Annotated in this window: 47 protein-coding genes, 1 tRNA gene and 1 pseudogene; 34 read left to right on the forward strand and 15 right to left on the reverse strand. The window is 66.8% G+C overall.

The window, feature by feature from the left end:
- The first annotated feature begins 19 nt into the window (after positions 1–19).
- The 3 genes from ACN4E0_RS03345 (at position 20) to ACN4E0_RS03355 (ending at position 936) form a co-directional block, all read left to right on the forward strand.
- Complete coding sequence (locus tag ACN4E0_RS03345) at positions 20–223, forward strand: hypothetical protein (RefSeq protein WP_419565553.1); 204 nt, start codon at positions 20–22, stop codon at positions 221–223.
- A gap of 216 nt (positions 224–439) precedes the next feature.
- Entirely contained in the window at positions 440–652 is a 213-nt protein-coding gene (locus ACN4E0_RS03350; RefSeq protein ID WP_370033046.1) for a cold-shock protein, read from the forward strand.
- 74 nt (positions 653–726) lie between these two features.
- Positions 727–936, forward strand: coding sequence for a hypothetical protein (locus ACN4E0_RS03355; protein WP_419565556.1), 210 nt, complete (start codon positions 727–729; stop codon positions 934–936).
- Here ACN4E0_RS03355 and ACN4E0_RS03360 read toward each other — a convergent pair.
- Positions 933–1,574 carry a ribonuclease HII gene (locus ACN4E0_RS03360; RefSeq protein WP_419565558.1) on the reverse strand — a complete coding sequence of 214 codons (642 nt, stop codon included), beginning with the start codon at positions 1,572–1,574 and terminating at the stop codon, positions 933–935. The genes ACN4E0_RS03355 and ACN4E0_RS03360 overlap by 4 nt on opposite strands.
- Between ACN4E0_RS03360 and ACN4E0_RS03365 the strand changes: the two genes are divergently transcribed.
- The 7 genes from ACN4E0_RS03365 (at position 1,573) to ACN4E0_RS03395 (ending at position 7,559) form a co-directional block, all read left to right on the forward strand.
- Positions 1,573–2,739: a PQQ-dependent sugar dehydrogenase gene (locus tag ACN4E0_RS03365; protein WP_419565561.1), complete on the forward strand. Its 1,167-nt coding sequence runs from the start codon at positions 1,573–1,575 to the stop codon at positions 2,737–2,739. The genes ACN4E0_RS03360 and ACN4E0_RS03365 overlap by 2 nt on opposite strands.
- 49 nt (positions 2,740–2,788) lie before the next feature.
- On the forward strand, positions 2,789–3,343 hold the full coding sequence (locus ACN4E0_RS03370) for a GNAT family N-acetyltransferase (RefSeq protein WP_419565564.1): 555 nt from the start codon (positions 2,789–2,791) through the stop codon (positions 3,341–3,343).
- 145 nt (positions 3,344–3,488) lie between these two features.
- The gene (locus ACN4E0_RS03375) at positions 3,489–4,037 is read left to right on the forward strand and encodes a DUF1285 domain-containing protein (RefSeq protein ID WP_419565566.1); all 549 of its coding nucleotides are present in this window, start codon (positions 3,489–3,491) and stop codon (positions 4,035–4,037) included.
- Positions 4,034–4,636, forward strand: a complete 603-nt coding sequence (locus ACN4E0_RS03380; protein ID WP_419565568.1) for a CoA pyrophosphatase — start codon at positions 4,034–4,036, stop codon at positions 4,634–4,636. The genes ACN4E0_RS03375 and ACN4E0_RS03380 overlap by 4 nt, the downstream gene beginning before the upstream one ends.
- Positions 4,633–5,811, forward strand: coding sequence for a CCA tRNA nucleotidyltransferase (locus tag ACN4E0_RS03385; RefSeq protein ID WP_419565571.1), 1,179 nt, complete (start codon positions 4,633–4,635; stop codon positions 5,809–5,811). Before ACN4E0_RS03380 ends, ACN4E0_RS03385 begins: the two co-directional genes overlap by 4 nt.
- Before the next feature lie 230 nt (positions 5,812–6,041).
- Positions 6,042–6,599, forward strand: coding sequence for a hypothetical protein (locus ACN4E0_RS03390; RefSeq protein WP_419565573.1), 558 nt, complete (start codon positions 6,042–6,044; stop codon positions 6,597–6,599).
- Positions 6,600–6,707: 108 nt separating this feature from the next.
- On the forward strand, positions 6,708–7,559 hold the full coding sequence (locus tag ACN4E0_RS03395; RefSeq protein ID WP_419565575.1) for a phytanoyl-CoA dioxygenase family protein: 852 nt from the start codon (positions 6,708–6,710) through the stop codon (positions 7,557–7,559).
- Here the strand turns inward: ACN4E0_RS03395 and parC are convergent, their stop codons facing one another.
- Together parC and ACN4E0_RS03405 are read right to left on the reverse strand one after the other, a co-directional pair.
- Positions 7,560–9,836 (reverse strand): DNA topoisomerase IV subunit A, encoded by a 2,277-nt coding sequence (gene parC / locus ACN4E0_RS03400; RefSeq protein WP_419565577.1) that lies wholly within the window; start codon positions 9,834–9,836, stop codon positions 7,560–7,562.
- Between the two features lie 96 nt (positions 9,837–9,932).
- The gene (locus tag ACN4E0_RS03405; RefSeq protein WP_419565579.1) at positions 9,933–10,535 is read right to left on the reverse strand and encodes a hypothetical protein; all 603 of its coding nucleotides are present in this window, start codon (positions 10,533–10,535) and stop codon (positions 9,933–9,935) included.
- A 202-nt stretch (positions 10,536–10,737) separates the two neighbouring features.
- On the opposite strand from ACN4E0_RS03405, the gene ACN4E0_RS03410 reads away from it, so the two are divergent.
- Both ACN4E0_RS03410 and ACN4E0_RS03415 read left to right on the forward strand, forming a co-directional pair.
- Positions 10,738–11,295: a type 1 glutamine amidotransferase domain-containing protein gene (locus ACN4E0_RS03410; protein WP_419565581.1), complete on the forward strand. Its 558-nt coding sequence runs from the start codon at positions 10,738–10,740 to the stop codon at positions 11,293–11,295.
- Between the two features lie 184 nt (positions 11,296–11,479).
- The gene (locus ACN4E0_RS03415; protein WP_419565583.1) at positions 11,480–12,430 is read left to right on the forward strand and encodes a DUF4349 domain-containing protein; all 951 of its coding nucleotides are present in this window, start codon (positions 11,480–11,482) and stop codon (positions 12,428–12,430) included.
- Here the strand turns inward: ACN4E0_RS03415 and ACN4E0_RS03420 are convergent.
- From ACN4E0_RS03420 to ACN4E0_RS03430, 3 genes are read right to left on the reverse strand one after another with little or no spacing between them, the layout of a single operon-like run.
- Entirely contained in the window at positions 12,427–12,756 is a 330-nt protein-coding gene (locus tag ACN4E0_RS03420; RefSeq protein WP_419565585.1) for a 2Fe-2S iron-sulfur cluster-binding protein, read from the reverse strand. The genes ACN4E0_RS03415 and ACN4E0_RS03420 overlap by 4 nt on opposite strands.
- Entirely contained in the window at positions 12,753–13,829 is a 1,077-nt protein-coding gene (locus tag ACN4E0_RS03425; RefSeq protein ID WP_419565586.1) for a cysteine desulfurase family protein, read from the reverse strand. The genes ACN4E0_RS03420 and ACN4E0_RS03425 overlap by 4 nt, the downstream gene beginning before the upstream one ends.
- Positions 13,826–14,818, reverse strand: a complete 993-nt coding sequence (locus ACN4E0_RS03430; protein ID WP_419565646.1) for a cysteine desulfurase family protein — start codon at positions 14,816–14,818, stop codon at positions 13,826–13,828. The genes ACN4E0_RS03425 and ACN4E0_RS03430 overlap by 4 nt, the downstream gene beginning before the upstream one ends.
- A gap of 180 nt (positions 14,819–14,998) precedes the next feature.
- Between ACN4E0_RS03430 and ACN4E0_RS03435 the strand changes: the two genes are divergently transcribed.
- Positions 14,999–15,655 (forward strand): alpha/beta hydrolase, encoded by a 657-nt coding sequence (locus tag ACN4E0_RS03435; protein ID WP_370189440.1) that lies wholly within the window; start codon positions 14,999–15,001, stop codon positions 15,653–15,655.
- A gap of 151 nt (positions 15,656–15,806) precedes the next feature.
- Positions 15,807–16,472 carry an energy transducer TonB gene (locus ACN4E0_RS03440; protein WP_419565589.1) on the forward strand — a complete coding sequence of 222 codons (666 nt, stop codon included), beginning with the start codon at positions 15,807–15,809 and terminating at the stop codon, positions 16,470–16,472.
- Between the two features lie 7 nt (positions 16,473–16,479).
- Here the strand turns inward: ACN4E0_RS03440 and ACN4E0_RS03445 are convergent, their stop codons facing one another.
- Complete coding sequence (locus tag ACN4E0_RS03445) at positions 16,480–16,689, reverse strand: hypothetical protein (RefSeq protein WP_419565591.1); 210 nt, start codon at positions 16,687–16,689, stop codon at positions 16,480–16,482.
- A gap of 92 nt (positions 16,690–16,781) precedes the next feature.
- Between ACN4E0_RS03445 and ACN4E0_RS03450 the strand changes: the two genes are divergently transcribed.
- Together ACN4E0_RS03450 and ACN4E0_RS03455 are read left to right on the forward strand one after the other, a co-directional pair.
- Entirely contained in the window at positions 16,782–18,647 is a 1,866-nt protein-coding gene (locus tag ACN4E0_RS03450) for a DUF885 domain-containing protein (protein WP_419565593.1), read from the forward strand.
- Between the two features lie 55 nt (positions 18,648–18,702).
- Positions 18,703–20,277, forward strand: coding sequence for a hypothetical protein (locus tag ACN4E0_RS03455; protein ID WP_419565595.1), 1,575 nt, complete (start codon positions 18,703–18,705; stop codon positions 20,275–20,277).
- A 113-nt stretch (positions 20,278–20,390) separates the two neighbouring features.
- Here the strand turns inward: ACN4E0_RS03455 and ACN4E0_RS03460 are convergent, their stop codons facing one another.
- Positions 20,391–21,989, reverse strand: coding sequence for a phosphoenolpyruvate carboxykinase (locus ACN4E0_RS03460; protein WP_419565597.1), 1,599 nt, complete (start codon positions 21,987–21,989; stop codon positions 20,391–20,393).
- Positions 21,990–22,169: 180 nt separating this feature from the next.
- On the opposite strand from ACN4E0_RS03460, the gene ACN4E0_RS03465 reads away from it, so the two are divergent.
- The 9 genes from ACN4E0_RS03465 to ACN4E0_RS03505 all read left to right on the forward strand — a co-directional run bounded on the left by ACN4E0_RS03465 (position 22,170) and on the right by ACN4E0_RS03505 (position 29,120).
- Entirely contained in the window at positions 22,170–22,940 is a 771-nt protein-coding gene (locus ACN4E0_RS03465; RefSeq protein WP_419565647.1) for a response regulator transcription factor, read from the forward strand.
- Positions 22,941–22,957: 17 nt separating this feature from the next.
- Positions 22,958–24,523: an ATP-binding protein gene (locus ACN4E0_RS03470; RefSeq protein WP_419565599.1), complete on the forward strand. Its 1,566-nt coding sequence runs from the start codon at positions 22,958–22,960 to the stop codon at positions 24,521–24,523.
- Positions 24,520–24,966, forward strand: a complete 447-nt coding sequence (locus tag ACN4E0_RS03475) for an HPr kinase/phosphorylase (RefSeq protein ID WP_419565601.1) — start codon at positions 24,520–24,522, stop codon at positions 24,964–24,966. The genes ACN4E0_RS03470 and ACN4E0_RS03475 overlap by 4 nt, the downstream gene beginning before the upstream one ends.
- 11 nt (positions 24,967–24,977) lie before the next feature.
- A complete protein-coding gene (gene rapZ / locus ACN4E0_RS03480) occupies positions 24,978–25,874 on the forward strand; it encodes an RNase adapter RapZ (protein ID WP_419565603.1) in 897 nt (298 codons plus the stop codon).
- A 72-nt stretch (positions 25,875–25,946) separates the two neighbouring features.
- The gene (locus tag ACN4E0_RS03485; RefSeq protein ID WP_221603145.1) at positions 25,947–26,372 is read left to right on the forward strand and encodes a PTS sugar transporter subunit IIA; all 426 of its coding nucleotides are present in this window, start codon (positions 25,947–25,949) and stop codon (positions 26,370–26,372) included.
- A complete protein-coding gene (locus tag ACN4E0_RS03490; protein WP_221603146.1) occupies positions 26,369–26,647 on the forward strand; it encodes an HPr family phosphocarrier protein in 279 nt (92 codons plus the stop codon). Before ACN4E0_RS03485 ends, ACN4E0_RS03490 begins: the two co-directional genes overlap by 4 nt.
- A 4-nt stretch (positions 26,648–26,651) precedes the next feature.
- Positions 26,652–27,458 carry a TrmH family RNA methyltransferase gene (locus tag ACN4E0_RS03495; RefSeq protein WP_419565605.1) on the forward strand — a complete coding sequence of 269 codons (807 nt, stop codon included), beginning with the start codon at positions 26,652–26,654 and terminating at the stop codon, positions 27,456–27,458.
- Between the two features lie 22 nt (positions 27,459–27,480).
- On the forward strand, positions 27,481–28,044 hold the full coding sequence (locus ACN4E0_RS03500) for a DUF1993 domain-containing protein (protein WP_419565649.1): 564 nt from the start codon (positions 27,481–27,483) through the stop codon (positions 28,042–28,044).
- A 107-nt stretch (positions 28,045–28,151) separates the two neighbouring features.
- Positions 28,152–29,120 (forward strand): acyltransferase family protein, encoded by a 969-nt coding sequence (locus tag ACN4E0_RS03505; protein ID WP_419565607.1) that lies wholly within the window; start codon positions 28,152–28,154, stop codon positions 29,118–29,120.
- Between the two features lie 6 nt (positions 29,121–29,126).
- On the opposite strand, the gene ACN4E0_RS03510 is transcribed toward ACN4E0_RS03505, so the two are convergent.
- The 4 genes from ACN4E0_RS03510 to recR form a co-directional block, all read right to left on the reverse strand.
- Positions 29,127–30,572 carry a DNA recombination protein RmuC gene (locus ACN4E0_RS03510; RefSeq protein WP_419565610.1) on the reverse strand — a complete coding sequence of 482 codons (1,446 nt, stop codon included), beginning with the start codon at positions 30,570–30,572 and terminating at the stop codon, positions 29,127–29,129.
- 66 nt (positions 30,573–30,638) lie between these two features.
- The gene (locus ACN4E0_RS03515) at positions 30,639–31,289 is read right to left on the reverse strand and encodes a hypothetical protein (protein ID WP_419565612.1); all 651 of its coding nucleotides are present in this window, start codon (positions 31,287–31,289) and stop codon (positions 30,639–30,641) included.
- Between the two features lie 116 nt (positions 31,290–31,405).
- Positions 31,406–31,972: a peptide deformylase gene (locus ACN4E0_RS03520; protein WP_419565614.1), complete on the reverse strand. Its 567-nt coding sequence runs from the start codon at positions 31,970–31,972 to the stop codon at positions 31,406–31,408.
- Between the two features lie 324 nt (positions 31,973–32,296).
- Positions 32,297–32,893, reverse strand: coding sequence for a recombination mediator RecR (gene recR / locus ACN4E0_RS03525; protein WP_419565616.1), 597 nt, complete (start codon positions 32,891–32,893; stop codon positions 32,297–32,299).
- 88 nt (positions 32,894–32,981) lie between these two features.
- Between recR and fmt the strand changes: the two genes are divergently transcribed.
- The 3 genes from fmt to ACN4E0_RS03540 all read left to right on the forward strand — a co-directional run bounded on the left by fmt (position 32,982) and on the right by ACN4E0_RS03540 (position 35,970).
- Positions 32,982–33,875 (forward strand): methionyl-tRNA formyltransferase, encoded by an 894-nt coding sequence (fmt, locus tag ACN4E0_RS03530; protein WP_419565618.1) that lies wholly within the window; start codon positions 32,982–32,984, stop codon positions 33,873–33,875.
- 106 nt (positions 33,876–33,981) lie between these two features.
- The gene (gene truA / locus ACN4E0_RS03535) at positions 33,982–34,728 is read left to right on the forward strand and encodes a tRNA pseudouridine(38-40) synthase TruA (RefSeq protein WP_419565621.1); all 747 of its coding nucleotides are present in this window, start codon (positions 33,982–33,984) and stop codon (positions 34,726–34,728) included.
- A gap of 129 nt (positions 34,729–34,857) precedes the next feature.
- Positions 34,858–35,970, forward strand: coding sequence for a zinc-binding dehydrogenase (locus tag ACN4E0_RS03540; RefSeq protein ID WP_419565623.1), 1,113 nt, complete (start codon positions 34,858–34,860; stop codon positions 35,968–35,970).
- 80 nt (positions 35,971–36,050) lie between these two features.
- On the opposite strand, the gene ACN4E0_RS03545 is transcribed toward ACN4E0_RS03540, so the two are convergent.
- Complete coding sequence (locus ACN4E0_RS03545; protein ID WP_419565626.1) at positions 36,051–37,028, reverse strand: asparaginase; 978 nt, start codon at positions 37,026–37,028, stop codon at positions 36,051–36,053.
- A gap of 86 nt (positions 37,029–37,114) precedes the next feature.
- Between ACN4E0_RS03545 and ACN4E0_RS03550 the strand changes: the two genes are divergently transcribed.
- Positions 37,115–37,190: transfer RNA gene (locus ACN4E0_RS03550), tRNA-Val, on the forward strand.
- Between the two features lie 78 nt (positions 37,191–37,268).
- Here ACN4E0_RS03550 and ACN4E0_RS03555 read toward each other — a convergent pair.
- Positions 37,269–37,826, reverse strand: coding sequence for a TlpA family protein disulfide reductase (locus ACN4E0_RS03555; RefSeq protein WP_419565629.1), 558 nt, complete (start codon positions 37,824–37,826; stop codon positions 37,269–37,271).
- A gap of 16 nt (positions 37,827–37,842) precedes the next feature.
- Here ACN4E0_RS03555 and argH point away from each other — a divergent pair, with 16 nt between their 5' ends.
- From argH to ACN4E0_RS03580, 5 genes are all read left to right on the forward strand, one after another.
- Positions 37,843–39,219 (forward strand): argininosuccinate lyase, encoded by a 1,377-nt coding sequence (gene argH, locus ACN4E0_RS03560; RefSeq protein ID WP_419565651.1) that lies wholly within the window; start codon positions 37,843–37,845, stop codon positions 39,217–39,219.
- Positions 39,216–39,455 (forward strand): LPS translocon maturation chaperone LptM, encoded by a 240-nt coding sequence (gene lptM, locus ACN4E0_RS03565; RefSeq protein WP_247715076.1) that lies wholly within the window; start codon positions 39,216–39,218, stop codon positions 39,453–39,455. Before argH ends, lptM begins: the two co-directional genes overlap by 4 nt.
- 62 nt (positions 39,456–39,517) lie before the next feature.
- A complete protein-coding gene (lysA, locus tag ACN4E0_RS03570) occupies positions 39,518–40,780 on the forward strand; it encodes a diaminopimelate decarboxylase (protein ID WP_419565631.1) in 1,263 nt (420 codons plus the stop codon).
- A gap of 12 nt (positions 40,781–40,792) precedes the next feature.
- A complete protein-coding gene (locus ACN4E0_RS03575) occupies positions 40,793–41,560 on the forward strand; it encodes an NAD(P)-dependent oxidoreductase (RefSeq protein WP_419565633.1) in 768 nt (255 codons plus the stop codon).
- A 10-nt stretch (positions 41,561–41,570) separates the two neighbouring features.
- A complete protein-coding gene (locus ACN4E0_RS03580; RefSeq protein WP_419565635.1) occupies positions 41,571–42,032 on the forward strand; it encodes an SAM-dependent methyltransferase in 462 nt (153 codons plus the stop codon).
- A 1-nt stretch (position 42,033) separates the two neighbouring features.
- Here the strand turns inward: ACN4E0_RS03580 and ACN4E0_RS03585 are convergent.
- Positions 42,034–42,564: pseudogene (locus tag ACN4E0_RS03585) on the reverse strand (MarR family transcriptional regulator); the annotation flags it as partial.

Here is a 42,564-nt window from a genome sequence, read left to right on the forward strand (position 1 = left end):
TAATCGAAGGGAGTCCGCCATGAAACTGAGCCGACGCTTCACCGACCTGTTTCGCGGCCCGCATGCCGCGCCCGAGCCCCTGGTGGATCCGCAGCCCTGGGCCGGCGATCCCACCGACATCGACCGCCGGATTTCCGAATGGACCGAACTCATCGAAGGCGGCGTTCCCCCCGCTTCGCTCGAGGCGTCGGCCAGCCCGCGAAACGACAATCATGGCGAATGATCGTTAGGTTATACGGCCAGCGCATGCTACTGCCCCCTTGCTGACGTCGAAATTTGCGACGGACTTCGGATTTTGACGACCGCCGCTTGCCCGCGCGCTTTGCAACTGGGCCCCGGCGTAAACCAGACGACGACTTCCTTTCATCGGACGATTTGACGCACGACCACGCCGCATGTCGCGGCGCGGCAACCCCATGCGTTCTTGAAAGGAACCATCATGAGCAAGACCGGAACCGTAAAGTTCTTCAACACCGACAAGGGCTACGGCTTCATCCAGCCCGACGACGGCTCGGACGACAGCTTCGTCCACATCAGCGCCGTGCAGGCCGCCGGCATGCACTCGCTCGATAAGGACCAGCGCCTCAACTACGAAGTCGAGACCGGCCGCAACGGCAAGGTCAGCGCGGTGAACCTCTCCGCCGCCGACTGATTTTTCAGGGCCGCGTGCCGTTTCCTCCCGGATGCGGCACGCGGCTTCCCAACCAACCATGGCGGAGCAAGCAAATGGTAAGCCAGACTTACGAATTCTACGCAGCCCGCGCACGAGAATCCGCGGCCGAGGCCGAAACGGCGACGCTCGACAATGTGCGTGAACGCGCCCTGCGATCGGAAGCCACATGGCAGACGCTGGCGAAGCAGGCACGCGATGTCGCCAACCAGCGGCGCAAGCTCGAAGAGCAGAAGGCCGCCGAGCGCGAGAGCGCTGCTTCCTAGGCCGCTTCCCCGGCAAACATGTCGACCTGCGCGACCGGTGCGAAGCTGCGCCGGTGGAGCGGTGTAGGTCCATGCCGTCGCAGGGCGGCAAGGTGTTCCGCCGTGCCGTAGCCCATGTTGCGATCCCATCCGTAATGCGGGTGCGCCTGCGCCGCCGCGCGCATCAGCCGGTCGCGATGCTCCTTGGCCAGGATACTGGCCGCACCGATCGACTTCTCCTTCCCGTCGCCGCCCACAATCGGGCGCGCCTGCGCCCAGCGCCAGTCGCGATGCCGGCCATGCGGGGTCATGTTCCCGTCGATGAGGACTTGCGAGGGCTCGCATCCCAGCGCCTCGACCAGCCGCCCGACCGCCAGCGTCATCGCCAGCATGGTCGCCTGGAAGATGTTGATCCGGTCGATCTCGTCGGGCTCGACCACCGCCAGCCCCCAGGCGCAGCGTGCACGAATCTGCGGCTCGAGCTGGGAACGGCGCTTGGCCGAAAGCTTTTTGGAATCGTCGAGACCGCCCGGCGCAGGCTTGCACAGCACGACCGCGGCGGCCACGACCGGCCCGGCCAGCGGCCCGCGACCCGCCTCGTCGACACCGACGATCAGGGGCGCACCGCGCAGGCCGCAATCGGGAGAAGAATGAAACATGCCTAGTCGTCCGGTCCTCGCCGCCACCCTATTCCCCTTCGCCATGCTCGCAAGCTGCAGCAGCTCCGCCGGTGTGGAAAGTCACGGCGAGGAGCTGCGGGTGACCAGTGGGCGCGACCTCAACTCGGAGGAGTTCGGGACTTTCGACGAGCCCTGGGCCGCCGCCTTCGCACCGGGCACCGAGGTGCTGTTCGTCACCGAGAAAGCAGGCACGATCAAGTTCGTCGACACGCGCAACGGCCGGCTCGGCACGGTCACCGGCGCTCCGCAAGTCGACTACGGCGGCCAGGGTGGACTCGGCGACATCGCCTTCCTCCCAGCGGAAGCCGCCGAGATGCTAAGCGAGCGCACGATCTATCTCAGCTGGGTCGAGGCCGGCCAGGGCGACACCCGCGGCGCGGTCGTCGGGCGCGGCACGCTGGTCTGCGAAGAAGCAGATGCCTGCGCGATCGAGGGCTTGAAGGTGATCTGGCGCCAGGCGCCCAAGGTCACGGGCCGCGGCCATTTCTCGCATCGCATCGCCTTCAGTCCCGATGGCAAATACCTGTTCGTGTCGAGCGGCGAGCGGCAGAAGATGCAGCCCGCGCAGGATCCGCAGGTCAATCTCGGCAAGGTGGTGCGGCTGAACCTCGACGGATCGCCCGCCGCGGGCAACCCGTTCGCCGACGAGAACGTCGCGCGGCCCGATGTGTGGTCGATGGGCCACCGCAACGTGCTTGGCCTGAAGTTCGACGGCGAGGGGCGGCTGTGGGACCTCGAACACGGGCCTGCGGGCGGGGACGAGCTCAATCTCGTGCGCGGCGGCGGCAATTACGGCTGGCCCGAAGTGTCCGACGGCGACCACTACGACGGCAAGCCAATTCCGCGCCACGCAACGAGCGATGCCTTCGTCAAGCCGGCGATCAGCTGGAACCCGGTGATCGCGCCTGGCGATTTCATCTTCTATTCGGGCGATCTCTTCGCCGACTGGAAAGGCCAGGCGATCATAGCGGCGATGAAACCCGCGGGGCTGGTCCGCGTCGCGATCGAGGGCGAGACCGCGCGCGAAGTCGGACGGATCGGCTTCGAGAAGCGGCTGCGCGAAGTGGTCGAGGGACCTGACGGCGCGATCTGGGTACTCGAGGACAAGGCAGGCGCAAGGCTGCTCAAGCTTACACCGGGCTAAGGCGAATTTTATCGACACCGGCGATGGCCGCCCCTAATCGGCGCGGCCGATGGCGACGCTCGTCCCCCTTGCCGCGATCGACACGCAGCTGGTCGAAGACCTGCTCGACTCCGCTTTCGGCGAGGGGCGCCACGCGCGCACCGCCTATCGCATCCGCGAGGGCATGGACTGGCTCGAGGCGCTGAGCTTCGCCGCGCTCGACGACGAGGACTATCTCGCGGGCACCATCCAGTGCTGGCCGGTGGCGCTGACCGATCCGCGCGGTCGCGCGCATCCGATGATCATGGTCGGGCCCGTCGCGGTGATGCCGGGGCGGCAGGGCGAAGGGTTCGGCAAGGCGCTGATGGCCGCCAGCCTGGGCGCGATCGATGCCGGTTTCGACGGTGGCGCCGCGCCGCTGCCGCAAGTGATGATCGGCGACCCCGACTATTACGACCGCTGGGACTTCGCCGCCGCCCATACCGGCGGCTGGCACTGCCCCGGCCCCTTCGAGCAGCACCGCCTGCTGGCACGGACGGGCAATCCGGCGATCCTGCCGGCCGAAGGCATGCTGGGGCCGTGGGGAACCTCCCCTACCGGGGGAGGGGGACCGCGAGACGCGTAGCGGCTCGGGGTGGAGGGGCACGTGCCCCGATCGGAGCCTCCGCGGCCTTGAATCGTCGACTAGCCCCCTCCACCAGCTTCGCTGGGCCCCCTCCCCGTACCGGGGAGGATTGAGGCGGTGCGAAACATATGCCATCGCACTCGCAGTGCCCTACACCCCGCCCCCCGAACTCGCCGGAATGTCGCTCGCCCAGATCGCCGAGGCTGTCGCGGCGCGCAAGCTGCCCCCGGTGGAGCAGTGGTCGCCCGACAATATCGACGAAAGCCACATGCGCATCGCGGCGGACGGGACCTGGTACCACGACGGCGCGTCGATCAAACGCCCCGGCATGGTCCGCGCCTTCGCCGGGCTGCTGAACCGCGAGGAGGACGGCAGCTACTGGCTGGTCGTTCCGTATCAGAAGCTCAGCATCGAGGTGGAGGACGCCTGCTTCATCGCCACCGACGTCAGCGAGACCGAGGGCGACCTGGCCTTTCGCCTCAACACCGACGAACTGGTGGTCGCCGGGCCCGACAATCCCATCCGCGCTGCGGGCGATGCCGACCAGCCCGCGATCTATGTTCATGTCCGCCGGGGATGCGAAGCGCGGCTCAACCGGTCGACCTACGAACAACTTGCGCGCATCGCGCTCGCGCGGGGCGACGACTGGACCGTGACCAGCGGCGGGGAAACCTTCTCGCTGCTGCCCTCATGAGCGCCGTCTTCGACCGGCTGACGCAGCTCTTCGAGCAGGGTCACGCAAGCGATGTCGGCGAGTTGATGTCGGATCGCCGCTTCGCCGATGCCGAGCGCACCGCCGATGCCGCGGTACTCATCGCGGTCACCGAGCAGCCCGATCCGACCGTGATCCTGACCCAGCGCCCGCGCACCATGCGCGATCACCCGGGCCAGGTCGCCTTTCCCGGCGGCAAGCTGGATCATGGCGAGGACGCGATCGAGGCGGCGCTGCGCGAGGCCTGGGAGGAATTGCACATCGCGCCCGAAGAGGTGCGCATCATCGGCACCACCGATCGTTACCAGACGGGGACGGGCTTCGACATCACCCCGGTCCTCGCGACCGTACCGCACGACCTGCCGATCCGCCCCGATCCACGCGAGGTCGAAAGCTGGTTCACCTGCCCGCTCGACAAGCTGATGGATGCATCGCAATGGGGCCGCAACGAAGTCTTCTGGAAAGGGGCCATGCGCGAATATCTCGAGATGGATCACCAGGGTTACCGGATCTGGGGCGTGACCGCGGCGATCTGCTGGAACCTGTCGCGCCGCATCGCCTGGCTGGAGGCGCGCGGATGAGCGAGCGCCTGCCCGAAACCGAATGGACCCGGCGCGAGAGTCTCGCCCTTCTGGTGCGGGCACTTGGCGTCGAGAACATCCGCTGGGTCGGCGGCTGCGTCCGCGACACGCTGCTGGGCTATCCGGTGAACGATATCGACGCGGCGACGCGGCACCTGCCCGCGGCGGTGATCGACCGCTGCAAGGATGCAGGCATCCGCACCATTCCCACCGGTATCGATCACGGAACCGTCACCGCGATCATCGAGGACGGCAATGTCGAGATAACCACGCTGCGGCGGGATGTCGCGACCGACGGCCGACGCGCGACCATCGCCTTCTCGGAAGACTGGAAGGACGATGCCGCGCGGCGCGATTTCACCATCAATGCGCTTTATGCGCATCCGGAAACGCTGGAGATTTCGGACTATTTCGGCGGGCTCGACGATCTCGTCGCGCGGCGGGTGCGCTTCATCGGCGATGCCGCGACCAGGATCAAAGAGGATCACCTGCGGATCCTGCGCTACTTCCGCTTCGCCACGCGCTTCGGCGACGGCTGGGACGATGAGGCGAGCAGCGCCTGCAGCTCGCTCGCTCCGACGCTGAAGGGCCTCAGCCGCGAACGCGTGGGCTGGGAAATGCAGAACCTGCTCGCCCTGCCCGACCCTTCCTCGACGCTCGCCAGGATGCGCGAACTGGGCGTGCTGCAGGAAGTGCTGCCCGAAAGCGGTGCGCGCGAGGTCGAACAACTCGCAACACTGATCGAGGCGGAAAAAGCGGCGAAAATCGATCCCGATGCGATGCGCCGCATGGCCGCGCTGCTCCCCGCGATCCCGCCGGTGGCCGAGGCGGTTTCGGCACGGTTGAGGTTGTCGCGCAGCCAGCGCGACCGACTGGTCTGTGTGGCACGGCGCGACATGCGCGATGGCGAAAATCCGCAGGCGCTCGCCTATGACGTCGGTCGCGACTGCGCGATCGACCGGCTGCTTCTCATGCATGCCGATCCGGCGCCGATCCGCGAATGGGACGCGCCTATATTCCCGCTCAAGGGCGGCGAAATCGTCGCGCGCGGGGTCGGCAAGGGCCCCGAGGTCGCACGCATGTTGCAGCGCATCGAGAAACGCTGGGTGGCCGAGCAATTCCCCTCCCGCGCGCGCGTCGAGCAAATGCTCGAGGAAGAACTCGCCGCCCGCTGAACGGAGGCCATGGTCCGGCTTCAGCCTGGCTTAAGGTGCAATGCAGCATAAAGGGCTCGCGGTTGCAAAAAACCGCAATCCGTGAGATAGAGCACCCCGTTCTCTCAGGGGAACTTGCGGGTGGCGCTGAATTCCACTCTCGCCCGCTCTTTCCAGTTCAGTCGGCTCGGTCGCGCGTTTCGCGTGTGGGAGAGCCGCGTGTTTCGAATTACAAGTCTTGGAGTTGCCACATGAAAACCGCGAAGCTGGCGCTTGCCGCCATCGCCCTCACCACCACCGCTGCCCTGCCGACCATGGCCGCCGCGCAGGAAGCCTCGGCTTCCGTCACCGCGGGCGCGACCGTCTATGGCAATGACGGTGCGGAAATTGGCACGCTCGAACGCATCGAAGGCGAAACCGCCATTCTCGTCGTCGACGGCATGAAGGCGCCGGTTCCGGCCAATGCCTTCGGCACCGGTGAAAAGGGCGCGACGCTCAACGCCACCAAGGCGCAGATCGTCGGCATGCTCCAGGCCGCCAAGCAGAAGGCGATCGCTGCGCGCGACGCCGCGCTGGTCGTGGGCGCCGAAGCCATGACCGCCCAGCACGCGCCGCTCGGCACCGTGCTCGAAATCAACGGCAACAACGTCATCATCGCGCGCGGCGGCGACGAAACCAACAAGATCACCCTGCTGCGCGAACACTTCGCTGCGGATGCCGACGGCATGCTGATGGCGCTGCTGACCAACGCCCAGATCGACGCTGCCATGGCCGCATCGGCACCGGCTGCCGAGAGCGCCGGCGAGTAATCACGCCTTTCCCCTGGACGGGATGACAAGAGGCCGGGGACGAGCGATCGTCCCCGGCCTTTTGCGTTTCGATTGACCCGCCTTGCCCGCCGCGCAATCACGTGGCCCATGCCGGCGACACGGAATTACGAAGCTTTTCGCCGGGACGGCTATCAGCTGCTCCCTGGCCTGTTGCCCAGCGACACGCTGGCTCGCTTGCGCGGTTTTTTCGACCGGCAGCTCGAACCCTTTCCGATTGCCAACAAGGCGCTGCGCGACAGCCCGGACGGCACGGTCGTGACCAATATCGGCGGCCTGCTCGGCTGGGGCGACCCGGCCCCGCTCGAACTGCTCGCCCTGCCGGGGCTCATGGCCGTGGCCCAGGCGATCTGCGGGCCCGATTTCGTTCCGATCCAGGAATTCGCCGTGATCAAGCATCGCGGGGACGCGAATCCCGTGCTGTGGCATCAGGACATGGTCAACGACCGGAGCGCGCCGGCGCTGGCGATGGGCATCTATCTCGACGACGCGCTGCCTGGGGAAGGCGCGCTGCGTTATGTGCCCGGCAGCCAGCTTTCGGCCGATCCGATCTGCGAACTCGCGCACAGGCCGGCGGTGGAGGTGCCCGCACAGGCCGGGGATGTGCTGATCCACGACATGATGGTCGCCCATTCGTCGGAGCCGATGAAAGGCAGCCGGCTGCGCCGGGTGATCTACCTCGAGCTGCTGTCGACCGCGCTCGCCCTGCGATATTATTCGCGCGCCTTCGTGGAGCAGCGGCAGAGACTGCTGTTCGCCGCCCGGCGCCACCGCCGCGCCACCCTTCCTTCGGCGGGCTGCTACAAGCCGCGAATGAAGGACCCCCGTCCGCGCGACCGCAAGCATCCGGTCGATTACGTCCTGGCCGATGTCCATGCGAGCGTGGTGCGCCCCGTGCCGGCAAACTACTGCTTCGAGCGAATTGCAGCCGATCTCGGCTGATCAGCCGAAGCTGTTGTCGCGCGGGAAGCCCTGCGGCGGCATGCGGCCGGCGCCGCCGCGCGCGACCTTCCACTGCCACATCTCGCCCTCGGTCCGCGTGCGGCCTTCCTTGCCGCCCATGGTCCAGCTGAGCCCCTCCGCCAGCGTGAAGGTGGTGGCATCGGACAGCCCGCCGTCGCGATAGCGCTGCAGCGTCACCCCCTGCCCGCGCGCGAGCTGGGGCAGTTCCTCGAGATTGAACACCACCAGCTTGCGGTTGTCGCCGACGCAGGCGACGTGATCGTGCCCCTCCGCGATGGGGCGCGCGACGACCAGCTTGGCGTCACCCTTGAGATTGACCACCTGGCGCCCCTTGCGGGTTTCGGCGAGCAGCTCGTCGGTCGTCGCGCCGAAGCCCTTGCCGGTATCGGCGGCGAGCAGCAGGCGCTGGCCCGGCTTGTGCGCGATCACCGCGATGATCTGCGCGCTGGCATCGATGTCGAGCGTGTTGCGCACCGGTTCGCCGAAACCGCGTGCGCCGGGCAGCTTGTCGGCGCCGAGGGTGAAGAACCGGCCCTTGTCGGTCGCCAGCAGCAGCTTGTCGGTCGTCTGCGCATGGAGCACGAAGGCGGGCCCGTCGCCTTCCTTGTACTTGAAATCCTGGTCGAGCGGCAGATGGCCCTTGGCGCCGCGCACCCAGCCCTTCTGCGAGAGAATCACCGTCACCGGCTCCTTCTCGATCATCGCATCCATGCTGAATTCGACCGCCGGCGCGGCTTCCTCGATGGTCGTACGGCGGGCGCCGAGCGCGGTATCCTCGCCATATTCCTTGCGCAATTGGTTCAAATCGCGCTTCAGCCGCGTGCGCTGCCGCGCGGGGCTGGCGAGCAGCTTCTCGAGCTCCTCCTGTTCCTTGAGCAGCTCGTCGCGCTCGTTGCGCAGCTGCATTTCCTCGAGCTTGCGCAAGCTGCGCAGGCGCATGTTGAGGATCGCCTCGGCCTGGCGGTCGGTGAGCTCGAACTCCGCCATCATCACCGCCTTGGGATCGTCCTCGTAGCGGATGATCTCGATCACCCGGTCGAGGTTGAGGAAGGCGATGATGTAGCCCTCGACCAGCTCCAGCCGCCGCGCGATCTGGTCGAGCCGGTGCTGGCTGCGGCGCTGGAGGATGTCGATCTGGCTGGCGATCCAGTGGGTGAGGACTTCCTTGATCCCCATCACCATCGGCGTGCGGCCCGCGTCGAGCACGTTGAGGTTGAGCCCGAAGCGCGTCTCGAGATCGGTCAGCTTGTAGAGGCTTTCCTTGAGCAGTTCGGGATCGACATTGCGGCTGCGCGGAACGAGCACGATACGGATCGCCTCGTCGCTCTCGTCGCGCACGTCCTCGAGGATCGGCAGCTTCCTGTCGGCGATCGCCTGCGCGATCTGCTCGATCAGCTTGCCCTTGGCCACTTGGTAGGGGATCTCGCTGATGACCAGCTGCCACTGCCCGCCGCCGAGCCGCTCGATCCCCGCCTCGCGGTCCTCGACCTTCTCGGCCTCGGCGGCGTGGAAGCGGCCGCGCACGCGGAACGACCCGCGCCCGCTCTCGTAAGCTGCGGCGATCGTCTCGGCGCTCTCGGCGAGGATCCCGCCGGTGGCGAAATCGGGGCCCTTGAACAGCTCCATCAGCCGCGCGTGCTCGACATGCGGATTGTCGATCACCTCGAGCGTCGCGTCGACGATCTCGGCGACATTGTGGCTCGGGATATTGGTCGCCATGCCCACCGCGATGCCGCTGGCGCCATTGGCGAGCAGATTGGGGAACAGGCCGGGGAAGATCTCGGGCTCCTGCTCCTCGCCATTGTAGGTCGGGACGAAATCGACCGTGCCCTCGTCCAGCCCCTCCATCAACCGCAACGCGGTCCTGGTCAGGCGCGCCTCGGTGTAGCGGTAGGCGGCGGCGTTATCGCCGTCGATATTGCCGAAGTTCCCCTGTCCCTCGACCAGCGGATAGCGCAGCGCGAAATCCTGCGCGAGGCGGACCATCGCGTCGTAGACCGAGGCGTCGCCATGCGGGTGGTATTTGCCGATCACGTCGCCGACCACGCGCGCGCTCTTCTTGAAGGCGGAGGACGGGTCGAGCTTCAGCTGCCGCATCGCCCACAGCAGGCGGCGGTGGACCGGTTTCAGCCCGTCGCGCAGGTCGGGCAGCGAGCGCGCGGTGATCGTCGACAGCGCATAGACGAGATAGCGTTCGGACAGCGCGCTGTCGAAAGGGGCATCGACGATCGCGTCGAAGGGGTCTGAATCGGTCATATCGGTCGCGGACATACAACCGAACTAGCAACACTGCCCCCTCGGCACGAGACACCGCGGGACAGATATTGGCATGTTTTTGGCGATTGCCGACGGTCAGAGAACGTCCAGTGTCAGCCAGCACCTCAATGTTCGCAGCGTCGCCTTGATCGTCATGCCCGGCGCATTGACGCCGAGACACTTGACGATCTCCCAGGCCCGGCTGCTGCGCTGTTCGATCCTGCGGTGGCGATTATGGCAATGGATCAGCTGACCGACCGTCGTGCTCACTCCGGCCTTGATCGGACAGCCTAAGGCAGGTTCGGGAACCGGCATGCGCTGGATCGCCGCCTCGATCGCCTCGCCCAGTCCCGCGCCATCGAGCAAATCCTGCGCCGCCCGCTCGACCAGGTCGCCCGGCTCGATATCGTCGAGCGGGTCGACTTCGCCGCCCGCGCGCTCGGCAAAACCCTCGAAATATTCGATGTCGATATGGATCGGGAGCTGCTCGGGAAGGACGATCGCGATCCGTCGCTCGAAGGATTCGAGGCGCACCAGTGCGGTCAGTTCGATGTCGTCGCCATCATCGACATGGCGAATGGCGGTAACGCTGGTCTCGACATTACCATCGTTGAGGATGGCGCTCCGCACATCGACGCTCAGGCGCAATGTATAACGGTTGCCGTCCCTGTCGGTGATCAGCCTGTCGCCGAGTATCATGCACCCCCCTTTGGTCGTGTCCAAGGTGGTCGGCGGCGGCGCATGGTGTCCAGCTCAACCGCGTCCATTTCGGACCGTTTCGGCCGGACGGAGCGGGTTTTTCGCGATCCGCCCCGTCGCTGCCTCGCCTCGTGGTTCTGCACGGAACGACGGGCTTCGCCGGGGCGTTGAAAGGGTAACTGCAAACAACAGGAGACCCCTCATGACCAAGCGCGTAATGATCCTCGCCACCGACGGCTTCGAACAGTCGGAACTCGAAAAGCCCAAGGCCAATCTGGAGAAGGCCGGTATCGCCACCGAGGTGGTCAGCCTGGAGGAAGGCATGATCCGCGGCTGGAAGGACAAGGACTGGGGCGACGCCATCAAGGTCGACAAAACCGTCGACGAGGTGGCGAACTGCGAAGGCTATGACGCCCTGCTGCTGCCCGGCGGCCAGATGAACCCCGACATCCTGCGCATGAACGAGCGCGCGATCGCCCTCGTCCGCGAATTCGGCATGGCGGGCAAGCCGGTTGCCGCGATCTGCCACGCCCCGTGGCTGCTCGCCGAGGCCGGCCTGATCGACGGCAAGACAGTGACCGGCTGGCCCTCGATCCGCACAGATCTGAAGAACGCCGGTGCAAACGTCGTCGATCAGGAAGTGGCGACCGACGGCAATCTCATCACCAGCCGCAATCCCGACGACATCCCCGCCTTCAGCAAGGCGCTGATCGACATGCTCGGTGAGAGCGTCGCAAGGGACCAGCTCGAAGCCGCCTGATCGGATAGGCATGCTCTACAGCGAGAGCTCCGTCGCAGCGATGCGGCGGGGCTTTTCGCATGCGGGCACGAGAAACCTTGCCTGATGTAAGTTATGTTGTAACAAATATATTGTGTTTTGATTGTGTTCACATTGTGGCGAAAATAAGGCGCAATTGGGACGGGTGATTTGAGAGGAGTCGGAAATGCGGAAATTTCTCCTGGCTGGTGTCGCCTCGACGCTGGTCCTCGCCGGATGCAGCGGAGCCGAGACCGAGACGCTCGAACGCATGTCCACGGTCGACGGCGAGGCCGAATCGATGGCCAGCTACGATATCGCGGAACCGCCTCCCGCTGCGGCTGCCGTGGTCGAACCCGCGCGATACGACGACTCCGGGAGCATTCCCGGGGCCGGTGCGATCCCCGTCGGCGTTCCGCAGGTGGCCTATCGCTACGCCTACGGCTTCCGCCTTCCCTCCGACGCGATCCGCCCCCTGCAGGAACGCCATGCCGACATGTGCGAGGCCAAGGGCCCCGACGTCTGCCGGATCATTGCGATGGACCAAGCGGAAAACGAGGGCGACTATGCCCAGGGCAGCCTGACGCTCGCCGTCCGCGCCCGCGACGCGCGTACCTTCGGCAAGGAGCTCGCCAATGCGAGCGGCAGGGTCGACGGCGAACTCGTCTCCTCCTCGATCGAGGGCGAGGACCTGTCGAAGAGCATCGTCGACACCGAGGCGCGGCTGCGCGCGCGGACCGTCCTGCGCGACCGGCTGATGGAGGTGCTGCGCAACCGCAAGGGCACCGTCTCCGAGCTCGTCGCCGCCGAACGCGGCGTGGCGCAGGTCAACGAGGAGATCGACCAGGCGACCAGCTGGCTCACCGAGATGCGCGGCCGCGTCGCCTATTCGAACATGACCGTCTCGTACGAAAGCGGCAAGCCCGCCACCGGCGGCTTCGCCGAACCGATCCGCAGCGCGTGGAACTCGCTGGGCGGCATCTTCGGCACGATGATCAGCCTGCTGATCGTGCTGCTTGCCGTGCTGGTGCCGCTCGGGCTGCTGGTGTGGCTGGGCGCCAAGGCGGGGCGGAAGCTCGGCCTGACGACCGGCATCGGCGCGGGATGGACCCGGCCCGAAGAGGCCGAAAGCGCCTAGAACCGCCGCATGTCGTGGCTTTCCGCGGGGATGCGTACGGTGAGGCCGTCCATCTCCGCGGTGAGGTCGATCTGGCAGGAGAGGCGGCTGGTGCGCGCGACGCCGGCGGCGAGGTCGAGCATGTCCTCTTCCTCCTCGCTCGCCTCCGCGAGCCGGCCGAACCATTCGGGGGCGACCACCACGTGGCAGGTCGAGCAGGCCATCTGTCCTTCGCAGGTACCCTCGAGCGGGAGGCCCGCCGCCTGCGCCACGCGCAGGAGGCTGTCGCCAGGCTGTGCCTCGGCGAGGACACTGTCGCCGTTCGCGGTGATGAATTCGATCTTCACAATCCCTGCGCCTCCGCTGCGGCGTTGATCTTGCCCGCCGCCTGTTCGATGTCCTCGATCGTGGTGTAGCGGCCGAAGCCGAGCCGGATCGAGCTCTTAGCCTGCCTGTCGCTGAGCCCGATCGCCTTGAGTACATGGCTCGGGCGGCCCGAGCCGCTGGCGCAGGCCGATCCGGCGGAGAACATCACGTCGCGCACGTCGCTCATCAGCCGCCCGACATCGAGCCCCTTGCGGCGGATGTTGAGATTGCCGTGCCAGCGCGCCTCGTCGCTGCCATTCAATGTCCAGTCGGTGAAGAGCTCGCGCGCGCGCCGCCAGAGCTTGTCGACATGGTCGCGGTCCTGCTCCATCCGGTCCTTCGCCTCGGCCGCCGCGGCGCCCATGCCGGCGATCAACGCGGGGCTGAGCGTGCCCGAGCGCAGGCCGAATTCCTGCCCGCCGCCGGTCTGGACCTCGTGCAGGTCGAGCCCGTTCCGCACCCACAGCGCGCCGATGCCCTTGGGGCCGTGGAACTTGTGCGCCGAGATCGCGATCATGTCGGCCCCGGTCAGCTCGATCCGGCCATAGGCCTGCACCGCGTCGCACAGGAACAGCGCGTTGTTTTCCTTGGCCTTGCGATGCCATTCGACCGTCGGCTGGATGGTGCCGATCTCGTTGTTGACCTGCATCACGCAGACCAGCCGCGTATCGGCGGGCAGGTCCTGCTTCGTGTTGCACTGGCCGTTCTTCGCGACGTTGAGCATGTGGCTCGCCCCCGCATCCTGCGCGGTATCGCCGACCGCCGAATGCTCGATGGCGGAGTAGGACACGGTGCCACCCCGACCCGAACCGCGGATCGCGAGATTGAGCGCCTCGGTCGCGCCCGAGGTGAAGATCACCCGGCCGTTCGGCGGGAAGAGCGCGGCGACCTGGTCGCGCGCCAGTTCGATCGCGGCCTTGGCCTGGCGGCCCATGCGGTGCGCGCTGTGCGGATTGCCGAAACCGGTGCCTCCCGGCCCGTCGAGCCAGCGCAGCATGGCATCGCGCGCCTCGGGGGCAAGCGGGGTGGTGGCCTGGTAATCGAGGTAGATCATGCCTTCGCCAACTCAAGCCATACCTCGCAGAAGCGTTCCACCTCTTCGCGGGTCGTGTTCCAGCCGAGCGAGACGCGGATCGTGTTGGCAGCCACTGCGGGCTCGACCTGCATCGCTTCGAGCACGCGGCTGGTCTTCATCGTCCCGCTCGAACAGGCGCTGCCCTGCGAAACTGCGATCCCCGCCATATCGAAGCGCATGACCTGCGCGGTGGCGCTCATGTTGGGCATCGCGATGGCGCGGATATAGGGCGTGGGATCGGACAGGCGATCCGACAGCCATGTACCGCCCAGCTTGCGGCATTCTTCGGCCAGCGCATCGAGCGGTTCGAGAACCTCTGGGTCGACATAGGGATCGCCGCAAGCCTCGAGCGCAGTCACCATGCCGAGCACGCCGGGCAGGTTCTCGGTCCCGCGCCGATAGCCGCGCTCCTGCCCGCCCGAGGGCGCGAGCATGGCGTAGTCCTTCACCAGCAGCGCGCCGATTCCGATCGGTCCGCCGAACTTGTGCGCCGAGATGATCGCCATGTCGCAGGGCAGCAGGGTCAGCTTGGCCGCGGACTGGGCGTCGTCCGCGAGGAGTATCCCGCCAGCATCACGGACCAATGCGTGGATATAGTCGATGACCTGCCGATTTCCGGTTTCAGAATTGACATGCTGGACCGCAACCAGAGGACGTTCTCGTTCGAGCGCCTCTTGCAGAATAGTCAGGTCGAGCTGCCCGTCGGGAAGCACGGGCAGCCGCTCGGCATCGGGCGCCGCCTGCAGGACGCAATCATGTTCGACTGCCGACACCAGCCGCGCACCGGCCTGCGCATGGTGGAGCGCCAGCGCCGCCGCCTCGCTCGCGCCCGAGGTGAAGATCACCTCGCCCTGCCAGCCGAGCGCCGCCTTCACCCGCTCGCGCGCCTCTTCGAGCAGCTGGCGCGCCTTGCGGCCTTCGGCATGCGGGCTGCTGGGATTGGCCCACTGCGCGAAGCCCTCCTCCATCGCGTTGCGCGCCTCGGGGCGCAGCGGGCTGGTGGCGGCGTGGTCGAGATAGATGCGGTTCGCGATGGGACATGCTCGAAATGATTGCGATTTGGGCAACAAACCCTATATAGCGCGCAACCTCGCGCAAGCCCCCTCGGGGGCCTAGCCCATGAAAATTTCGACCAGGGTACACCTCCCATGCCGACCGTGATCTTTCCCGGCCCCGAAGGCCGTCTCGAAGGCCGTTTCTCCCCCGCGCCGCGCCCGCGTGCGCCGGTGGCGATGATCCTCCACCCGCACCCGCAGGGCGGCGGAACGATGAACGAGCAGATCACGCAGCGGCTCTACAAGACCTTCGTCAACCGCGGCTTCGCCACCCTGCGCTTCAACTTCCGCGGCGTCGGCCGCAGCCAGGGCAGCTTCGACAACGGCATCGGCGAACTCTCCGATGCGGCCAGCGCGCTCGACTGGGTGCAGCAGGTCCACCCCGAAGCGCAGGTGACCTGGGTCGCCGGGGTCAGCTTCGGCGCGCTCATCGGCATGCAGCTGCTCATGCGCCGCCCCGAAATCCGCGGCTGGATCAGCATCGGCGCACCGGCGAGCATGTACGACTTCTCCTTCCTCGCGCCCTGCCCGGCGAGCGGCATCTTCATCCACGGCGCGCAGGACACGGTGGTCCAGCCGCAGGCGGTGACCAAGCTGGTCGAGAAGCTGCGCACGCAGAAGCACATCACCGTGCATCACGAGGAAATCCCGCGCGCCAACCACTTCTTCGAGAACGAACAGGCCGAGCTGATGAAGTCGGTCGACAACTATCTCGATTTCCGCCTCGATCCGAGCTGCCCGATCAAGTGATCGGGCGGGCCGCGCGCTCTTCCTGACAGACCGGCAACCCCAAGGTTGCGGAATGCAACGCGAAAAACGCTTGCCTCTTGTATGTTACGTTGTAACATTGCCCGCATGGAGTCGCCCGAACGGCTCCGGCGTTGGAAGAGGAGCACTATCCATGTCCTATATCGACCAGACCCGCAGGCCCTCGCCCGCCAGCATGGCGGCGGTCATCGGGGTGCATGCGGCCATCGCCGCGGCGCTGGTTGCCGGGCTGACGGTGAGCGGCGTCATCGCGACCGAAGACGGACCGATGGTTTCGACCGAGTACGATCTGCCCAAGCCCCCGCCGCCCGATCCGGTCGAGCCGGTAGAGCCGCGCGCGACCCAGCCGGTCGATCCGGTGGTGCATGTCCCGCAGCCGAAGTTCGACATCACCCCCGTCGAACCGACCATCCCCACCACGCCCTTCGTGCTGCCGCCGGTACCCACCCCGCAGCCGGGCCTCGGCCGCGAATTGCCCAAACCGCTGCCGCAGCCCGGCTTCGATCCGGTCGGTGCCAAGCCGCGCAACGACCCGGCAAGCTGGCTGAGCGACAACGACTACCGGCCCAGCTGGGCACGGCGGGAACTGACCGGACTGGCGCGCTTCCGGCTCGAGATCGCCGCCAATGGCAAGGTCACCGGCTGCACCGTGACCGGCTCGACCGGCCATGACGAGCTCGACCAGGCGACCTGCGCGCTGGTCACCCGTCGGGCGCGCTTCGAACCCGCGCGCGGCACCAGCGGCGAGCCGGTCGCCGGCAGCTATGCCGGTGCGGTGCAATGGGAACTGCCGCGCTAGGCGCAGGTCAGCGGGCGCCCTGCTCGAGCTTGTCGAGCGGGGCCTCGCCGCCCGCATCGGGCAGCGTCCAGATCGCGACATTGACCAGCGCGATCGCCGCCAGCAGCACCATCAGCAGGGCGTTCTTCACATTGCCCGTACGGCGCCACAGCAGAAATGCGCCGACGAGCAGGGCCAGAGCGGCGAGGACGGTGATCGAAAGCACTGCATCGAGCATGGCCGCTCCATAGCCCGCGCTGCGCCCGGTGCAAACAGCCCGGGCGCCCCGACGATTTGACAGGCCGTCACGCGCACCGCACACCGGCGCGCATGACCCAGACCCGCTTCGACATCACCCGCCGCCAGGCCCTCGCCGGGCTCGGCGCCACCTCCGCCCTCGCGCTCACCGGCTGCGCCGCCTCCGCCCGCCCCGAAGCGCTCGCCCGCGCGCAGTCTATCGGCGCCGAGCGACTGCTCGAGGTGGTCGGTTACAACCTGCTCGAACACGAGCCCGGACGGGCGACGGAGCTGGGCGTCGATACCGGGCAGCACTACCACCTGCGCGGCAAGCTCGAGGACCAGTCACCCGAGGGGCAGCAGGCCTATGCCGCAACGCTGCGAGAGGACCTCGCCCGGGTTCGCGCCTTCCCGCGCGAGGGGCTCGACGATGCGACGCTGACCAGCCTCGAGGTCGTCGAGAGCGCCTATGATCTTGCGCTCGACGGCTTCGCGCTGCCCTACGGCGACACGCCGGTCGGCAACTGGCGCACCGCGCCCTATGTCGTGATCCAGAACGTCGGCGAATATCTCGCGCTCCCGCGTTTCATGCAGGCCAACCACAAGGTCGAGAACGGCGACGATGCCGACGCCTATATCGAGCGCATGGAGCAGATGCCCGCGACCTTCGCCGGCGAGCTCGAGCGCATTCGCGCCGCGCGCGGCATGGGCCTGGTCCCGCCGGGCTTCCTGCTCGACAAGACCATGCGCCAGATGGAGCAGACGCTCGCCAGCGCCGCCAAGGGCGAGCTCTTCGCCGACGATCTGCGCGCCAAGCTCAAGGCCCAGGGCATGCCCGAAAGCCATGCCAATCGGGCGCTGACGCTCGAAAGCGGACCGATCGCTGGGGCGCTGAATAGCCAGCTCGAAGAACTACGCGCAGAGCGCGCGGTGGCGAGCAACGATCCGGGGATTTCGGCGCGGCCGCATGGCGATCAGTTCTACGACTGGGCGCTGCGGTCGAGCACCACCACGCGGCTCTCGCCCGACGAGGTCCACCGGCAGGGGCTCGAGGAGCTCGAGGCGCTGCATGCGCGGATGGACCCGATCCTGCGCGAGATCGGCTATGCCAGCGGCTCGGTGGGCGAACGCATGCAGGCGCTCGCCGCTGACCCGCGCTACCAGTTTCCCGAAGGTGATGCAGGCCGCGCCGAGATCATGGATTTCATCCACGAGCGGATCGACTGGATCAAGGCGCAGATGCCGCGCGCCTTCCACACGCTGGTCGATCCCAATCTCGAGGTCCGCCGCATCCCGCCGGCCGAGGAAGCCGGTGCACCGGGCGCCTATGGCGGCGCGGGGAGCAAGGACGGGACCATCCCCGGCCGCTTCTGGATCAACCTCCGCACGACCGACCTGCATCGGAAGTACGACCTCGCCGACCTCACCTTCCACGAGACCATTCCCGGCCATGTATGGGAGGGCGAATTCTCCAACCGCCTGCCGCTGATCCGTTCGATCCTTGCCTTCAACCCCTTCAGCGAAGGCTGGGCGCTCTATGGCGAACAGCTGGCCGACGAACTCGGCGCCTATGACGGTTTCCCGGTCGGACGGCTCGGCTATCTCCAGAGCCTCGCCTTCCGCGCCTGCCGCATGGTCGTCGACACCGGTCTCCACGCAAAGGGCTGGAGCCGCGCGCAGGCGGTCGATTTCTTCGTCACGCGCAACGGCAACAAGCCGACCGAGGTCGACAGCGAGGTCGATCGTTATTGCAGCTGGCCGGGACAGGCGACGGGGTACAAGCTCGGCCACAGCCGCATCGTCGGCCAGCGCGAGCGCGCGCAGCGCGACCTGGGCACTGCCTATGATTTCAAGCGCTTCAACGACGCGGTCGTGCTCGGCGGCAATGTCCCGATGGACGTGCTGGAGAAGACCATCACGCGCTATATCGAGCATGCGAAGATGACGCATTCGTCATAGATTTTTCGCGTTCCCCGGCTAGTCTCGACTTCGATACACAGACGGGGGTCGCACCATGCTGAGGATTTTCGCTGCGATTGCAGCACTTTCACTTGCCGTTCCCGCGCAGGCCGAATGGCTCCGCGCGGACAGCGAACATTTCGTCGTCTTTGCAGACGATAGCGCCAAGGACGTCGCGCGCTTCGCCGAGATGCTCGAGCGCTATCACGCTGCCATGTCCTTCGTGACCGGACGCGAGGTCGACACGCCGAGCCCCTCGAACCGCGTGACGATCTACGCGGTCGGCAGTGCGCGCAACATTCGCAAGCTTGCCGGAATCAAGAACATCGGCGGGTTCTATATTCCGCGCGCCGGCAGCTCGGTGGCCTTCGTCCCGAACGTACGGCCGAGTTCGGGCGAACTCGACTTTTCGATGATCACCCTGCTGCACGAATACGCCCATCACTTCCTGATCGGCAGCTCGCGCTTTGCGATGCCGCGATGGATGAACGAGGGCGGCGCCGAATTCTTCGCCTCGGCGCGCTTCCCGCGCGACGGCGAGGTGCAGATCGGTCGTCCCGCAGTCCATCGCGCCTACGAACTCGCACTGGCGCCCGACGTCTCGATCGAAAACCTGCTCGCGCGCGGCAACGTCGAGCGCGGCGGGGACAATCCGGACGACAATTTCTACGGCCGCAGCTGGGCGCTCTACCACTACCTCACCTTCGCGCCCGAGCGCAAAGGCCAGCTGCTCGAATACGCACGCCGAATTGCCGCGGGCGTTTCGTCGCGCGAGGCCGCCGTCATCGCGTTCGGCGACCTCCATGCGCTCGACCGCGATCTCGATACCTATCTCAAGAAGCGCAAAATGCTGAGCTTCGTGCTCCAGCCGGACCTGCTTCCCATCCGCCCGATCACCGTCGAGCAACTGAGCGCGGGGATGGATGAAATGCTCCCCACCATCATCCGGTCGAAGCGCGGGGTCGACCGCGAAGCGGCGCTCGAGATCCTGGAAGACGCGCGCGAGGTCGCGGCGCGTTATCCCGGCGACGCCGGCGTCTTGGCCGCGCTAGCCGAAGCCGAATTCGACGCCGGCAACGACGATGCGTCGATCGCTGCCGCCGACGCCGCGCTGGCGATCGACGTCACGGTCAAGAATGCGCTGGTGCAGAAGGGATTCGCCTTGTTCCGCAAGGCCGAGGAGGCGGACGACGAAGAGGCCGCCTTCGCCGCCGCCATGCGGCCTTTCTCCGCGCTCAACCGGCTCGAGCCGGACCATCCGCTGCCGCTGATCTATTACTACCGCAGCTTCGTCGAACGCGGCGCCGCACCCAACGAGACCGCGCGTCACGCGCTCGAACGCGCTGCACAGCTGTCACCTTTCGACCGCAGCCTGGCGATGAATGCGGGGCTGATGCAGGCGGGCGAGGGCAAGATCGCGATTGCCCGCAACACGCTCGGCCCGGTTGCGGCCGATCCGCACGGCGGGAGCATGGCGCGCGCGGCGCAGCGCTATCTCGAAGAACTGGCCGAGGTCGCCGAAGGCACCGAATGGAGCCCGCCGCACGAGGTCAACCTGACCGCCGCCCTCGCGGCGAGCGCCGGCAAGAACGACGACGATGATGGCGACGAAGAGGACGCGGCTGACTGATGGCGCCCAGGCGGGGGCCGGCCATGGCCTGACGTTTTCGGCCCCCGGTCCGCGATCGCTCGCGGCCGGGGGCCTCCTCTCCAACGCGTAGGCTCCCGCGGGAGCCGATCTTGTCAGGCGGCGACGGCCGTGTTCGGCGCCGCGTCGCGCACGCCCTGGTCGACATGCGCCGCAAAGGGTTCGAAATTGTCGACGAAGAGCTGCACCAGCTTGCTCGCGGTGCGGTCGTATTCGTCCTTGTCGGGCCAGGTCGAACGCGGGTCGAGAATGCCGCTGTCGACGCCGTCGACGCTGACCGGAACTTCGAAGCCGAAGTTCGGATCCCTGCGGAATTCGGCGTCGTTGAGCGATCCGTCGAGCGCGGCGTTGAGCAGCGCGCGCGTCGCCTTGATCGGCATGCGGCTGCCGGTGCCGTACTTGCCCCCGGTCCAGCCGGTGTTGACCAGCCAGCAGGCGACTTCGCCCTTGGCGATGCGCTCTTTCAGGAGATTGCCGTAAACGCTCGGATGGCGCGGCATGAAGGGCGCGCCGAAGCAGGTGCTGAAGGTGGCCTCGGGCTCGGTCACGCCGATCTCGGTACCCGCTACCTTGGCGGTGTAGCCCGAGAGGAAGTGATACATCGCCTGGTCGGGCGTGAGCCGCGCGATCGGGGGCAGCACGCCGAAGGCGTCGGCCGTCAGCATGATCACGTTGCTGGGCGGCGGGCCCATGTTCTTTTCCGAAGTGTTCGGGATCGACGACAGCGGATAGGCGCCGCGGGTGTTCTCGGCGAGGCTGTTGTCGTCGAGGTCGATCTCGCCCGCATCGTTCATCACGACGTTTTCGAGCACGGTGCCTTCCATCTTGGTGGTGGCGTAGATTTCCGGCTCGGCCTCGGGATTGAGGCGAATCATCTTGGCGTAGCAGCCGCCTTCGAAATTGAAGACCGCCGTGTCCGACCAGCCGTGCTCGTCGTCGCCGATCAGCGTGCGGCTGGCATCGGCCGAGAGAGTCGTCTTTCCCGTGCCCGAGAGGCCGAAGAAAACCGCGCTCTTGCCGTCGGGGCCGATATTGGCCGAGCAATGCATCGGCATGACGCCCTTGGTCGGCAGCAGGTAGTTGAGGATGCCGAAGACGCTCTTCTTCATCTCACCCGCATATTTGGTGCCGCCGATCAGGATCAGCTTTTCCGACAGATTGACCGCGATCACCGTCTCGCTGCGCGTGCCGTGGCGTTCGGGGTCGGCCTGGAATGTCGGCAGGTCGATGATCGTGTATTCGGGGACGAAGCCCTCGAGTTCGGCCTCGGTCGGGCGCACCAGCAGCGTGCGGATGAACTGGTTGTGCCAGGCGAGTTCATTGATGACGCGCACGTTGACGCGATATTCGGGCTGCGAGCCGCCGAACAGGTCGGCGACATAGAGGTCGCCCTTGTCCGCCACCGCCTTGAGGAAATCTTCCTTGAGCGCGGCGAAATGCTCGGGGCTCATCGAGGCATTGTTGTCCCACCACACCGTGTTCTCGGTCTCGGCGTCGCGGACGATGAACTTGTCTTTCGCGCTGCGTCCCGTGTGCTTGCCGGTCTCGACCACCAACGGACCGTCCTTGGCGCGGCGACCCTCGCCCCTGGCGAGCGCGGCTGCGGTCAGCTCGTCCGAGGTCATATTGGGGTGGATGGTGGCGGAAGTCTCGATGCCCTGCGCGGCAAGCGAGTGGGAAAGCGGAAAGGTCACTGAATCCTCCAGCGCGTCGTGCGGGTTCGTCCGGGAATCGTCTGCGCATACGAATGCGCGGCTATCACTATCGCCAATAGTCTCGCCGTGTCGCTCCGTCAAACGGCTGCTCGACAACTTGTCTGGTTCGGGCATGGCTCGCGTTGTTTTGCCGGGTTATTGCGGCTAACCAGCATGACGATGGACAGCACAAGCCCAGAGCCCGCACAGGGGCCCGCAACGGGAATCCCGGAAAACCGCACGGTCATCGCGCTGGTCGACGACGATCGCAACATCCTCACCACGGTCTCGATCGCGCTGCAGGCCGAAGGCTTCGCCACGCGCGTCTATTCGGACGGCGAAGCGGCGCTGAGCGCGTTGCTCTCCAACCCGCCCGACCTCGCCATCTTCGACATCAAGATGCCCAAGATGGACGGAATGGAACTCCTCCGCCGGCTGCGCGAGAAATCGCCGCTGCCGGTCATCTTCCTGACCAGCAAGGACGACGAGACCGACGAGGAAGCCGGTTTCGAGATGGGCGCCGACGATTACATCGCCAAGCCCTTCAGCCTGCGCCTGCTGCTTGCCCGCATCCGCGCGATCCTGCGGCGCAGCGGGGACGATCACCACCCCTTGCTGCTGTCCGAACAGTTCGACGACACGCCGGGCGAGGTGCTCGAGCGCGGGCGGCTCTACATGGATCCGGCGCGGCATCACGCGACCTGGGACGGGCAGGCGGTCTCGCTCACGGTCACCGAATTCCTCCTGCTCGAGGCGCTCGCCGCGCGCCCGGGCGTGATCAAGAGCCGCAACCAGTTGATGGATGCGGCCTATCCCGACGACGTCTTCGTCGATGATCGCACGGTCGACAGCCACATCAAGCGCATGCGGCGCAAGTTCCGCAGCGTCGACTCCACCTTCTCGGCGATCGAGACGCTGTACGGCGCCGGCTACAGCTTCAACGAAGGCTGAGGCGGGGCAGCCGCGCCATGTCCGAAATCGGCAGCGTCCTCAAAGGCGATCCGCGGCTCGAAAAGCTGCGCTGGTCGCGACGGCTCTCGCTCACCAGCCGCATCCTCTTCGTCAACGTCCTGCCGCTGGTGCTGCTCGGTGGCGGGGTGATCTATGTCGATGCCTATCGCAAGCAGCTGCTCGACGAGCGCTTCAAGCTGGCGCTGGTCGAGGCGCAGATCACCGCCGAGGCGCTCGCCGGGGCGACGCCGCAACGGCAGGAAGCGCTGCTGATCCAGATCGGCAAGGAACAGCGCCTCAGGCTGCGTGTCTACGGGCCCGACGGCAAGCTCGAATCCGACAGTTTCCAGCTCGCCCCGCCGAGCTTCACCTTGCCTGCGGCGAGCGAGGTCGATCGCGACGCCTTCGCCTTGCGGCTCGACCGCTGGTTCGACCGCATCGTCGGCGCGCCCGCCCTGCCCGACTATGTCGAGCCCGAGAGCGACGATGTCGAGGACTGGCCCGAGCTGACCCGCGCGCGCGAGGACAGCCTGACCCAGATCGTGCTGCGCGACGCGCCCGACGGGACGCATGTCATCAATGCCGCGGCGCCGGTCGGGCTCGACGGCGACACGCTGCTGCTCACGCGCAACCCGATCGACATCACCGAACGCGTGCGCGAGGCGCGCTCGACCGTCGCGCTGATCGTGCTGCTGGCGCTGGCGATCTCGACGCTGCTGTCGTTCTTCCTCGCGCAGACCATTGTGCGCCCCTTGCGCGAGCTGGTGCAGGCAGCAATTCGAGTCCGCCAGGGCCGCGACCGCCAGGTCGAGGTGCCGCGCCTGCCCCAGCGGCGCGACGAGATCGGCATGCTCGCGCGCTCGATTTCCGACATGACCGCCGCGCTGCGCCAGCGGATTGACGCAGTCGAGCATTTCGCGGCCGATGTCGCGCACGAGATCAAGAACCCGCTGGCGTCGCTGCGCAGCGCGACCGAATCGCTCGCCAGGGTCGAGGACCCGGACCTGCGCGCGCAATTGCTCGACATCGCCACGCATGACGTGCGCCGGATCGACCGGCTGGTGACCGAGATTTCCGATGCCAGCCGGATCGATGCCGAAATGTCGCGCACCGATTTCGAGCCGGTCGATCTCGCGCACCTGCTCTGCACGATCGCCGAGAGCCGCGCGACGCGCGACGAGAACGAGGGCCGGCACCTCGAGATTTCGGGTGCCGACCAGCCGGCACGGGTCATGGGCGTACCCGTGCGACTCGAGCGGGTGATCCAGAACCTGCTCGACAACGCGGTCTCCTTCTCTCCCCCCGACGGGCGGATCTGGGCCGATATCGTCCGGCGCGACGACTGGATCACGCTCACCATCTGCGACGAAGGCCCCGGCATCCCCGAGGAAAAGCGCGAAAAGGTCTTCCAGCGCTTCCATTCGGACCGCCCGGCGGAAGAGGATTTCGGGAACCACTCGGGGCTCGGCCTCGCCATCGCGCGGACCATCGCAGAAGCGCATGACGGCACGCTGGTCGCAACGTCGCGCGCCGATGGCGAGGACGGCGCCTGCCTCGAGCTCGGCCTCCCCGCCAAGCGATGAGCGGCCGCGTCCTCGCCAATGTCACCGGCGTCGCGCTGGGCGGCCGCGTGCTCCTGGTCGAGGGCCCGCCGGGCGCGGGCAAGTCCTCGCTCGCGCTGGCGCTGATCGATCGCGGCGCGGTGCTGGTGGGCGACGATGCGGTCACGGTGAGTGCCCGCGATCGGCGCCTGCTCGCCTCTCCGCCGCCCAACACCGCGGGGCTGATCGAGATCCGCAACGTCGGGATCGTGGAGATGCCGGTTGCGCAGGGCCCGGTGGCGCTGGTTATTGTGCTCGATTCCGCCGCGCCGCGCTTCCCGATGGAGGTCGCCACGCGCGAGATCGAGGGCTGCGCCGTCCCGGTGCTGCCCTTCGCCCCGGGCGATGCCGCCCAGGCGCTGCGCGCCGAACGGGCGCTGGCGGTGTACGGTCTCCCCCTCCCCAAGCCGGACGAAAAGGCATAGGCAGCCCGGCGATGACCGACGATTCGCACCCGACGCAACGCATCCTGCTGGTCACCGGCCTGTCGGGCGCGGGCAAGTCGACCGCGCTGCAGGTGCTCGAGGATCTCGGCTGGGAGGCGATCGACAATTTTCCGATCCGCCTCCTCAGGCGGCTGGTCGGCGAAGGGGACGAAAACGCCCGGCTTGCGATCGGGGTGGATTCGCGAACCCGCGGCTTCGTCCCGGCGAAGATCATCGAGCTGTTCAAGAAATACGAGACCCGCGCCGACACCGAGGTGACGACGATGTTCATCGATTGCGGGAGCGGCGAACTCGAGCGGCGCTATAACGAGACCCGCCGCCCGCATCCGATGGCGCGCGGGCGCCCGGCGCATGACGGGATCAAGGCCGAGCGCGAACTGCTCGAGCCGCTGCGCCGCTGGGCCGATATCGTCGTCGATACCACCGATTACGCAACCAACCAGTTGCAACAGACCGTGCGCGAGCATTTTGGCGAGGATGCGGAACACGACATGACGGTGACCGTGTCGAGCTTCGGCTTCGCGCGCGGCATGCCGCCGCTGGCGGATCTTCTTTTCGACATGCGCTTCCTCGACAATCCGCACTGGATCGAAGGCCTGCGCGAACAGACCGGGCTCGACGAACCCGTGGGCGCGCATATCGCCGCCGATCCTGCCTTCGCCCCGGCCTTCGCCAAGATCGTCGAGCTGCTCAAGGAAGTCATACCGCGCTATGCCGCGCAGGGACGCAGCTATCTCAACATCGCCTTCGGCTGTACCGGAGGGAGACACCGCTCGGTATACAGTGCGGAACGCGCCGCCGAGGTCTTGCGCGAGGCCGGATTTTCGCCCACGGTCATCCACCGAAACCTCGGATCGCGTCCCGCCGACCCGCTCGAGCGCCGCTAGACCCCGGGGCAAGGAATGGTTAAGCGCCACGCAGGCACACTCTTCGGGCATCGCAAACGGAACTGAAGCTGCATGATCGGCATGATCCTCGTTACCCACGGCAAACTGGCCGAGCATTTCATCGATGCGATGGAGCACGTCGTCGGCAAACAGGACGGCGTGGCCACCATCTGCATCGGTCCCAATGACGATATGGAGCGCCGGCGCCAGGACATCGCCGATGCGATCAAGCAGGTCGATACCGGCCAGGGCGCGATCATCCTCACCGACCTGTTCGGCGGCACCCCCTCCAACCTCGCGATCTCGCTGCTCGACACGGGGCATATCGAGGTGATTGCGGGGATCAACCTGCCGATGCTCATCCGCCTCGCCGGCGCGCGCAAGAGCATGAATGTGGTCGATGCGGTCCACGCCGCGCAGACAGCGGGTCGCAATTACATCACCGTGGCCAGCGAATTCCTCGGCCAGGACCTCGCAAGCGCGCGGAAAGCCTCTTGAGCGAGCTGCGCAAGAGCATCGAGGTGGTCAACCAGCGCGGCCTGCACGCGCGGGCGAGCGCGAAATTCGTCAACGCCGTGGCCGAGCTGCCGAACGGCTGCAGCGTGCGCGTCGCCAAGGGCGACAACGAGGCCGCGGGCGGCTCCATCCTCGGGCTGATGATGCTCGGCGCGGCCAAGGGCGACACGATCGAGCTCATCGTCGCGGGCGACAATGCCGATGCGGTGATGGCAGAGCTATCCGCCATGGTCGAGGACGGCTTCGGGGAGCCGTAACTTCATGGCCGAGCGCCGCCACATCACCGGCTTTTCCAATCCCACCGTCAAGGCGCTGCGCGCGCTGCGCGAGAAGAAGCACCGCAAGGCTGCGGGCAAGTTCCTCGCCGAGGGGCTGCGCCTGCTCACCGATGCGCGCGAATGCGGGCATGTGCCCGAGGTTCTGGTGCTGGCCGACCGGCGCGACCCGCATCCGCTGCTCGATGCGCTCGAGGACGCGGTCGAGGCCGCCGGCGGCGAGGTCATCGAAACCACCGCCGACATCCTCGCCAAGATCACCGGCAAGGACAATCCGCAGGCGGTCGCGGGCGTGTTCGCCGAATTCGACACCTCGCTCGCCGCGCTCGACCGGTCGGGCGCCGATATCTGGCTGGTCGCGCAGGCGCTGCGCGATCCGGGCAATCTCGGCACCATGCTGCGCACCGGCGACGCGATCGGCGCGGGCGGGTTGATTCTGATCGACGATTGCGCCGATCCCTTCAGCGTCGAGGCGGTGCGCGCGAGCATGGGCGCCGTATTCACGCAGGCTATCGCCCAGGCGCGGTGGGACGAGTTCGAATCCTGGCTGCGCGGCGGTCCGGGGCAGTTGGTCGCGGCGAGCCTGCGCGAGGCGCAACCCTATCGCGGCGCGCCCTATGCCGCCCCCTGCTTCGTCATGGTCGGCAACGAAAGCCGCGGCCTGCCCGAGGACTACGAGATGGCCTGCGACCTGCGTGTGACCATGCCGATGAGGGGGCGCGCCGACAGCCTCAACGCGGCGGTGGCGGCGGCGGTGCTGGGCTACGAGGTCCTCGCCGGAATGGAAGGATAGGCAGATGCCCAAGGGGAACGGGGTGGCCCTCGCCACCATGCTGGTGCCCACCTATCGCCAGATGCTGGGTTGCCTTACGCGTCTGCTCGACAAGGCGCGCGAACAGCACGGGGCGGAGCATGTCGAGGCGCTGCTCGCCGCGCGGCTCGCGCCCGACATGTTCCCGCTCGCCACCCAGTTGCGATTCTGCTGCGTGCAGGCGCTCGAAGGTGTCTCGCGACTCGCGGGGACGGAGTTCCCACCGCAGACCGCCGTACTGCTCGAGGAAGGCCGCAATGCCGGCGACCATCCGGGCACACTGGCCGAGGCGCACGCACGGATCGCCGAGACGCTCGAATGGATCGAAGGCATTGATCCGGCGACGCTCGACTGCGCGCCCTCCAGCGCGATCGCACATGAACTGCCCAACGGAATGGTGTTCGATTTCACCGCCGAGCAGTATGTCCGCGACTGGGCGCTGCCACAGTTCAATTTCCACCTGATGGCGGCCTATGCGATCCTGCGCAATCAGGGCGTGGAGCTGGGCAAGGCGGACTATGTCGCGCATCTCTTCCCGCTGCTGAGGGCGGATACCGTAGCGGGCTGAGCCCGTCGCCTTGTCCCGCTGCGAGTGGCAGTGGACGACCGGCGTCGAGAGATGCGTCCGGCAAGCGGATCTTAACCATGCGGGGCTAGGCCTGACGGCCAATGCCCATGAACCAGACCGATCGCTTCATCGCCCTCGACGGCCTGCGCGGGATCGCGGCGATCGCGGTGATGCTGTTCCACGTCTCGCGTGCGAGCATGCCCGGCGGCTATCTGGCGGTCGATTTCTTCTTCTGCCTCAGCGGTTTCGTCATGGCGCTCGCCTTCGGGGATCGCCTCGCACGGGGCCTGTCCTTCCGCGGCTTCGCCAAGGCGCGCTTCGCCCGGCTCTACCCGATGATGCTGGTGGGTGGCCTGCTCGGCATCCTGCTTCACGGCGGAAATCCGAACATTCTGCTGCTCGTGCCGGACATCATGAGCGACGGCCTGTTCCCGACCAATCCGCCGTTCTGGTCGCTGCTCGCCGAGGTGCTGGCGAATGCCGCCTTCGCACTGGTGCTCGCGGGCCTCTCGACGCGGCGGCTCGTGGCGGTCGCCGCGGTATCGGGCGCGCTACTCGCCTATGCCATTCTCTCCGGTCCCTGGCCGCGCGAACTCGGCTCGCACTGGGTCGGCTCTGGCTGGGCAGTGCCGCGCACGCTCTATTCCTTCACCATGGGCATGCTGCTCTATCGCTGGCATGCGCAGGCCGCGCCCGTCCGCCGCAGCGCGAAGCTGGCACTGGCGATGCCGCTCGTCCTGCTCGGTGCGAGCTGGTTCGACGGAGCGGAACGCGCGCTGTGGGATACGCTCGCGATCCTGGTGGTGCTGCCCGCGCTGGTCTGGGTGGGAACGCGCTACGAAATGCCCTTCCCGCGCTTCTGGCAGCGCATGGGCGCGCTGTCCTACCCGCTCTACTGCATCCACGTGCCGCTGATCGCGCTCGCGGACGACGTGCCGACGCGGCTCGCGATCGCCGCGCTGCTCGTGCCCGCCGCGCTGGCGCTCGATGCGTTCTACGACAGGCCGGTGCGGAGCTGGCTGGCGAAGCGCCTCGCCCGCCCTCGCCCAAGCCCGGTCGAACCTGCCGCGACCTGACGCGCGCTATTCGGCCACGTCGCGCCGGTCCTCGATCTGCGCGGTTTCAGGGGGTCGAGGATTCGCTTCGATCATATCGACATCCGCGATCTCGCGCTTTCCGATTTCGATACCCTTGTCCTGCATCTTGCGGGCGGACACCAGAACCCGGCTTTCAAAGCTGCGGGTGAAATCGTTGTAGCTCGAAACTGCACGCCCGAGGTGCGTGCCCATCTTGCCAAGGTCCTCGGTGACCTTCGCCAGACGATCGTAGAGCTCCGCCCCAAGTCGGCCGATATCCTTGGCTTCTTCTGCCATTTTATCCTGCCGCCAGACCTGCGCCACCGTGCGCGCGATGGCGACGAGGTTGGTCGGCGTCGCCAGCAGCACCTTGTTACGGAAGGCGAAATCCCACAGTTCGGGGTCGTGTTCGAGCGCGGCGGCGACGAAATGCTCGCCCGGCACGAACATCACCACATAGTCGGGGGTGTCGTCGAACTGGCTCTGGTAGCTTTTCGATCCGAGGGTCTGGACATGGTTGCGCATGCTCTTGGCGTGCAGGTCGAGGTTGCGGACACGTTCGTTCTCGTCATCGGCCTCGAAGGCAGCCTGATAGGCATTGAGCGACACCTTGGCGTCGATCACCAGTTTCTTCTGGCCGGGCACATGCACCACCGCGTCGGGGCGCAGGCGACCTTCATCGGTCTCGATCGAATGTTCGAGGTGGAAATCGGTATGTTCGGACAGGCCGCACTGTTCGAGCACGTTCTGCAGCGCCCGCTCGCCCCAGCGCCCGCGCGCCTTGGGCGCGTTGGTCAGTGAGTTGCCCAGCCGCTGCGCCTCGCGGCGGACCTCTTCCTGCCCGCGCTGCATCTCGGTGATCTGCTGGTAGAGCCGCCCGAAGGCGTCGGTGCGCTTTTCCTCGAGCGCGGCGACCTGCTTCTCGTAGGCCTCGAGCCGCTTGCCGACCGGGTCGAGCAGCGCCCTAAGCTTTTCCTCGCTGGTCTTTTCCGAATGACCGAGCCGCTCGTTGGCGCGTTCGAGGAAGGCCTCCTGCGCCTTCGTCAGGACGGCCGAGCCGGTGTTCTGGAATTCCTTGAGCAGTTCCTCGCGCGCCTCGATCAGAAGGCGCTTCTGCTCGTCGAAATTGGCGGTCTTTTCCTTGAGCGTGGCGAGTTCGGCGGTGAGCGCGCCATTGCTGCGCCGCAATTCCTCCATCGCCCCCTCGTGGATCTTGCGCGTCTCGCGCAGTTCGGCATCGAGCGCATCGGCCCGCTCGGCGCGCACGGTGGCGTTTTCGAGATCGACGATCGCCTGGCGAAATTTCTCGTCGAGCGCCTTGGCCTCGGCATCGCGTTCGCCATGGCGAGCCTGCCAGTCCTTGACGGGCGCAGAGCCGAAGCGGTGGCCGAGGAAATAACCCAGCGCGAGACCGAGAACGAGGGTGATGATGGCGAGAAGCGTGGGATCCATGCCCGGCATATTAGGCGGAACGGAGAGGGAACGCTAGCTCAGCGACCTGTTATCCCAATGGAATTTTTACTGCGGCACTCTCTCAAAAGCATCAAAGACTTCAAGTGTTATCTTACGAAGCTCCAATATTTTTTCCGCCGTAAGCGGGAGGTGATACGTCTGACCCCCGAATGAAGTCTCGTAGACATCGTCTATAAGACTTCCACCAGAATATATTACAATCCCACAATTATCCACACTAACGGCAATACTCTGCATTCTATTGGCATTGTTTACCTTGAGCTTTCCCTCGTTCTGATAAAGCTCAGCCGAGTGAAGTATCGACTGACGCATTTCTGTCGTGTTGGGAAATCTTTCCTTAAACTCTTCGCGCGCGGCGTCGAATTTCTTGCGCTCGGTCAATGCAGCCCATTCATCAAATCGTCGAATACCACGATCAATTCCTGTCAGGGCCATCCGGTAGTTGTAAAGCGCCACCACGGCCCCTCGTGCCGCCAAGAACTGCCAATCGCTTATCAACCTAGAATGGTCCAGCTCCTTTTCAGCAGCTCGACACCAATCTTTTAACGCGACCGCGTTTGCAAAATCGCGATAATAGTCGGACAATGATGAAACATTGTGACCAAATGTCGTTGCGAGAAGCTGCTGTCCATCTGCGACTTGATCAGACCTAAAGCGCGGAGCCTCAGGGGGCTTCAATCCATCAAGAAGTTCCATCCCGACTGATTGATCTTGAAATTGACCGTTTTGTCAAGTCAGGGGCAAAATAGGCCGAACTTCGTGCCAATTTTGTTTATCTCTTAGACATCGAGATTGGAACAACCCGCTAAATTTTACGCCGCTTCGCGCAGCTTCTTCAGCTTCTTCAGCGCCATGTTGCGCTTGAGGCGCGAGAGGTGGTCGATGAAGAGGATGCCTTCGAGATGGTCCATCTCGTGCTGGATGCAGGTGGCCATCAGCCCGTCCATGTCCTCTTCGTGGGTCTCACCCTCGAGGTCCTGGTAGCGCACGCGGCAGGTCGCCGGGCGGTCGACATCGGCGAAGATGTCGGGGACCGAGAGGCAGCCTTCCTGATAGGTCGCGAGGTCCTCCGCCGGGTCGAGGATCTCGGGGTTCACGAAGACCCGCGGTTTCTTCCTGGTCGGATAATGGACGTGTTCGTGCCCGCCGTGGTTGCAGACCTCGCCCTCGGCTTCCTCGTCCTCAGGCTGGAGGTCGATCACCAGCACGCGCTTGGGCACGCCGACCTGGATCGCCGCGAGGCCGATGCCGGGGGCGGCATACATGGTTTCGAACATGTCGGAGACGAGTTCATGCAGTTCGTCGTCGAACTCGGTGACGGGTTCGGACACGACCTTGAGCCGGGGATCCGGCACTTCGAGGATTTCACGGATAGCCATGGGTGCTCAGATAGTCTGTGGATCGGCGACTTTCAATTATTCGATTTCACGCGATCCTCATGTATAGAACAAAGAGTGAAAATGGAGAATCGGATGTCGAGTGAGACGATCGGAACGATAACCGCGAATTGCGGAAACTGCGGATCGGCGGAAATGTCGTATGATGAGGCCTTGGGCGAGGCGGCAGAGATCACCTGCGCCTCATGTGGAGCACATCTCGGGACACTTCGTGATTTCAGAGACCTAGCTGAGATCAAAGCAGGGGAAGCCTTTGATCAGGTGACTGATGCTCTTAGGAAAGCTCTGAAGTTCTAGGCGAGCCCACTATCCCACCGGCCGCCTTGCGCGCAAAGCCTGCGCCAGCGTGCCTTCGTCGAGATAGTCGAGCTCGCCGCCCACGGGCAGGCCGTGGGCGAGCTGGGTGATGCGGACGGGGTGCTCCTCGAGCCGCTCGGCGAGGTAATGCGCGGTGGTCTGGCCTTCGAGCGTGGCGTTCATCGCGAGGACCACCTCGTCGACCCCGCCCTCTTCCACGCGCGCCAGCAGGCTGGCGATATTGAGATCCTCGGGCCGCACGCCGTCGAGCGCCGAGAGCTTGCCGCCGAGCACATGGTAGCGGCCAGTGAACAGCTTCGCGCGGTCGAGCGCCCAGAGATCGGCGACGTCCTCGACCACGCAGAGCGACTTGGTATCGCGGCGCGGATCGGCGCAGATGCCGCAGGGGTTGGTGGTGTCGACATTGCCGCAAGTGTCGCATTCGACCAGCGCCTCGCCCACCGTCGCCAGAGCCTCGAGCAGCGCGGGCAGCGCGCTCTCGCGGCGCTTGACCAGCCACAACACCGCGCGCCGCGCCGAGCGCGGGCCGAGGCCAGGAAGGCGGGCCAGCGCGGCGGCCAGCGTCTCGATCTCTTGCGATGCCATGGCGGCACAGATAGGGGCGCGGGCGGAACAGAGAAAGACCCTTCGACAGGCTCAGGGCGAACGGAGCGAAGTTGTGCGCATAATCTTCATGGGTAGCCCCGAATTCGCTGTGCCGACGCTGCAGGCGCTGGTCGATGCCGCGCACGAGGTGGTCTGCGTCTACACCCAGCCGCCCCGACCCGGAGGGCGGCGCGGGAAGGAGCTGACGCCCACCCCGGTGCACCAGCGCGCAAGCGATCTCGGCATCGAGGTGCGCCATCCCACATCGCTCAAATCGCCCGAGGAGCAAGCGGCCTTCGCCGCGCTCGACGCCGACATCGCGGTGGTCGCGGCCTATGGGCTGATCCTGCCGCAGGCCATTCTCGACGCGCCCCGGCTTGGCTGCCTCAACGTCCATGCCTCGATCCTGCCGCACTGGCGCGGCGCGGCGCCGATCCACCGCGCGGTGATGGCGGGCGACCCGGTGACCGGCGTCACGATCATGCAGATGGAGGCCGGGCTCGACACCGGCCCGATGATCGCCTTCGCGCGCACGCCGATCGAGGACAAGACCACCGGTGAGCTGACCGAGGAGCTGGCCGAGATCGGCGCGCAGCTGATGGTCGGCACGCTGATCGATTTCGGCGTGCTGCATCCGCTGCCGCAGGACGATGCGCAAGCGACCTATGCCGCCAAGATCGACAAGGCCGAGGCGCGGATCGACTGGAACCGCCCGGCGGAGGAAGTGGTTCGCCATGTCCACGGGCTGTCGCCCTTCCCCGGAGCGTGGTTCGAACTCGACGGACAGCGGTTGAAGCTGCTGCGCGCCGAACTGGTGGAGGGTTCGGGTGCTCCCGGCGAAGTGCTCGACGACCGGTTCGCCATCGCCTGCGGCGAAGGTGCGCTGCGCCCGGTCGAACTGCAGCGCGCGGGCAAGCCGAGGATGGACCTCGACACCTTCCTGCGCGGCAATGCGGTGGCCGAGGGCACGGTGCTGGGGTGATGTTTGCGAATATGCTTCGACAGGCTCAGCATGAGCGGATGAGGGTACATAGCCAAAACCCGCTCAGCCTGAGCCCGCCGAAGGCCACGCGCCGACGGTTGGACCGATGACCCGCTTCGCGCTCACTCTCGAATTCGACGGCACGCCCTTCTTCGGACTCCAGCGCCAGAAGGACGGGCCGAGCGTGCAGCAGGCGGTCGAGGAGGCCGCCTTCCGCGTGCTGGGCGAGGAGGTGCGGCTGCACAGCGCGGGCCGGACCGACACCGGCGTCCACGCGCTCGCCATGCGCAGCCACATGGATATCGCGAAAGCCATCAAGCCCTTCCGCCTGATGGAGGCGCTCAATGCGCATCTGCGGCCCGATCCCATCGCGGTGACGCAGTGCGAGGTGGTGCCCGACGACTGGCATGCGCGCTTTTCCTGCGTCGGGCGCGCCTATGTCTATCGCATCGCCAACCGCCGCGCGCCGCTGACGCTCGACCGCGACCGGCTGTGGCTTGTCCCGCAGGAACTCGATCACGAGGCCATGCATCGCGCCGCGCAGGCGCTGGTCGGGCTGCACGATTTCACCACCTTCCGCTCGGTCCATTGCCAGTCGGACAGCCCGGTCAAGACGCTCGACCGGCTCGATGTCGAGCGTGAGGGCGAAGAAGTGCGCATCCATGCCGAGGCGCGCAGCTTCCTCCACCACCAGGTGCGCAGCATGGTCGGCTGCCTCGCGCTCGTGGGGATGGGCCGCTGGCGCGAGGAGCAGGTCGCCGAGGCACTCGCCGCGCGCGACCGGCAGGCGCTGGGCCTCAACGCGCCATCGGCTGGCCTCTACTTCGTCCGGGCGGTCTATCCGGACGACTAGTTTTTTCGAGCAACCCTTTCTTTCCCGTCATTGCGAGCGTAGCGAAGCAATCCACGGACCAAACGCATGGATTGCCGCGTCGCCTGCGGCTCCTCGCAATGACTTCGGAAAGATAGGGAGACGCCAAAGATGACCACCACCGGCAAGCAGCTTTTCACCACGCTCGAAAGCGACGGCACGCTCACCGTAGAGATCGCCACCAGCGAGTTTCCCGATCCCACCGGCAACCAGGTGCTGGTCAAGATGGAAGCGGCGCCGATCAACCCCTCGGACCTCGCGATCCTCACCGGCGCGGCCGATTTCGAGAATGCGGACTATTCGCCGGGCAAGGTCGTCGCCAAGATGCCCGAGCCCTTCAATTCCGGCCAGAAGGCGCGCCACGGCCAGCGCCTGCCCGCAGGCAACGAGGGCGCCGGCACCGTCGTCGCCACGGGCGACAGCGACATGGCCAAGGCGCTGATGGGCCAGCGCGTCGCCTGCGTGCCCGGCTCTGCCTATTCCGAATACGCTCTGGCCGACGCGGCCATGTGCCTGCCGCTGGGCGATCACAGCGCCGAGGAAGGCGCGTCGAGCTTCGTCAACCCGATGACCGCGCTCGGCTTTGCCGAGAACGCCAAGATGGACGGCCAGAAGGCGATCCTCCACACGGTCGGCGCCTCCAACCTTGGACAGATGCTGGTCAAGATCTGCCAGGAGGACGGGCTCGGCCTCGTCAACATCGTGCGCAAGCAGGAACAGGCCGACCTGCTCAAGGGTCTCGGTGCCACGCATGTGGTCGATTCGTCGGACGGCGATTTCATGGCCCAGCTCAAGGCGGCGATCGACGAGACCGATGCCTTCTATGGCTTCGACCCGATCGGCGGCGGGCAGATGGTCGACACCTGCTTCAAGGCGATGGAACAGGTCGCCGTCTCGAAGATGACCGAATATTCACGCTACGGCTCCAACCAGGCGAAGCGCATGTTCATCTATGGGCGCCTCGACTTCGGGCCGACCACGCTGACGCCGAGCTACGGCTTCGGCTGGACCCTGTCGGGCTGGCTGCTGACGCCGTTCCTCCAGACCGCGGGCATGGAAACGGTGATGCGGATGCGCCAGCGCGTGCTCGACAACCTCACCACCACCTTCGCCAGCAGCTACAAGACCAAGGTCGATCTCGAAGGCATGCTGACCAAGGATTCGATCCTCGACTATCGCCGGATGAAGACCGGCGAGAAATATCTCGTGCTTCCCAACGGGTAACTCCCGGAACGGTCAATCCCCGGCGGGTCGGTGCCACTCCGGATTGCCGCTCGGCTTCGCCGCTCGCAATAACGTAGTTGCTACCGCCCGTCGAAGGCGCGCTGGATGGCGGCGGGATCGTTGGTCCCGTCCGCCAGCAGCATCTGCAGCAGGATGCGCGCCTTCTGCGGGTTGAGCGCACGCGCGGCGACGAACCCATTGGCCTCGTCCTCGGGCTCGCGGTCGACCAGCCCCTCGTCAAGGCGGCTCGCGCGCACCACCGGGATGCCCTGTACGGCCAGTTCGACGAGTGCGGACCGCGCGTGCTCCGCCATATTGCCCTCGCCCACGCCAGCAACGACGATGCCGCGCGTCTCGGGGGCGAACTGGCGGTGCACGCTCACGCCGTCGAAACCGGCATGGACATAGAGGATCGCGACCTCGGGCAGGCTGTCGGGCAGCGTGAAGGCCGCGCCGCTGTCGCTGCGCCACGGCGCGCCGAACCATTCGAGCGAGGCGGGCGTGACCAGTCCGACCGATTCGCGCGGAAAGCCACGGAACGCCTCGGTCCCGCGCGTGCGCACCTTGTGTACGTCGCGCGCGGCGAAGACGCGGTCGCCCATCACCACCAGCACGCCGCGCCCGGCCGCCTGAGGGTCGCTCGCCACGCGCACCGCATTGGCGAAGTTCCTGAGGCCGTCATAGCCCACCGCATCGGCGGGCCGCATCGCGCCGACCACCACGACGGGCTTGGTCGCCGGCAATGTCAGGTCGAGCAGGAAGGCGGTTTCCTCGAGCGTGTCGGTGCCGTGGGTGACGATCACGCCTTGGCAGCCCGCGTCATCCAGCGCCGCCAGCGCAGCGGCATGGAGCGGGTGCCACACATCGGGGCCGATATCGGCCGAATCGATATTGGCGATCTGGGTGCCCGACAGCTCCGCCGCGAGGCCTAGCCCGCCGACGCGTTCGAGATAGTCCTCGATCCCGATCTCGCCCGCGCGATAATCATGCGCGATGGCGGAGCCGGCGATCCCGGCGATGGTGCCGCCGGTGGCGAGAACGGTGAGCCTCGTGGTCATGCCGCGCGGCCTAGCCCCCGCGGCGCGATCTCGGCAATTGATTTTGAGGATTTGGACGTTATGTGCAGCACTCCCGCAAGGCGAGCGGGCGCTTAGCTCAGTTGGTAGAGCATCTCGTTTACACCGAGAGGGTCGGCGGTTCGAGCCCGTCAGCGCCCACCAGTTTTCGCTGGACGAAGGCATCCGGGGGATGGCTTCGCACGAAAACTCCCGCGCGCAAGCGAAGGGCGCGTCCCCCCACTACCCCGCGATCGCCGCATCGATGGCGGCGCGCGCTTCCTCGCTTTCCCAGTCGTATTCGCCCTGAACGCGCCAGACCTCCCTGCCCGCCGCATCGTAGAGCACCGTCGTCGGCATCACCCCGCCGCCGATCGCGAAGCCGAGGTTGTTTTCGGGGTCCATCCACGGTTCGAGCCTGGCGAAACCAGCCTGCGCGAAGAAGGGCTCTACCTTCTCCGCCCCCTGCATGTCCTGGCTGACGGTCACCACCCGCAGGCGCCCGTCGTATTCGGTGGCCAGGGCGTCGAGCAGCGGCATCTCCTTGACGCAGGGCGCACACCAGGTGGCCCAGAGGTTGAGCAGCACCGGCGTCCCGCGCAGCGCACCAAGGTTGAGCACGCGCCCGTCGGGATCGGCCACATTGGCGGCGGGCATCGGCGTACCCGCTTCACCCGGATCGATCTCGGCCTTCGACGCGGAAGAAGCGGTGCTTTCTTGCGCCGGTTCGGGCGCGCCCCTATCGCAGCCCGCGACAGCAAGACCGAGGACGATGGCTAGCGTGAACGAAAAACGGGACACCAAGGGCTCCAATTCGATGTGGGGCGGCAGGTTCGCCGAAGGCCCTAGCGCCATCATGCGCGAAATCAACGCCTCGATTCCGTTCGACAAGGCGCTGTGGCGCGAGGATATCGCCGGCAGCCGCGCGCATGTCGCCATGCTGACGCAGCAGGGCATCGTCAGCGCGGCCGATGCAAAGGCGATCGACGACGGGCTCCGGCAGGTCGCCGAGGAATACGAACGCGACGGCGTGCCCGAGGACTGGGACCTCGAGGACATCCACATGACGGTGGAAGCGCGGCTGACCGAGATCGTCGGCCCGGCCGCAGGGCGCCTCCACACCGCGCGCAGCCGCAACGACCAGGTGGCGACCGACTTCCGCATGTGGGTGCGCAGCGCGATGCAGCGCGCCGTCGGCGGGATCGACGCGGTGCTCGGTGCGCTGGTCGCGCGAGCGGAGGAACACGTCGAGAGCATCATGCCCGGCTTCACCCACCTGCAGACCGCGCAGCCGGTGACGCTGGGCCACCACCTGCTCGCCTATTTCGAGATGCTGATGCGCGACCGTTCGCGCTTTGCCGACGCGCTGGCGCGGCTGGACGAATGCCCGCTCGGTTCGGCGGCGCTCGCCGGGACCGGCTTCGACCTCGATCGCGACATGACCGCGCAGGCGCTCGGCTTCGCGCGACCGACACGCAACAGCCTTGATGCGGTCTCCGACCGCGACTTCGCGCTCGATTATCTGATGGCGGCGAGCCAGTGCTCGCTCCACCTCAGCCGGCTGGCCGAGGAATTCATCATCTGGGCGAGCCAGCCCTTCGGCTTCGTCAAGCTGCCCGACACGCTCTCGACCGGCAGTTCGATCATGCCGCAGAAGCGCAATCCCGACGCCGCCGAGCTGGTCCGCGGGCATGCCGGGCGGGTGATCGGCTGCGCGACCAGCCTGATGGTGACGATGAAGGGCCTGCCGCTAGCCTATTCGAAGGACATGCAGGACGACAAGCCGCCGGTGTTCGAGGCGGCGGGCCTGCTCGACCTCAGCCTTGCCGCCATGGCGGGCATGGTCGCCGACAGCGCGTTCCAGACCGCGCGCATGCGCAAGGCCGCCGAAGCCGGGCATGCCACCGCGACCGACCTCGCCGACTGGCTGGTGCGGCAGGCGGACATCCCCTTCCGCGAGGCGCATCACATCACTGGCGCGGCGGTCAAGCTGGCCGACGAGAAGGGCGTGGCGCTCGACGGACTTTCGATCGAGGACCTCAAGGCCATCGACGCGCGGATCGACGAGCGGGTCTTCGATGCGCTGTCGGTCGATGCCTCGGTCGCCGCGCGCGCCTCCTATGGCGGGACCGCGCCGGTTCGCGTAAGGGAGCAGGTGACCGCGGCGAAACAGCGCCTCGGCATGGAGAAATGATGCGCCGCACCCTCGCCCTTGCCGCCCTGCTGAGCCTGTGTGCCTGCGGGCAGAAGACCGCGCTCGAACCGGTCGAGGGGACCGCGCTGCCGCCCGCGCCCTATGGCGCGGAGGCGCAGCCGACCTCGGAGGAACTGCTCGCGCTCCCGCCCACCGCAGCGCCTGATCGCAGCGTCGAACTGCGCACGCGGTCGGAAGAGCGCGAGGACGACCCTTTCGACCTGCCGCCCGAGTAATTTCTGCGGGGCAAGCAAGGCTTGCTCGACAGGCCGCGCGTCATTGGGCAGAGGCGGCAGCCATGGACCATTTCCAGCTCAGGGACGGCGTGCTCCACGCCGAGGACGTGCCGCTGCCGCGTATCGCGGAGGAGGTCGGCACGCCCGTCTATATCTATTCGCGCGCCACGCTCGAGCGCCATGCGCGCGTGTTCCGCGAGGCGCTCGGCGAACTCGAAAACCCGCATATCGCCTTCGCGGTGAAGGCCAATCCCAACCTTGCCGTCCTCAAGGTGCTGGCCAACGAGGGCTATGGCGCCGATGTCGTCTCGGGCGGCGAACTGACCCGCGCGCTGGCGGCGGGAATGAAGCCGGAGGACATCGTGTTCTCGGGCGTCGGCAAGACGCATGCCGAGCTGCTCCAGGGGCTCGAGGCCGATATCGGCCAGTTCAATATCGAGAGCGAGGAAGAGGGCTATGAACTCGCCGCCATCGCCGCGCGGCATGGCAAGCGCGCGGCCTGCGCGCTGCGTGTCAACCCCGATGTCGATGCGCGCACGCATGAGAAGATCTCGACCGGCAAGCGCGAGAACAAGTTCGGCGTCCCGCTCGACCGCGCGGCGGAGATCTATGCCCGGCTGGCGCAGGAAGACGGCCTCGATATGCGCGGCGTGGCGGTGCATATCGGCAGCCAGCTGGCCGATCTCGAACCGCTCGAAACCGCCTTCGGCAAGGTCGGCGCGCTGATCGCGGAGCTGCGCGCGGCGGGCTGCAGCGTGACGCATGCCGACCTCGGCGGCGGGCTCGGCGTGCCCTACAAGGCGGGCGAGGAGCTTCCGGCGCCGGCCGAATATGGCGCCATGGTCGCGCGCGTGACCAGGGGCTGGGACGTGCGGCTGATGTTCGAACCGGGCCGCGTGATCGCGGGCAATGCCGGCGTGCTGCTGACCCGCGTGATCCGCGCCAAGCGCAGCGGCAACGGCCCGCCCTTCGTCGTGGTCGATGCGGCGATGAACGACCTTGCGCGGCCCGCGATGTATGGCGCGTGGCACGATTTCGACGCGGTCGAACCCAGCGGCGAGCGGATGACGGCGCATATCGTCGGCCCGATCTGCGAGACCGGCGACACCTTCGCGATGGACCGCGACTGCGACGCGCTGGTGGCGGGCGACCTCGCCGTGTTCCGCACCGCCGGCGCCTATGGCGCAACCATGGCCTCGTCCTACAATTCGCGCGGCTTCGTCGCCGAAGTGCTGGTCGACGGCGATCGTTATGCAGTGGTCGCCGACCGGATCGCGGCCTCGGCGATCATGGATGCCGAGCGCGTGCCGGAGTGGCTCGCCTGATGCCCAAGAGCCATGCATAGCCTGCCGCTCTTCCATCGGATCGCGGGAGAACGCGTGGTGGTGGTCGGCAGCGGCGAGATGGCCGAGGCCAAGGCGCGGCTGGTGACGCGCGCGGGCGGCGTGCCCTGTCCCGAGACCGAGGCGCATCACGCGCGGCTCGGCTTCGTCGCGCTGGAGGACCCGCGCGCAGCCCAGGCCGCCGCGCTGCGGCTCAAGCGCGCCGGGCTGCTGGTCAATGTCGCCGATCGTCCCGAGCTGTGCGACTTCACCCTGCCGAGCGTGCTCGACCGCGATCCCGTTCTGGTGGCGGTGAGCACCGGCGGCGCATCGGCCGGGCTCGCCAAGCATGTCAGGCTGAGGCTCGAGGCGCTGCTGCCGCAAGGGCTCGGTGCACTGGCGCGCGCGCTCGAGGCGGCCCGCGACGGCATCCGCGCGCGCTTTCCGCAGGCCGATGCCCGTCGCCGCGCTCTCGACGAAGCCTTGCAACAGGGCGGCGCGCTCGATCCCTTCGATCAGCAGGACGGCGACGCGGTCGATCGCTGGCTCGCGGGGCGCAGCGCGACGCGCGATTGCGAGGTGCTCGATGTCACACTTGCGAGCGACGATCCCGACGACCTGACTCTGCATCAGGCGCGCGCGCTGGGCATGGCCGACACCGTGCTTCACGATCCCGACGTGCCCGAAGCGCTGCTGATCCGTGCGCGCGCCGATGCGACACGCCTGCCGCTGCCCGCCGACCCGCCCGCCAGCGGGCTGACCGTGATCCTGCGCCGCGCATAGGAGACCGCCGATGGACTACTCCGTAACCCCCATCGGCCATGTGCGCGGATCGAGAGCGGAGGCGATCGACGACGACTGGGGCAAGGAACGCGCGGTCATCCAGCTCGACGAAAGTCGCTTCGGCCCCGAGGCCCTCGCCGGGCTTGCCGATTTCAGCCATGCGGAAGTGGTCTTCCTGTTCGACAAGGTCCCGCCCGAACGGATCGAGACCGGCGCGCGCCATCCGCGCGGCCGCAGCGACTGGCCGCTGGTCGGCATCTTCGCCCAGCGCGGCAAGAACCGGCCCAACCGCATCGGGCTGACCACCTGCCGCATCATCGGAGTCGACGGCCTGCGCGTGGAAGTGGAGGGTCTCGACGCGATCGACGGCACACCGGTGCTCGATATCAAGCCGCTGATGCGCGAATTCCTGCCGCGCGGCGCAATCCGCCAGCCCGCATGGGTCGGCGAGCTGATGAAGGACTATTGGTAGGTTACACCACCGCCAGTTCGCTCGCGCCGACCTCGGCGAAATAGCGCGCCAGCGCATCGGCGGTGTTGTCGGCCAGCGCGATATAGGCGCGGCGGCGGTCGTGCGGGTCGGATACGCGCACCAGCAAATCGGCCTCGACCATCTGCCCGATCCAGCGCAGCGCGGTGGTCGCCGGCACGCCCGCGGCGATGCACAGCGAGGTCACGCTGACCTGCTTGCGCTCCGCCCGCGCGGCGGCGAGATCGAGCAGTATGTCCCAGGCGGGATCGGCGAAGAGCTCTGCATCGAAGAAGCGCATCCGTGCCTGGCGCGCCTTGATCAGCTGGCGGATCGTGGCCGCATCGGGCAGCCGCGGCCGCTCATTCTTGCCGGGCACCGCGTAATCCTGCCCTTCGCCGCGCCATCCGGGCGCAGGCATTTCGAGGCGGAAGGCGCCGCCGCCCTCGCGTTGGCCGGGCGAAAGCCGCTCCAGCCGCTCGGCGATCCGTCCGACCTGTTCGGTCAGCCGCAGCAGCATCAGTCGGTCTTCCTC

The organism is Qipengyuania sp. (assembly GCF_048550555.1).
Classification (GTDB): Bacteria; Pseudomonadota; Alphaproteobacteria; order Sphingomonadales; family Sphingomonadaceae; genus Qipengyuania.

Coding starts and splice junctions, on each gene's coding strand:
- ACN4E0_RS03450 (WP_419565593.1), top strand. CDS start 16,782: ATGACCCAGACCCGCTTCGACATCACCCGCCGCCAGGCCCTCGCCGGG.
- ACN4E0_RS03515 (WP_419565612.1), bottom strand. CDS start 31,289: ATGGAACTTCTTGATGGATTGAAGCCCCCTGAGGCTCCGCGCTTTAGG.
- ACN4E0_RS03545 (WP_419565626.1), bottom strand. CDS start 37,028: ATGACCACGAGGCTCACCGTTCTCGCCACCGGCGGCACCATCGCCGGG.
- ACN4E0_RS03540 (WP_419565623.1), top strand. CDS start 34,858: ATGACCACCACCGGCAAGCAGCTTTTCACCACGCTCGAAAGCGACGGC.
- ACN4E0_RS03475 (WP_419565601.1), top strand. CDS start 24,520: ATGAGCGGCCGCGTCCTCGCCAATGTCACCGGCGTCGCGCTGGGCGGC.
- ACN4E0_RS03385 (WP_419565571.1), top strand. CDS start 4,633: ATGAGCGAGCGCCTGCCCGAAACCGAATGGACCCGGCGCGAGAGTCTC.
- ACN4E0_RS03390 (WP_419565573.1), top strand. CDS start 6,042: ATGAAAACCGCGAAGCTGGCGCTTGCCGCCATCGCCCTCACCACCACC.
- lysA (WP_419565631.1), top strand. CDS start 39,518: ATGGACCATTTCCAGCTCAGGGACGGCGTGCTCCACGCCGAGGACGTG.
- parC (WP_419565577.1), bottom strand. CDS start 9,836: ATGACCGATTCAGACCCCTTCGACGCGATCGTCGATGCCCCTTTCGAC.
- recR (WP_419565616.1), bottom strand. CDS start 32,893: ATGGCATCGCAAGAGATCGAGACGCTGGCCGCCGCGCTGGCCCGCCTT.
- ACN4E0_RS03370 (WP_419565564.1), top strand. CDS start 2,789: ATGGCGACGCTCGTCCCCCTTGCCGCGATCGACACGCAGCTGGTCGAA.
- ACN4E0_RS03425 (WP_419565586.1), bottom strand. CDS start 13,829: ATGATCTACCTCGATTACCAGGCCACCACCCCGCTTGCCCCCGAGGCG.
- ACN4E0_RS03415 (WP_419565583.1), top strand. CDS start 11,480: ATGCGGAAATTTCTCCTGGCTGGTGTCGCCTCGACGCTGGTCCTCGCC.
- ACN4E0_RS03465 (WP_419565647.1), top strand. CDS start 22,170: ATGGACAGCACAAGCCCAGAGCCCGCACAGGGGCCCGCAACGGGAATC.
- ACN4E0_RS03575 (WP_419565633.1), top strand. CDS start 40,793: ATGCATAGCCTGCCGCTCTTCCATCGGATCGCGGGAGAACGCGTGGTG.
- ACN4E0_RS03395 (WP_419565575.1), top strand. CDS start 6,708: ATGCCGGCGACACGGAATTACGAAGCTTTTCGCCGGGACGGCTATCAG.
- ACN4E0_RS03365 (WP_419565561.1), top strand. CDS start 1,573: ATGCCTAGTCGTCCGGTCCTCGCCGCCACCCTATTCCCCTTCGCCATG.
- ACN4E0_RS03440 (WP_419565589.1), top strand. CDS start 15,807: ATGTCCTATATCGACCAGACCCGCAGGCCCTCGCCCGCCAGCATGGCG.
- ACN4E0_RS03580 (WP_419565635.1), top strand. CDS start 41,571: ATGGACTACTCCGTAACCCCCATCGGCCATGTGCGCGGATCGAGAGCG.
- ACN4E0_RS03405 (WP_419565579.1), bottom strand. CDS start 10,535: ATGATACTCGGCGACAGGCTGATCACCGACAGGGACGGCAACCGTTAT.
- ACN4E0_RS03345 (WP_419565553.1), top strand. CDS start 20: ATGAAACTGAGCCGACGCTTCACCGACCTGTTTCGCGGCCCGCATGCC.
- ACN4E0_RS03445 (WP_419565591.1), bottom strand. CDS start 16,689: ATGCTCGATGCAGTGCTTTCGATCACCGTCCTCGCCGCTCTGGCCCTG.
- ACN4E0_RS03485 (WP_221603145.1), top strand. CDS start 25,947: ATGATCGGCATGATCCTCGTTACCCACGGCAAACTGGCCGAGCATTTC.
- fmt (WP_419565618.1), top strand. CDS start 32,982: ATGGGTAGCCCCGAATTCGCTGTGCCGACGCTGCAGGCGCTGGTCGAT.
- argH (WP_419565651.1), top strand. CDS start 37,843: ATGTGGGGCGGCAGGTTCGCCGAAGGCCCTAGCGCCATCATGCGCGAA.
- truA (WP_419565621.1), top strand. CDS start 33,982: ATGACCCGCTTCGCGCTCACTCTCGAATTCGACGGCACGCCCTTCTTC.
- ACN4E0_RS03430 (WP_419565646.1), bottom strand. CDS start 14,818: ATGGAGGAGGGCTTCGCGCAGTGGGCCAATCCCAGCAGCCCGCATGCC.
- ACN4E0_RS03380 (WP_419565568.1), top strand. CDS start 4,034: ATGAGCGCCGTCTTCGACCGGCTGACGCAGCTCTTCGAGCAGGGTCAC.
- ACN4E0_RS03350 (WP_370033046.1), top strand. CDS start 440: ATGAGCAAGACCGGAACCGTAAAGTTCTTCAACACCGACAAGGGCTAC.
- ACN4E0_RS03520 (WP_419565614.1), bottom strand. CDS start 31,972: ATGGCTATCCGTGAAATCCTCGAAGTGCCGGATCCCCGGCTCAAGGTC.
- lptM (WP_247715076.1), top strand. CDS start 39,216: ATGATGCGCCGCACCCTCGCCCTTGCCGCCCTGCTGAGCCTGTGTGCC.
- ACN4E0_RS03470 (WP_419565599.1), top strand. CDS start 22,958: ATGTCCGAAATCGGCAGCGTCCTCAAAGGCGATCCGCGGCTCGAAAAG.
- ACN4E0_RS03455 (WP_419565595.1), top strand. CDS start 18,703: ATGCTGAGGATTTTCGCTGCGATTGCAGCACTTTCACTTGCCGTTCCC.
- ACN4E0_RS03495 (WP_419565605.1), top strand. CDS start 26,652: ATGGCCGAGCGCCGCCACATCACCGGCTTTTCCAATCCCACCGTCAAG.
- ACN4E0_RS03435 (WP_370189440.1), top strand. CDS start 14,999: ATGCCGACCGTGATCTTTCCCGGCCCCGAAGGCCGTCTCGAAGGCCGT.
- ACN4E0_RS03505 (WP_419565607.1), top strand. CDS start 28,152: ATGAACCAGACCGATCGCTTCATCGCCCTCGACGGCCTGCGCGGGATC.
- ACN4E0_RS03355 (WP_419565556.1), top strand. CDS start 727: ATGGTAAGCCAGACTTACGAATTCTACGCAGCCCGCGCACGAGAATCC.
- ACN4E0_RS03360 (WP_419565558.1), bottom strand. CDS start 1,574: ATGTTTCATTCTTCTCCCGATTGCGGCCTGCGCGGTGCGCCCCTGATC.
- rapZ (WP_419565603.1), top strand. CDS start 24,978: ATGACCGACGATTCGCACCCGACGCAACGCATCCTGCTGGTCACCGGC.
- ACN4E0_RS03510 (WP_419565610.1), bottom strand. CDS start 30,572: ATGGATCCCACGCTTCTCGCCATCATCACCCTCGTTCTCGGTCTCGCG.
- ACN4E0_RS03410 (WP_419565581.1), top strand. CDS start 10,738: ATGACCAAGCGCGTAATGATCCTCGCCACCGACGGCTTCGAACAGTCG.